Genomic DNA, 57,671 nt, shown 5'->3' on the forward strand with positions numbered 1-57,671 from the left:
GCGGAGGCGGAGGTGGAGGCGGAGACGGAGGTGATGGTGGAGGTGGAGACGGAGGCGGAGGTGGAGGTCGTCCGGGCTCGATTCGACTTGGAATTCGATTCGGAGCGGAAGGAATGACCGGGAGCGTCGCAGCGTCCGCGAAGGCGCGTCAAGCGGTCGCGGACTCCCCACACAGCGCTGCCTGATGGTTCAATCGGCCTCTGAGCCGGGGCCGTTGCGTCATCGGCGTACGGCTGCGAAAACGGTCCTGACCAGCGACGATTACCGAAGCGCTGGGACGGAACCGGAAGCGGGGGGCCGCTCGGGCGCCCACTGCCGCCCCGCCGTCGTCCCGGCGCAGGGATTTCACGCTGCGGCAATGTGAAAACCAACTGCGGCAATGTGCACACCACATAGGACATAGGAAAACCAGGAAGGCCGATCGATGACACCTGCCACCCCCGGTCCGCGCATGGCGGGTGACGGACGCCGCGAGGCCAACGCCGCCGCCGTGCTGAGGACGGTGCTCGATCACGGCCCCGTGGCGCGCAGTGGCATCGCCAGGCTGTCCGGGCTCAGCCCCGCGGCCGTCTCCCGGCAGTGCACCGACCTCGCCCGGCTCGGCCTGGCGCGCGAGGTGCCGGGCCGCGCCGAAAGCGGCGGTGTGGGCCGCCCCCAGATTCCCGTCGACCTGCACACCGCCGACGGCGGACCGGTCGCGGCGGGGGTGCACATCGGCGTGCCCGCCTCGACGTTCGGCATCGTGGACCTGCGTGGCACGGTGCTGGCCAAGGAGGTGTTCCCCCACGAGGGGATCGCCGCCGAGCATCTTCAGGAGCATGTACTGGGCGGGCTGCGGGAGTTCGTCGCGACAGCCGCGCCCGGGCGGCCGCTGCTCGGGGTGGGCGCGGCGATGGGCGGCTGGATCGAGCCGCGTGAGGGCACCGTGGTCCGGCACGACCTGCTGGGCTGGCGGAGCCGCCCGCTCGGCAGCGCCCTCGCCGCGCGGCTGGGCCTGCCGGCCGCGGTCGACAACCACGCCCGTGCCATTGCCCAGTCAGAGATCCTGTTCGGGCGGCCGGCGGCCCGCCGCAGCCTGGTGCATCTCTTCATCGGCAACGTGGTCGACGCCGCGGTCGGTATCGCGGGTGTGGTGCACCGCGGGCCGCGTGCGGGCGCCGGTGACGTGGCCCATCTGCCGGTGCCCGACTCGACGGTGGCCTGCGACTGCGGGCGCGTCGGCTGTCTCGGGGCGACGGCTTCCGACACCGCGACGGCGCGTACGGCGGTGCGCCGCGGCATCATTCCCGAGCCGGACGCCGCGCTGCTGGTGGAGGCCGCGGCGGCCGGGGACGCACGGGCCGACCGGCTGCTGCGCGAGCGGGCCAGGGCCGTGGGGCGCGCCACCGCGCTCCTGCTCGATGTGCTCAACCCCGACCTCGTAGTGATCACCGAGATCTCCAGTGGCCGGGAACCGGGGTACTTGGCGGAGATCCGGGGCGCGGCGGTCGATCTGTCGCACGTGTGCGACGACCCGGAACGCATCGTGAGTCCACATGCCGGACGCGAGGTACTGCCGGTCGCGGCCGGCACCGTCGTACTGAATCCCCTGTTCAGGCGGCCTCTGCGGGCTCTCGCGGCGCGGTCGACATACGAGGTACACACGGGTGCAACAACTGACGGTGCGTCGGCAATGGACGTCGGTTGACCGGTCGTGGGAGTCACTGTCATATTGCTCGCGTGAATCCGGACATGCGCCTCATCGCCCGCAGGCACGTCGACCTCTGTCGGCAGGCCAGCGCGGTCTGTGCCGTCTGAGTCGATTCCCCCTCCTTTCTCACCATGCCTTGAGGCCATCCCCTGCCTTCACGCGGGTGTCGGGCCGTTGCATGTTCCTCAGCCGTCCGGTGTGAGCCTCGTCAGCCATTGATTGCTGCCGCAGCGAAATGAACTTTCGGGCACCGGCCCTCCACGCCATCACCTCGTCATCAGGCAGGCCCCATGACCGAGCCGTACCCTTCTCCGTCTCCCCACCCCTCCCGGCGCAGCGCCCTGCGTGCCACCGGCGCCGGCGCCCTGCTGCTCGGATCGGTCCTGACCGGCTGCCGTTCGGCGGTGTCCGCTTCGAGCCACCGGGCCGACGACGACAGCGGTCCCAGCCGGGGCGGCACCGTCAGCGTGGCCATCAACAGCGACTTCACTCCGAGCCTGCTGTTCTCCCAGAGTTCCCAACCCCTCCAGAACCGGCTGCTGTTCAACACTCTCACCCGGTACGACGACGCGCTGAAGCCGCATCCGGAACTCGCCACGTCGTGGACGTACGCGAAGGACGGCCGCAGCATCACCCTGCGGCTCAGGGGCGATGTGACGTACCACGACGGCCGCCGGTTCACCGCTGACGACGTCATCTTCGCGGTGCGGAACCTGCAGGACCCGCAGCACGCGGCCCAGTTGAGAGCCACCGCTGCCGCCGTCGCCGGCTTCGAGAAGCGCGGTGACCACGAGCTGGTGCTGAAGCTGGCCCATCCGGTGACCAACCTCTTCGACCTCTTCGAGTTCATGATCATCCCGGATCGGTGCACCGTCGCGCAGGCCGTCACCGGCAAGACGCTCAACGGCACCGGCCCCTTCCGGCTGAAGAAGTGGAGCCCCGGCTCCAGCCTGAGCCTGACCCGCAACGACAGGTACTTCAAGCCCGGACGCCCCTACCTCGACGCGGTGGAACTGCGCGTCATACCGCAGGCCGAGGCCCTGATCTCGTCCCTCCGCTCCGGCCAGTCCCAGCTGTCCTTCCAGGTGCCCGGGAAGAGCATCCGCACGGTCAGGGACAACCCCGACCTCGTGGTCACCACGTACGACACGGGCGCCGGCGCCAGCTATCTCGGCGTCAACACCACCATCCCGCCCTTCGACGACAAGACCGTCCGGCAGGCGCTGGCCTGGTCGGTGGACCGCGAGCGGATCCTGAAACAGTCCCTCGGCGGCTACGGCCTGGCCTCCGCCGCACCCTGGCCCAAGTCGTCCCCGGCTTATACCGAGGCCAACCGCACCCACTACACCTACGACCCCGCGAAGGCCCGCCGACTGCTGAAATCCGCAGGCCACAGCCGGCTCACGGCACCCCTGCTGCACCTCAACTCGCCCGAATCCACGGCCATCGCCGAGGCCGTGCAGTACGACCTCCAGCAGGCGGGCGTCCGCGTCACACTGCAGCCCACCGACCCGGCCACCGCGCAGAAGAAGCTCATCTCGCAGGACATGCCGGCCCTGTGGACCATGGACCACGGCTTCGCGCAGGTGCAGCCCGCCACCCTCGCCGTGAGTGCGTACCCCTTCAACGAGGCCAAGAACACCTCCAAGTACCGCTCGGAGCACTACACGGAGGTGGTGCGGGAGGCGTGGACGGCCGCCGGAGCGGGCACCGCACGGCAGCACGCCCTGGAACAACGCGTCTCCGACGTCCTGCTCGACGAGGCGTTCATCATCGACCTCGTCGTCCAGGGGAGTGTGCAGGTCGCCAGCAGCAAGCTGCGCGGCGCCACGCTCAACAAGTTCCTGTACTTGAACCTCGACGACGCCTACTTGGTGTGATCATGCGCAGCTACCTCCTCAAGCGGCTGCCGTCCGCTCTCCTCGTCCTCCTTCTCGCCTCCTTCCTGATCTTCGGCATTCTGCGGCTGGTCCCCGGCGACCCCGCGAGCGCCCTCGCCGGGCCGGACGCCGACGCCGCCACCGTTGCCGCCATCCGCGAGCGGCTGGGGCTGAACGAGCCCCTGCTCGCCCAGTACGGCTCCTGGATCGGCGGACTGGTCAGCGGTGACCTCGGTCCCTCGTACGTGATCGGCGGCGACACTGCCGACCTCATCACCGGAGGACTGGGCGCCACCGTCGAACTGACCCTGGGCGCCCTGCTGTTCACCGTCCTTCTCGGCACCGCCTTCGGTGTGCTCGGCGCGACGTCTCGCCGTGGTGGGGTCCGTACCGCCGTCCGCGTCGCCACCACCGGCGCACTGTCCGTGCCGCCCTTCGTCACCGGCGTCCTGCTCGTGCTCGTCTTCTCGGTGGCCGTCCGCCTCCTGCCCTCCGGCGGGCGGGTGCCACTGCTCGAAGCGCCCGACCTCTCCGTGCAGTACCTGCTGCTGCCGTCGCTGTGCCTCGCCCTGCCCAGCGCCGCCGTCCTCGGTCGCTACCTCAAGGACGGCATCGAGCGGACCCTCGGCGAGGAGTACGTCCGCACCGCCACCGCGGCGGGTGTCCCGCCGCGCAGGCTGCTGTGGCGGCACGCACTGCCCAACGCACTGCCGCCGGTCGTCACCGTCCTCGGCATGCAGATCGGCCAACTCCTGGGCGGCGCCGTGCTGGTGGAGGCCATCTTCGCCTGGCCGGGGCTCGGCCAGCTCGCCGAACAGGGCCTCGTCCGCCGCGACTACCCGGTCGTCCAGGACCTGCTCCTCCTCCTGGTCACCGTCTTCGTCCTCGTCCAACTGCTCACCGACCTCGTCTACGCCTGGCTCGACCCCCGGATCAGGTGGGAGTGACCTGCCATGACCACCCTCACACCGACCGCCGGTGCCACCCCGAGCACCGCGCCCGCCGCCCGCAGGGCGCCGGCCCGACGCCACCCGTACCTGGCTGCGCTGCGCACCCCGCGCGGCCTCACCGGCCTCGCCCTCGTCCTGCTGATCGTCCTCGGCGGCCTCCTCGCGCCCCTGCTGAGCGGCCACGACCCCACCGCGCAGAGCGGCCTGGGCCTCGCCACGCCCGGTACCAACGGCCATCCGCTCGGCACCGACGACCTCGGCCGCGACCTGCTCAGCCGGGTGCTGTACGGCATCCGCACCGACCTCGGCGTCATTGCCCTGGCCGTACCGCTCGGCGCCCTGCTCGGCTGCCTCTTCGCGCTGCTCGCGGCCGCCCACCCGGTCGCCGACACGGTAGTGCAACGCGTCTTCGACCTGATCCTCGCCTTCCCCGGACTGATCCTCGCGCTCGCCGTCACCGCCGTGCTCGGTCCGGGGCGGCTGCCCGTGATCCTGGTGATCGCCGTCGCCGAAATCCCAGTATTCGGGCGGCAGTTGCGCGGCGGCATCCTCGTCCAGCGGGAACGGGAGTATGTCGTCGCCGCACGTGTCGGCGGTACGTCCGCCTCCCGCGCACTGGTCCGCCACATCCTGCCCAACGCCGCCGACCCGCTCGTCGTGCAGCTCGCCCTCTCGCTCACCGTCGCGGTTTTCCTGGAAGGGGCGATGAGCTTCCTCGGCGTCGGCGTCCGGCCACCGGAACCCACCCTCGGCAGCGTGCTGAACCAGTCCATGCCTTACCTCGCCGACGCTCCGCAGTTCGCCGCGGGGCCGCTGCTCGCGGTGACCGCGCTCGTCCTCGGCCTCTCGCTGGTGGCCGATGCCCTGAACCGGGAGATACGCCGATGACCACCGCCCAGTCCAGCACCCCGGCCGGTGAGCGGGCCGCGAGGACCGACGCCGAACTACTCGAAGTACGGGACCTCTCCGTCCAGTTCACCGGGCCCGACGGCAGACCGGTACAGGCCGTGCGCGACGTGTCGTTCACACTGCGGCGCGGCGAGGCCCTTGCCATCGTCGGGGAATCCGGCTCCGGCAAGTCGACGACCGCGTTTGCGATGGCCCGGATGCTGCCCGGCACCGGACGGGTCACCGGCGGCTCCGTCCTCCTCGACGGCGAGGACCTGGTGGCGGCCGACGAACGCCGACTGCGCACCGTGCGCGGTGCCCGTATCGGCATGATCTTCCAGGACCCGATGACCTCCCTGAACCCGGTGCTCACCGCAGGCAGACACCTGGACGAGGTGCTTCGCGCGCATGGATACGGCGACCGGGCCGCGCGCCGGGCCCGCGCCGCCGAGCTCCTCGGCCTCGTCGGCATTCCCGACCCGGAGCGGCGCCTCGACGACCACCCGCACCGGTTCTCCGGAGGCCAGCGGCAGCGCATCCTCATCGCCATGGCCCTCGCCGGCGAACCGGACGTCCTGATCGCCGACGAACCCACCACGGCCCTCGACGCCACCGTCCAGGACCAGATCCTGAACCTGCTCACCGATCTCAACCGGCGCACCGGCACCGCACTCGTCCTCATCTCCCACAACATGGGCGTGGTGGCCCGCACCTGCGCCCGCGTCCTGGTGATGTACGGCGGCTCCGTTGTCGAGGACGGCCCCACCGACCGGGTGCTCACCCGGCCGCGCCACCCCTACACCGCCGGACTGCTCGCCGCCGTACCGCGGCTCTCCGCGCCCTCGGGCACCCGGCTGACCGGCATTCCCGGCAGTCCGCCCGAACCCGCACGGCCGACGGAGGGCTGCGCCTTCGCGGAGCGGTGCGCCTTCGCCGAGGACGGCTGCCGCACCGCCCGGCCCCGGCTCGTCACCCTTGACGACGGAGTACGCGCCGCGTGCCCGCCGGCTGCCGCGCGTACCGAACCACTATCCGGCCCCGCCGCGCCGGAACGCATCGACCGCCCGGCGCCCGGCAGTACTGTGCTGGCCGCCGAGAACATCCGCAAGGTGTACCGGGGGCGGGGCCTCACCGGGCGCACGAAGGGCTTCACGGCGCTGGACGGGGTGTCCCTCACCCTCGCGGCGGGGGAGACCCTCGGCATCGTCGGCGAGTCCGGCTCGGGGAAGTCGACCCTGGCCCGGGTCCTCGCCCACGCGCACCCCTCGGACGGCGGCACGCTGCGGCTGCGCGGCCAGGACATTACCCGGCCCTCGCGCACGGAGTTGCGCGAGGTACGGCGCGCCGTCCAGATGGTGTTCCAGGATCCGTACGCCTCCCTCAACCCCCGCATGACGGTGGGTCAGGTGGTGGCCGAGCCGCTGATTTCCCTCGGTCTCGGCGACCGCCGGACGCGGGAACAGCGGGTCGCCGAGCTGCTGCGGCAGGTCGGCCTCGACCCGTCGGCGGCCGCCCGTCACCCGCGCGCCTTCTCCGGCGGCCAGCGGCAGCGCATCGGCATCGCCCGCGCCCTGGCACCCGAACCCACCGTGCTGATCTGCGACGAACCCGTCTCCGCGCTGGACGTTTCACTTCAGGCAGGGATCGTCAACCTCCTCGGTGACCTGCAGCGCGACCTCGGGCTCGCGCTGGTCTTCATCGCCCACGACCTCGCGGTGGTCCGGCAGGTCAGCCACCGCATCGCCGTGATGCACAACGGACGGATCGTGGAGACCGGCAGCGCCGACGAGGTCTGCGAGAACCCGCGCGACCCCTACACCCGGGCGCTGCTCGCGGCGGCCCCGGAGCCCGTGCCCGTCGCGCCGCACGAACGGCCCGCACCGAGCGCAGTGCCCGCATGACAGCACACCGCCCACCCGAGGAGACACCGTGACCCCCCGCCGCGACCCCTACGAAGGCTTCCCCGGACACATCGCCCGCACCTTCGCCGCATCCGAGCCCGCCTGGCCCGCCCGTCGTACCGCTCCCGCGGGCGCACCCAACATCGTCGTGGTCCTCGTGGACGACATGGGCTACAGCGACATCGGCCCCTTCGGCTCCGAGATCCCCACTCCCACCCTGGACCACCTCGCCGACCAGGGCGTACGGCTCTCCAACTACCACACCATGCCGCTGTGCTCCCCGGCCCGCGCCGCCCTCCTCACCGGACTCAACCCGCACCGCGTCGGCTACGCCCACGTGGCCAACTCCGACCCCGGCTTCCCCGGCTACGGCATGACGATCGCGGAGGACATCCCCACCCTCGCGGAACTCCTGCACGACCGCGGCTACGCCACCTACGCCGTCGGCAAGTGGCACCTCGTACGCGACTCGGCCTCCAACGCCGCCGACGACCGCGCCAACTGGCCGCTGCAGAAGGGCTTCGACCGCTACTACGGCGTTCTGGAGGGCCTGACCAGCCTCTTCCATCCGCACCAGCTCGTGCGCGACAACAGTCCCCTCGATGTCGATGAGCTGCCCGAGGGGTACTACTACACCGACGACCTCACCGACCAGGCCCTCTCCATGATCAAGGGGCTGCGCGCCCACGACCCCGACAAACCCTTCTTCCTCTACCTCGCGCACAACGCCGTGCACGGCCCCCTCCAGGCCAAGGAGGAGGACATCGCCCGGCACCGCGGCCGCTACGACGAGGGCTGGGACGCACTGCGCGACCAGCGCTTCGCCGCCCAGCTCGCAGCCGGCCTCTTCCCGCCCGGCACCGCCCTGCCCGACCGCAACAGCGAAACCGGACTCGACGTACCCGCCTGGGACTCGCTCACGGCGGACCAGCAACGCCGCTACGCCCGTTACATGGAGGTGTACGCGGCGATGGTCGACAACATCGACCAGAACCTCGGCCGCCTCACCGCCACCCTCGAAGCCCTCGGCGAACTCGACAACACCGTCATCGTCTTCACCTCCGACAACGGCGGCACCGGCGAGGGCGGCGCGGAGGGCACCCGCTCCTACTTCAGCCGCTTCGTGCACCACCCGCGGCTGCCCGGCGACTGGGAACCCGACGTCGACCGCGACCCGGACCTCATCGGCGGCCCGCGCAGCCTCGTGCACTACCCGCGCGGCTGGGGGATGGCCTCCAACACGCCCTTCCGCCTGTACAAGGGACACACCTACGCGGGCGGGGTGCGCGTACCGTTCGTGCTGTCCTGGCCGCGCGGCGTCCGCGACGGCCGCCTCGCACAGGGGCTGCGCACCCAGTACCAGTACGTCACCGACATCACCCCCACCCTCCTCGAACTCGCCGGGACCCCGCGCCCGGACGAGCGCCGCGGGGTGCCCCTGCAGGAGGTGGACGGAGCGAGCTTCGCCCCGGTCCTCGCCGACCCGGCCGCCGGCTCCACCCACCCCGAGCAGTACTGCGAGATGACCGGGAACCGCAGCTACTACCGCGACGGCCACAAACTCGTCACCCTGCACCGCCCCGGCACGCCCTATGACGACGCCGAGTGGGCCCTGTACGACCTCCGCACCGACCCCACCGAGATCCATGACCTGGCCGCCCAACGCCCGGATATTGTCAAGGAGTTGGCGGCCGCGTGGGAGGAGGCCGCCTGGCGCAACGGCGTCTTCCCGCTCCCCGACGGCAGCGGCGCGCTCGCCCACCGCCACCCCGCCGACGAGCGCTACACCCGCGAGCTGCGGCTGCTGCCCGGCACCCCCGAGCTGGAGCGCTACCGCTCCTCCCGGCTGATCGCCTTCCGCTCCTTCGAGGTCGCGGTCCGCCTGGAGTCGTACGCCGACGGCGACCAGGGCGTTCTTGTCTCGCACGGTGACCAGGGCGGCGGCTACAGCCTCTACGTCGAGGGCGGCCGGCTGCACTTCGCCTACAACGAGTACGGCCGGCTGCACGAGACGGATGCCGGGCCGCTACCGCCCGGCACCCGCGACATCCTGCTCACCGCCACCGCGGAGCGGGGCCTGCGATGGCGCTTCGCCCTCACCGTGGACGGCGCGGAGCGGCCGGTGCCGGGCAGTGTGCACCAGCTCATCGGCATGGCGCCCTTCCAGGGCATCAGCGTCGGCATCGATCGCAAATCGCCGGTCTCCTGGCCGCTGCACGAGCGCCACCGCACCTTCCGCTACGACGGCCGGCTGCACTCGGTGACCTACCGTCCCGGCGCGCCGGGCCCCGACGCGCCGGAGACGGTGGCGAAAACACTGCGAGAGGCGGCCGCCGCCTTCGAGTGACCACTCTCGGGTCGGCTCAGGCGGTCGCCAGCCACAGGTCGGGGCCGAACACCTCGTAGTGGATCGCCGAGGCGGGCACACCGCGCTCCAGCAGCTGGGTGCGCACGGCCCGCATGAAGGGCAGCGGACCGCACAGGTAAGCCTGCACCCCGTCCGGCAGCGTCACGTCGCTGAGATCCACCAGACCGGCGCGGTCGCCCTGCTCGGCGTCCTCGGTGTTTTCGTACCAGAAGTGCACCGCGCTGTCCGGCAGCTTGCCGGCCAGGGCGCGCTGTTCGGTGCGCAGGGCGTGGTCGGCGGGGGAGCGGTCGCCGTGCACGACGGTCACGGGGGCGGTGTATTCGGTCTCCGCGAGGTGGTCGAGCATGGCCAGCATCGGGGTGACGCCGATCCCGGCGGACGCGAGGAGCAACGGCGTCCGGGCGTCCGGCAGTACGAGATCGCCGTACGGGGCCGACACGTCGAGCCGGTCGCCCTCGTGCACGTGGTCGTGGAGGTGGGCCGAGACCTCGCCGTCGCGCTTGACGGTGATGGTGCGGGTCTCCTTGCCGGGGGCGCCGGAGAGGCTGTACTGACGGATCTGGCGGGCGCCGTCCTGGAGCGGGACGCGCACCGAGACGTACTGGCCGGCGCGTGCCGTCGGCAGCGGGCCGCCGTCGGCCGGGCGGAGGCGGAAGGTGACGACGTCCGCGGTCTCCTGGGTGCGCTCGGTGACCTCCCAGGACCGCCAGGTGTCGCCCATCAGCACGCCGTGCCGGGCGTACAGCCGGGCCTCGATGGCGATGAGGCCGTTCGCCAGCAGCCAGTAGACCTCGTCCCACGCGGCGGCGACCTCGTCGGTGACCGCGTCACCCAGTACCTCGACGATGGCGGCGAAGAGGTGGGTGTGCACCACCTCGTACTGGCCGGGGGTGACGCCGAGCGAGGCGTGCTTGTGCGCGATGCGCTCCAGCATGGCGTCCGGGCGCTGTTCGGGGTGTTCCACGAGGGCGGTGGCGAAGGCGGCGATGGCGCCCGCGAGGGCCTGCCGCTGGGTCCCGGCCGCCTGGTTGCCACGGTTGAACAGGTCCCGCAGCAGCTCCGGGTGGGCGGTGAAGAGCCGGTCGTAGAACCGCTCGGTGATGTCTCCGATGGCCGCGCCGACGGCGGGCAGGGTGGCGCGGATGGTGGCAGCCGAAGCGGGGGAGAGCATGACGGGGCTCCGAATCTGAATGAATCTGTATCTGAGATGCGTATTTATGAGTGGGGGGCGGCACCCCTGAAGGGCAGTGTCCTTGAGGGGTGGCGCCCCTGGTGGCGCGGTGGCTCAGGGCTTCGACAGAGTGAGGAGTACCGGACCGGCCGGTGAGGCGGTGAGGTCGTCCACGGTCAGCGGGTCCAGCGAGGCATAGAACGCTTCCTGGGCCTCGCGCAGTGCCCTGCGCAGCCGGCAGGCCCCGGCGAGCGGGCAGGGTGGGTCACCCTCGCAGTCGACCACATCGCCGACCCCCTCCAGCTCTCTGACCAGCCATCCGACCGACGCCCTCCGCCCCGCGGCGGTGAGCGCGAGCCCGCCGCCCCGTCCCCGGCGGCCTTCCACGACCCCGAGGTGTTGGATTCGCGCGGCGACCTTGGCCAGATGCGAATGCGGCACCTGCATTGCCTGCGCGACTTCACGGGCCGTCGACGCGGTATCGCGTACGGCCAGGAACATCACCGTTCGCAGTGCGAGGTCGGTGGACTTCGTCAGGCGCATGCCGGGAGCCTAGTAAATGCGAATTTTGGATGCAAATTTGCGGGGAGGTGGTCGGCGGTCACCGGAAAATCCCGGTGTGTCCGAGGGAGTAGCGCCCTGGCTGCGGATAGACGGCGAGGCCGTGCGGGCCGCGGCCCACGGGAATCTTGGCCAGCGTGCGCCCGCTCCGGGTGTCGATGGCGTACACCTCGGCGTCGTAGCGTCCCGAGAGCCACAGCACCTTGCCGTCGGCCGACACACCGCCCATGTCCGGGCTGCCGCCGCCGCGGAGGTGCCATTTGCCGACGAGCCGGCCGCTGTCGAAGTCGAGGAGGGAGACCGAGCCCTCCTCCCGGTTCGAGATGTACATCGTGCGCGAATCCCGGCTCACATACAGGCCGTGGGTGCCCTCACCCGTGTGCAGCAGCCTGGGCTCGGTGAACCGGTCGCCGTTGAGCACCCACACGCCGTCGGACATCATGTCCGCCACGTACCAGGTCCTGCCGTCCGGCGAGATCTTCACGTCCTGCGGCATCGAGCCCTTCCGGGGCAGGCGCTGCTTGGCGATGACCGCCATCCGCGCCGTGTCGACCTTGAGCAGTTCACCGGAGAACTCGCAGGAGACGATGAAGTACCGGCCGTCGGGGGAGAAATCCGCGTGATTGACCCCGGCGCAGTCGACGGAGAGGGCCTTGCGCACCTTCAGCGTCCTCGGGTCCCGGAAGACCACCTGGCGGTCCTTCGAAGCCATGACCACCGCGTATTTGCCATTGGGCGTGAAGTAGAGGTTGTACGGGTCGTGCGTGTCGACCGTGCGGCCCTTCTTCCCGGTGGCGGGGTCGATCGCGGTCAGGGTGTTGCCGAGGTCGTTGTTGACCCACAGGGTCTTCAGGTCCCAGGAGGGCACCACATGCTGCGGCTGCCGCCCCACGCGGATCGTCCGTGTCACCTTGTACGTCCTGGGGTCGATCACACTGACGGTGTCCGACTCGGTGTTGGGTACGTACACCCGCGACGGGAAGTCCCTGACCACCGGAGAGAGCTTGTTCGGCCGGTCCGCCGCGTACAGGTCATGGGGGTTCAGCACCGGGGGCATACCGGGGAGCGCGCGTGCCGCGGTGGTGCGGGACGACTGGGGCGACGCGCTGTGGCCGTCGTGGCCGTCGTGCGCGTCCGGCCCGCCGCACCCCGCGGCCGGCAGCACGCCGGCAAGGGCCGTGGCGGCCGCGAGACACCGCCGGCCCGTCGGCCGCCTCTTGGAGAACGATGGCATACGGGTATTGAGGCACGGTTGTGCTGCGCGTTCAGCGTTTCACGGCTGTTCGGGTGGTTCTGTTCGGTAGTGGGTGCATGCTCACTCCATGAGCCATCTCGCAGCACCTGGCACCGTACGGATGACCACCGCCCAGGGCCGTTGGGTCCTGTTCACGGCAGTCCTCGGCTCGGGCATGGCGATGCTCGACAGTACGGTCGTCAATGTCGCCCTGCCCCGTATCGGCACCGATCTGAACACCCCCTTGGCCGTCCTGCAGTGGACCGTCAACGCCTATCTGCTCACCCTGGCCGCCCTGCTCCTGCTCGGCGGCGCCCTCGGCGACCGCTACGGGCGGCGCCGGATCTTCCTCATCGGCATGGTGTGGTTCGCCGCGGCCTCTCTGCTGTGCGGACTGGCACCCAACGCCGCGGTACTCCTCGTCGCCCGGGCCCTCCAAGGCATCGGCGGCGCCCTGCTCACCCCCGGTTCGCTCGCCCTCATCCAGGCCGTCTTCCACCCCGACGACCGGTCCCGGGCGGTCGGCGCGTGGTCCGGCCTGGGCGGCGTGGCCACCGCGATCGGCCCCTTCCTCGGCGGCTGGCTGGTGGACGGCCCCGGCTGGCGCTGGGTGTTCTTCCTGAACGTGCCACTGGCGGCGGCCTGCGTGCCGATCGCCGCGCGCCATGTGCCCGAAACCCGGGACCCCGCCACGCACGGCCGCTTCGATGTACTGGGCGCCGCCCTGGGCGCGGTGGCGCTCGGCGCGGTGACCTATGCCCTGATCGCCGCTCCCGGCCGGGGCGCGGCACCCGACGTACTGCTCACCGCGGCCGCCGGCGTACTTCTCGCGGTCGCCTTCCTCCGGGTCGAGCGGCACCACCCCGACCCCATGCTGCCGCCGTGGCTCTTCACACTGCGGCAGTTCACCGCCGTCAATGCGGTGACCGTCTGCGTCTATGCGGCCTTCGGCGGCTTCTTCTTCCTCACCGTGCTGTACCTCCAGGTGGCCGCGGGCTACTCGGCGCTCGCCGCCGGAACCGCACTGCTCCCCACCACCGTGCTGATGCTGCTGCTCTCGGCCCGCTCCGGTGAACTGGCGCAGCGCATCGGCCCGCGCATCCCGCTCGTCGTCGGCCCACTGCTGTGCGCCGCGGGGATGCTGCTGATGACGCGGGCCGGCACCCATGCCTCCTACCGCGCCGACGTCCTGCCCGCCATGACGGTCCTGGGCTGCGGCATGGCCCTCCTGGTCGCGCCGCTCACTGCCACCGTGCTGGCCTCCGTCGACGTCGCCCGCGCCGGACTGGCCAGCGGCGTCAACAACGCCGCGGCACGCGCGGCCGGCCTGCTCGCCGTGGCGGCCCTGCCCCTCCTGGCAGGAATGGGCCCGGAAACGTACCTCTCACCCACCGCGTTCGCCACGGCCTACCGGCGGTCCCTCCTGCTCTGCGCGGCACTCCTGATCGCCGGCGCGGCCCTCGCCTGGCTCACGGTGCGCTCCCGCACCCCGGAGCGCGCCCCGTGCGCCTACCACTGCGGGGTGTCCGCCCCGCCGCTCGAGCCCGGCGCCGCCGAGCCGTCCCCGAAGCGGAAGGGCGACGATTGATTCGGCGATTTCCGGAATTCCCCCTCCTGTTTATGTGCCTTTCGTGAGCACTGGCGGGCAGGCGCACAACCCTTTCCGGAGATCGCCGGTCTCCTTGGATAATCGAAGAATTCCGCCGGATCGGATCGAATTGTTCCGCATCGATGCCGAAGCGGAAATTCTTATGCCCTGTGTGAATTCAAGGAGGCATTCTGCCGTGAGAAATGCGAAGCGTGTCCTCGTCGGGCTGACCTGTGTGTTCGCGCTCGTGCCGGCCGGCTCCGCGATGGCGGGGAGCGGCCCGGCGCCCGCCCCGTCGGAACGGTTCGTGGCCAAGTCCACCGCTCCCTCGGCCGCCGGAAATCCGCTCAGCACACGGGCGCAGGCGGCCGGTGTGTGCAGCGACGCCTATGCGATCGGTCAAACGGGCTACCTCGTCCGGCAAGGCGTGAAGATCGCTTCGGTGAAGCAGTTCTACTCGCCGAAGTGCCGGCAGAACTACGGCTATCTGTGGGTCTGGGATTCCTTCCGGGAAACGGCCGGTGACTACGACGTCAGTACGGCCGTCTACAGCTACTCACAGGACGAGATACTCGGCACCCGAGCCTGGACGAACACCAACGCCCAGGAATTCTGGTCCGACGGCACCGCCACGGTGAAGGAATGCACGGCGGCCGTCGGCTCGCTGCGCAAGGCCGGGGACCCGGTGGCCGTCCAGGCGGCCAGCTCGAAGCGCTGCTGACCGGCGACGCCGGCCGCCGGAGCGACTGCCGCTCCGGCGGCCGGCGGCCCCATGGCTCAGGTGCCGAGCAGCCCGCCGGTGAGCGCGAACTCAGCTCGCGTCCCAGAGATCACACAGGTGGTCGGAGTGGAGGGCGGTGGTCACCGCATTGCCGCCCGCCGACGCGGTGCGCAGGGAGAGGGCGCGCCCCGGCTCGGTGCGTTGGTCGGGAAGGTCCGGCTCGCCGGCGACATGCGGGTTACCGGTGCGGATGAAGGCCGTCCAGTAGGCGGTCATCTGCTCCGCCAGTACACGCTGTTCCGCGTTGAGCGGTGCGTCGTGCCCGAAGTGCCGGAAGAGGTACTGCACTTCGTTGACGTGGGTCGCGCCGAAGGGGAAGTCGGTGCCGAGGTTGCGCAGCGACTCGAAGGGCGGTGAGGTCCGGTCGGCGAACTCGTATGCGTACACCGGAGTGCGCGCGCCGAGGCGGTCGTTGAGACGCAGCGCCGGACAGGCCATCAGCTGGTCGCCGACGGTGGCGGCGTAGGCGAGCGTCGGCGTCGGGTAGTCGGCGAGCGGGTAGCGGGCGAGGGCCTTCTCACCGGTCTCGGGGCCGTACGACGTGCGCAGGGCCTGCGGATACTGCTCGGCGGTGAGCGGTGTGCCCTGGGCGTCGTAGCTGCCGAAGGCGAAGAGGGTGCCTTCGTCGCGGTTGGCGCCGTTGATCACCGGTACCTTCGCGTAGCGGCCGCTCGCGAAGGCGGTGGCGGGCTGTTCCGGAAGGAAGGAGCCACCTGTCACCGGCCCCCAGTCGTGTCCCGCCTGAGCGGCGAGAATGTCTTTCGCGGGGGTGCGGCGCAGGCAGGCCGGGGCCGTCGCGGGGTCCTTGCAGCCGACGGAAGCGGCGAAGGACGTGCCGTCGGCGTCGGCGGCACGGCGCGTCCGCGCGCCGCAGTCGCCGTAGGCGCCGCTCTGGATGATCGCGCGGTGGAAGAGACCGCGAGCGGTGGGCGAGGCGAGGTGGGTGCAGACGGAGCGGCCGCCGGCCGATTCACCCGCGATGGTCACCTGGTCCGGATCGCCGCCGAACCGCGCGATGTTGGCCTGCACCCAACGCAGGGCCGCCTGCTGGTCCTGCATGCCGAAGTTGCCGGAGACGCGGTCCCCGGCCTCTTCGTCGAGCCCCGGTGTGGCGAGGAAACCCATCGCGCCCAGCCGGTAGTTGAGGGTGACGGCGACGACCGAACCCTTCGCGGCGAAGGTATCGGGGACGACGTCGGCCCCTGCGCCGCCGGTGAGCCCGCCGCCGTGCAGCCAGACCATGACCGGGAGCTTACGGCCGGGGCGGGCGGCGGCCGGACTGTACACATTGAGGTTGAGGCAGTCCTCGGTGTGGGTGGGCTTCTCATAGCCCGGGTCCCAGCCGGCGGCCTGAACGCAACGGTGCCCGAAGGCGGTGGCGTCCCGCACCCCGGACCAGGGCGCCACGGCCTTCGGAGGCCGCCAGCGCAACGCACCGACAGGCGGTGCGGCGTACGGAATCCCGAGGAACCGGCGCCCGGCCGCGGTGGCCTCACCCCGCACCCAGCCTTGCTGGGTGCGGACGGTGGTGTCGGTGTCCGGTGGTGGTGTTGTCGCGGCTTCCGCCTGTGGCGCGGTGAGACCGAGCAGCGCGCCCGCCAGCAGAGCGGTACACACACGGCGTAAACGAGTGGTGAGCATGGGTGGCCCTTTCAGCGTGCATCGACACGGATACAACTACTGAACGCACTAGACGCATTGACGCGTCGAAAGTTATGGCCGTGACCCAAGTCGGTCAATAAGTTGAACAAGAAAACTTTGGGCCCGAATGGTTGGCCCGTGTACTTCTCAGCGGCGTCGGCGCCGGGCGAGGCGGCGGAATGCCTTGGGCCCGCCGGTCGGCGTGGGCAGGGCGCCCGCCACCGCATCGGCCAGCAGCGTGCCCACCGTCTCGGCCGCGCACGTGCGGTTCGCGCCGATGCCGCCCGAGGGTCCGCGTTTGATCCAGCCCACGACGTACGTCCCGGGCCTGCCGGTCACCCGGCCGCCCTCGTGCGGCACGGTCCCGGTGGCCTCGTCGAACGGCAGTCCCGCCAGGGGCACTCCGCGGTAGCCGATCGCCCGCAGTGCCATGCCGGCCGGGATGTCCAGCTCACCGGCGCCGCCGGTGACACGCACCGCGCGGATGCCTTCGTCCCCGCACACTTCCACGGGCGTGGAGCAGAAGCGGAACACCATACGGCGCCGCCCTCCTGCCGCCCCCGCGGGCACGGACCAGTCGACGGCCTCCCGCGCCACGCCCTGCAGTACCGCCGCCTTCTCCGTCGGCCCGGCGGCATCGATCGTCGCCCCGATCCGTGGATCGTGGTTGTCCACGAGGAGGTCCACGCCGGGGAGGTGCTTCAGGGCGAGCAGCTCGGACCTGGTGTACGCCGCGTGTTCCGGTCCGCGGCGTCCCAGCAGTACCACCTCGCGTACCTTGCTGCGGCGCAGCTCCGCCAGCGCATGGCCGGCGATCTCCGTGCCGGCCAGTGTCTCCGGGTCGGAGACCAGGATCCGGGCGACATCGAGGGCGACATTGCCGTTGCCGACCACGACCACACGCTCGGCCGAGAGATCGACGGCGTCCGGTGCGACCTCCGGGTGCGCGTTGTACCAGGCGACGAAGGTGGTTGCGGAGACGCTGCCCGTCCGGTCCTCGCCGGGTATGCCGAGCCGGCGGTCCGTGGCGGCGCCCACGGCGTAGATCACCGCGTCGTGGTGTGCGGCGAGTTCCTCGGCCGTGACGTTCGTGCCCACCTCCAGGCCGAGGTGCATGCGCACGCGCGGATGAGTGTAGAAACGGGCGAAGGCGTCGCCCATCTTCTTCGTTGCCGGGTGGTCCGGCGCCACTCCGTACCGGACGAGTCCGCCGGCGACCGGCAGCCGATCGACGAGCGTCACCTCGCTCCGGGTGTGCAGCAGCAGGTCCTCGGCGGCGTACATGCCGGCCGGCCCGGTGCCGACGATCGCCACCCGCAGCGGCCGGAAGTCCGAAGGCAGGACACGGTCGAAGGTGGGCTCGCCCCAGGCGTGGAAATTCGGTCCGCAGTCGACGTCATCCGACGCTGCCGACGTCGTCCCCGCCTCCGCATCCGGCTGCGAGGCATTCTCCGACTGCTCGAAGTAGGCCGCGTTGATGCCGGCGTACTCCTGCTGTCCACTGGTCAGGCTGTCGACCGGGAGGATGGCGTCCACCGGGCAGGCGTCGGCGCAGGCGCCGCAGTCGATGCATGCCTTCGGGTCGACGTACAGCATCTCCGTACTGCCGAAGGCCCGCTCGTCGGGTGTGGGATGAATGCAGTTGACCGGACAGACAGCCACGCAGGTGGCGTCGGTGCAACAGGTCTGGGTGATCGCAAAGGCCATGTCGTCCGCTCGGCTGAATCCGTGCGATGAAATCGTCGGATGAAATCGTCAGGTCGGGTCGTCAGATCAGGTGGGCACGCTTGTAGAAGAACAGCGCGGGCTTGGTGAGCAGGCCCACCGAGGTCAGGAACTCCATCAGGCCCGAACAGCTGGAGCGCATCATCGACTTGTGGTGCTCGTTGACCTTCGCCTCGCGGAGGGCGCGTTCCTCGTCCAGTCCGGCGTTCGCATAGACCTTGCGGTTCACCATGCTGGTGACGATGACGTAGGACGCCACGGCTATCAGCAGGGAGTGGATCTGGCGGCGCACCCGTCCGGCGCGCGCGAGGCGCTTGCGCGTCTCGTCGCGGGCGAACTTCATGTGCCGTGACTCCTCGACGACATGGATGTTGTTGATGGTGCGGACGAACGGCACGACCCGCTCGTCGCGCATCCAGTCGCGCTGCATGACGTCGAGGACCTCCTCGGCGACCAGGATCGCCGCGTACGCCGCTTCACCGAACGCGACGGTCTTGAAGATCCGGCCGAGTTCGACCGCTGCCCGGTGCGGGCGGTAGGCCGGGGCCCGCAGCTTCTTCGCGCCGCGCGCGAACATGATCGAGTGACGGCACTCGTCGGCGATCTCGGTGAGCGCCCACTGGAAGGTCTCGTCCGTGGGGTCCTTCGCGTAGATGTCCCGCAGCACCATCTGCTGCAGGATCATCTCGAACCAGATGCCGGTACTGGCCACCGACGCGGCCTCCTGCCGCGTCAGCGCCTTGCGCTGCGCGTCGGTCAGCTCGTTCCAGTACTCCGTGCCGTAGAGCGTGCTCCACTCCGGGCTGGCGCCGTGGAAACCCTCATCGAGCGGGGTCTCCCAGTCGACCTCGGTGAGCGGGTCGTACGAGAGCTGCGCGGACGAATCGAGCAGCCGCCGCGCGATGCCGTCCTCGGTGGTCTCGGGGGTGCGGTTCTGGATCTTCGGCCGCGGAATGCTGATGGCCATGCGGGGCTCCTCGAGGCGAGTCCGGGAAGTACCTCATCCATTGCTGCTATTACCGGCGGTAACGGCGCCAGCTTGTTGACGGACTTTATAGCAAGAGCCGCGACGTGCCTACCCCTCGGTAATAGCGGGAATGGCGGTGACCGCGGAACCGCTGGTCACGGGTGTGCAGCCGTCCGTACGGGGCCGATGCCGCCGGCCCCGTACGAACGGTGACACCGGGCCGCTGCCCGGCGTATGTCTCGAACCCGGCGACTCCCGGGGTGCCGGTTCGGTGCCGTGGCCGGCGACTACGCTGCGCAGTCGCCGTTCGACTCCTGCAGTCCCTTGCCGGCTCCCGCGGTCCGGCTCACGATGTCCGGCACGCAGTCGGCCCTGTCGAGGCTGTAGGCGTAGGGGATGCTGACCGAGGTGTTGGACTGCGGATCCGGGCCGGCGGGGCGGTAGTCCTCGCCGGGGCCGGACCAGCTGACATTGTCGAAGATGTTGCCGCTGACCTGCCAGTAACCGGCAGCGTCGGTGTAGAAGGTGCCCAGGACGTCCTTGGAGTCCTCGAAGTAGTTGTTGTCCACCTTGGCGCGCGCCCCTGCCCGGGAATTGATGCCGGACTCGTTGAGGCTCACGTAGTGGTTGTTGTACATATGGGCCGTACCGCCCCGCAGCAGGGGAGCGCGGGAGTCGATGTTCTCGTACAGGTTGTGATGGAAGGTGACATAGCCGTTGGAGACGTCACTCTCGCTGGACCCGATGAGACCACCGCGGCCGGAGTTGCGCAGGACGCTGTAGGAGAGGGTCACGTACTGGGTGTTGTCCTTCATGTCGAAGAGGCCGTCGTACCCCTCCGACTCGCCGCCCGACGCCTCCAGCGTGGTGTGATCGACCCAGACGTTGCGGACGTCGCTCTCCATGCCGATGGCGTCCCCGCCGTTGGAGGTGGGCGAGCCCGACTTCTTGACGTTCTTGACGGTCACGTTCCGGATGATGATGTTGCGGGATTCCCGGATGTGGATGCCCAGCTGGTCGAAGACGGCTCCGCTGCCGACTCCGACGATCGTGACGTTGCTGATCTGCTTCAGCTCGATCACGCCGGCGGCGGTGTTGCAGCTGTCGCCCGACACCTTGGCGGTATTGCCGTGATGGATGGTTCCCTCGACCTCGATGGTGATCGGAGTGCTGCTGCTGGCCCGGTTGCACAGGGCCGTGTGGATCGCGGTCCCTGTGGTGGCCCGTACGGTCTGCCCGCCCGCACCGCCGGTGGTCCCGCCGTTCTGGGTCGCGTAGCCAGTGGCGCCACTGGCCGTTGCCGACGCCTCCGGTACCGACAGCGCCACACCGGCCCCGGCCGCAAGGGCCACCAAGGCCGTCACCGCACGGACTCGCACTGCGACTGGTCGTCTCATGCTCGACTCTCCATTCGTCTTCGAACGCTGGGAGCTACTGCATGGTGTAGTTGCCGCTGTGGCCGTCGAGGTTGCCCGTCGGCGCTACCTGAGAAGGCTGCCGGTTCCCGGCGGTGCCGGGGTCCGCGGAAGGCGCGTCACGGGAATCGCATCTCCGGCTCGGGCCTCCGGAGCAGCTGGTCCGCCTCGGCCAGCGCCGAAGCGACCGCCTCGTCCAGGGGGAGCCCGATGCCGTGCTCAATGGCCGCTGCGTACTGCTCGTCACCCAGGGCCTCACGGGCGAGGGCAACGGCCGCTTCGTGCGGGGCGTTGAAGTATGCGGACCCGAAGAGGGGCAGCCCGACCTTCCGCCAGATACGCCGGGCCGCGCCGTGCAGCAGGGCGGCCGGGAAGCTGTGCCCGCCGGCGGCGCGGAACAGGGAGATGAGTTCTATGGGCAGGACCACGCCGACCAGGTCGCGAAACTCGTAATTGATGACCAGGCACTCCCGCGCCAGCTTCGCGGCCTCGTCATGCCGCCCTGCGGTCCAGGCCGCATAGGAAAGGACATAGAGGGCGTATGCCTTGGCCCAGCGCTCGCCGTGCGACTCGCAGATGGAGCGGGCCTCCGCGCAGAGGCCGACGGCGGTCTCCAGGTCACCCTGGAAGGCGAGGGCCATGGCCAGCTCCACCTGAGCCATCATCACATTGCTGTTCAGCTCACCCAGTTCGGCGTAGCTTCTGAGCGAAGTCTCGAAGTATCCCTGTGCCGCGCGGTGTTCATCCCGCATCAGCGCGGCACAGCCGAGCCGGTGGGTGGCGTACGCGTACGCGGCGTCGTCGCCGGTCCGCAGCGCCTGCGACCGGCACTCGGTGAGCATGGCCGTGGCCGCCTCCGAGTCGCCCTGGAGGATGGCGACATAGCCGCCCACCCAGAGCACCTTGAGCCGCTCGTGGGTGGGATCGCGCCCGAGGGCGCGGGCACGGTCGAGCCAGTAGCGTCCGTCGCCGAGCAGGCCGCAGCCGACCCAGTAGAACCAGAGTGTCCCGGCGAGCCGCAGCCCGGCCCGCTCCTGGCCCGGAGTGGACAGCGCGAAGTCGAGGGCGGCGAAGAGCTGTGCGTGCTCGCGCCGGGTGGCGCGGAAGACCGCGGCCTGCCCCGGGCCGAACCAGTCCCGCTCACCCCGCTCGGCGAACGCCTGACACCAGTCGAGGTGGCGGGCGCGCCGGGACCGCTCCTCGCCGAGGAGCCGCAGCCACTCGGCGCCGTACGCACGCACGGTGTCGAGCTGGCGGAACCGCTCGCCGTCCGGTCCTTGCTCCCGGACCAGGAGCGATTTCTCGGTGAGCCCGGTGAGCAGATCGCCGATCTCCGCCTTCTCCAGGATGTCGTCACTGCACACGTGCTCGACGGCCGCGCGGGAGAAGTCGCCGACGAATACGGAGAGCCGGGCCCACAGGAGCCGTTCGTGCGGCCGGCACAGCTCATGGCTCCAGCCGATCGCCGTGCGCAGCGTGTCGTGGCGGAAGGCGTTGTCCAGCGGTCCGCTCGGATCGCCGGCGGCCTTCTCGGCGATGGCTTCCTCGTCGATGAGGAGCTGGAAGCGGTCGTCCAGACGGTCGAGGAGGTCCCCCAGGGGCTCGGTCCGCAGCCGACCAGCTGCCAGTTCGATAGCGAGCGGAATGCCGTCGAGCCGCGCGCAGATCCGCTCCACGGTCGTCCTGTTGCGGCCGGTCAGCGTGAAGCCGGGACGAGCGGCGAGGGCGCGCTGCGCGAACAGGGCGACCGCGTCTTCCGCGACGGGCAGCGGTTCGAGGAGGAAGGCATGTTCGCCGGGGACGCCGAGGAGCTGCCGACTGGTGAGGAGAAGGTGCAGCCGGGGAGCGACGCGCAGCAGCAGGTCCGCGAGGTCCGCACAGGCAGCTACGAGGTGTTCGCAGGTGTCGAGGATGAGCAGCAGATGCTTGGTGCCGAGGTGATCGGCCAGCACCTCCTCCATACCCCGGGCCGTATGGTCGGTGGGGCACAGCACCCTGGCGACCGCGTGCATCAGCAGCTCACTGTCCTGGAGACCGGAGAGCTCGACGAACCAGGCTCCGTCGCGGAAGTCGCCCGCGCTCTCGGCGGCGGCGCGCAGCGCGGTGCGGGTCTTCCCTACACCGCCGATCCCGGTCAGTGTCACCAGCCGGGAATACTCCCACGCCTGCCGCAGGGCGGCGAGTTCACGGCTACGGCCGATGAAACCAGGCTTCTCCGTGGGCAGACCGCCAGCCACAGCCGCCTCACCTCAGTGATATGGACGCCTTCTCCAGGAAGGGGCACGGCCACCGGCCACCGACATGCCCCTATTGATCTCTCTACCGTATCGGCCTCGTGGCACTCTTCTGGGGCGATTGGCAGCTTTCCGCCCGAGCTTGGCGCGCACGTGCACGAACCTCTCCGAAGTCGATGAGTAAAAGCGCGGCATCGTCGTCCAGTTTGCCCATCGAGTAATGGATGAGGTCGGCGGTGAGGACGTCGAGGAAGGTTCCGGGATCGTCGTCGTTCAGCACCGCCGCCCGCTCCGCGAGGGGATAGAACTCCCCCTTGGCGTCGCGGGCCTCGGTGACGCCGTCCGTGTAGAGCAGCAGCCGGTCGTTGTCGGCCAGCGGCACGGTGCTCGCCCGGCACCAGTCGTCCTGGAGGCCGAAGAGGCCGAGCGGCGGGGACGGCGGCAGAACGTCCACGAAGGTGGCCCTGCCGGCGCGGATCAGCAGCGGCGGCGGGTGACCGCAGCAGACCAGCTCGGCGCTTTCACTCCCGTCGGCGACCTCGATCAGCAAGGCGGTGACAAAGTCCACGCCGCCGTCCCGGCCGGCGAGGACCGTGTCCATGCGCTGCGCCAGCGCGGACAGCCGCCTTTCGCGCTGGGCCAGGCTGCGGAAGGCGCCGAGGGCTTCCATGGCGGTCCCCGCCGCCGACAGGCCCTTGCCCATCGCGTCACCGATGAACAGCCGCACGCCGAAGGGCGTCCGGACGGCGCCGTAGACATCCCCGCCGACCAGCGCCCCGGACTGCGTGGCCTCGTAGCGGACCGCGGTACGCAGTCCCCCGAGCGGGTCCGGCAGCGGTCGCAGCATCTCCCGCTGTGCCGTCTCCGCCACCGTCTCCGGCGGCTCGGGGCCCCGCCCCCGGCGACGGAGTGCCGCCGCTGAAACACCGGCGGACGCCGCTACCAGTGCCACGCACATACCGGCAGGTACGGCGTCGGAAGGCTCGCATACGAGCGTGACAAGAATGGCTGCAGCACCCGCACATGCCGCTGCGGGAAAGAACCAGGAGTAGTCCCGGGGAGACTTCATCGCCATTCCAGCTCGGTCAGCCGGTGTATTGCCCGGATCCTAAGGAACGACCCGGGTCCTCGACCGAACGCCATTCCGCGCCGGCCGCTCACATGCCGCTTCCCCGTTCATGTGTTCCTTTACATGCCCATGCCGCCGTCGACCGGCAGACCCGCGCCGGTGACGAAGCGGGCCGCGTCGGAGGCGAGGAAGACCACCGCATCGGCCATGTCGGCGACCTCGCCGAGCCGGCCGAGCGGGGTGAGCCCGATGACGTCGCCGACGGCCGCCTCCGCGCTGGGCCACAGGCCCATTTCCTGCATGTCCTGCGCGAGTTGGATACCCATCGCGGTGGGCACCAGCCCCGGATAGACGCAGTTGACCCGCACACCGTAGCCGAGCTTGCCGGACTCCAGCGCGGCCACGCGGGTCAGCCGGTCGACTCCGGCCTTGGTCGCCGCATAGCCCGCGATGCCGGGGAAGGGGACCGTAGCGGCCACCGACGAGACATTGACGACCGCACCGCCGCCCCCGGCCGGGCCGCCGGGGCGCATGGCCCGGAAGGCATGCTTCATACCGAGCGCCACCCCGAGGACGTTCACCTCCAGCATTTCGCGGACAGCCTGCCGCTCGAAGTCGGCGATCAGTCCCGAGGCCAGCACTCCCGCGTTGTTGACGACGATGTCCAGGCCGCCCAGTTCGGTGACGGTCCGCCCGACGGCCGACTCCCAGCTCGCGTCCTCGGTCACATCGAGGGGGACGAACTCCACTGTGGCACCGGACTCCCGCAGTGCCACCGCGGTCTCCTGGCCGGCCTCCTTCTGCACATCGCCGATCATGACGGCCGCGCCGGCGCGGGCGAGCGCCCCGGCCATACCGGCTCCCAACCCCTGCGCACCGCCCGTCACCAGCGCCGTTCGCCCGGTCAAGTCGTATGGCGTCATGGAGCCTCCTCCTGCGGGCCGACTCTGCGACGACAAGGGCCGCTCGGCCCCACGACGGCATGCATCAGCCTCGAATGGCTTGTTGCAGCGCATCGTAGGAAGCCCGGGGTCCGGTTCCACGCGATTTCCGAGTAATGCGTACGCGGGCGGCGGCAGGTTGATATAGCCGCCGGCCGCGGCGCCTGTGCGCCCAGCCGGGCGGGCGCCGTCAGCCCGTGGGCACCAGCACTACGGGGCAGTGGGCGTGGTGGAGTGCCGCGTGCGTGACGGGGCCCAGTTGGAGACCGAAGCGGTGCGGCCGGCGGTGTGCTGCCAGGATCACGACGTCGGCCTCCCGGCTGGCCTCGGTGATCGCTTGGGCCGGGCTCCGGCAGACGGCGAGTGCGCTCGCCCGAAGACCGGGGTACTCCCGCGCCAGCGAGGCGACGGCGTACTGAGGAACCGCTTCCGCGGCCTTGCGCAGCCCGGCCACGGCGCCCCCGCTCGGGTGGGAGAGCCGGCCCAGTTCGCCGTGTGGCGGCGGGAGCTGCCAGGCGTACAGGACCCGCAGTTCGGCTTCGCGGCGGGCCGCCTCGTCGAAGGCGAAACGCAGGGCTTTCGTGTCCGTGTCCGTGTCCGTTGCCAGGCCGAGGACCACGGTGCCGTGTACGGGTTGAAGGTCCCCGCGCACCACCATGAGCGGACTGGTGCAGTGGGCCGCGACGCGCAGGCTGACCGAGCCGAGGAGGAGCCCTGTGAAACCGCCGTGTCCGCGGGTGCCGAGTACGGTGAGCGAGGCGGTGCGGCCGCAGCGGAGGAGCGCCTCGGCTGCGGACTCCGTGGTCAGCGACGGGATCATGATGGTGTCGGGTGCTCGGGAGCGCGCTCGTGCCACGGCGCCGTCCATCATCCGCCGCACGCTGCTGTAGAGCAGCTTGCCCTCGTCGTCCTGGACCCCGTAATCGGGCAGCGGACGTTTGGGCCATGGCCAGCCCGCGAGGATTTCCAATGCTGCGCCACGGCGCCGGGCCTCTTCGGCAGCGCGGTCAAGCGCCCGTTCGGCGTGGGCCGAGCCGTCGAACCCGACGACCACCCGGCCGTGCGGCGACTGCGGCGTCCGGGACATGGGAGCCTCCTCGGTCGCTCCGTCTTCCAGTGGTGAGCTCACCGGGCCGGCCTCATGTCTGCGGTATCAGCTCCGCGAGACTGCGGGCCACGGCGGTCGCTCCGTGCTCGTACAGCTCAACCGCGTTTCCCGTGCGACCTTCCCGGTCCACCCCGAGAGTGAGGCCGAACCCGCCACGTCGGGCCGCGGTGACCCAGGCGGGGGCCGCGACGACGACGGCGCAGTGTGCGGGCACCGTCCGCAGCTGCCGGGTGCCCTCGACCAGCAGGGCCGGATCCGGGCCTGCCCGTACGTGGAGGCGGGCGCGGTCGCAGCCGTCGACGATGGCGTCGAACCGGCTCGTCAGGCCGGCCGACTCCAGCAGGCGGCGGCCGTGCCGGGAGGCCGAGACCGCGGCGACGGGAAGGGCATGGGCCTGCATGGCTGCCACCAGCTGGAGACTGTCCGGCCACACCGGTAAGCCGTGTCGGCACACCTGCTCCTCGAAGAACCGGTCCTCGTCGGCTGCCAGCGCCCCGAGCACGTCGGGAGGCGGCGAGCCGGGGTGGCCGGGGCCGTAGATGCCTCGGGAGATGAGGAATGCGCGGAGGCCGTCGAGCCGGGCCCGCCCCTGGAAGAAGCGGCGGAAGTCGGTCTCGGGGTCGAACGGCCGGACGGACAGGCGGTGTACGTGTCCGCTGTCCCGCAGGAAGGCGTCCAGGGTGCGTTTCCAGGCGCCGGCGTGCAGCCGTGCGGTATCGGTCACCAATCCGTCGATGCCGAGGAGCAGGGCCCGGCACTGGAGCAGCCGGGAGCGCTCGGGGGCGGCGGAGACACCGGCGGGTTCCCAGGTGCCGGCGTACGTGCTGCGCTCCCGCTGGTACGTGGTCATGGATCACACCTCCTGAGCTTGCCCGTCGGAGCCGAACAGCCCGCGTGCGGCGGCGTCGCGGTGCCGGACGATCTCCGCCTCCACGACATGTGCCAAGGGGCCGACGGTCGCGGCCACCGCCGGGCTGAGACCGGTGCCGATCGAGTGGTCCGCGCCTTCGACGGCGAGGACGATCAGACGGCCGGGAAGCCTGCCCAGCGCCTCGGAGAGTTGCACGGCTTCGCCCAGCCCCAGGCCGTGGGAGCTGGTGGGGGTGGGCAGGGAGGCGGCCGAGAGGTCGATGCGGTGCACACGGCCCGGACGGCCGGGTTCGGCGTGGGCGGCGTCGATGAGCACGGCCAGCTCCATGCCCTCCCACAGGGCGATGAGCCGTCCCGGGTCCCCGTCGCAGTCCGCGAGCCGGACCGACGGCGGCAGCGGGCGGCCGAGCGCCCGTTCGCGCAGGCGCTGGACCACGGCCGGCCCGATGCCGTCGTCGTGCCGGAAGGCGTTGCCGACGCCGATCACAGTGATGCGGAACGACTGGACCATGGGGTCCCTCCGATCTCCGGCGGGCGCGCTGCCCGCACCGTTCGTCCGGATCAGATCCGCCGCAGCCACTCCTCGGTGATGCCGTGCAGGGCTTGTTCGCTCGGCCGGAGGCGGGAGTCGTCCTCCTGGTAGCCGAGGTGGTCGATGACGTCCACAACACCGTCGATACGGGAGGTGAGGCGCACGGCGAGGGGGACATCGCTGTGGCGCTGGAGGGTGCCCGAAAGGGTGACCGTACCGCCGTGCACGCTGACGTCGATGGTGCGGGGCTCCAGCCACAGGGTGCGGACAAGGACCTCGTCGACGACCTCCTTGCGGATCTCGTCGTCGGAGCGCAGGAACACGCCCAGCAGGTCGCCGCGGGTGACGATGCCCATCAGCCGGCCCTCGGCGTCGATGACGGGCAGCCGGTTGCAGTGGTGCCGCGCCATGACACGGGCGGCTTCGGCGACGGACTGGTGCGGACCGGCGGTGGTAGCGGGTTTGGTCATCAGGTCGCCGGCCGTGGTCGCGCGGCTCTTGGTCCGGACGGCACGTGCACGGCCGAGGGACAGCCGTCGGGCACGGCGCGGCCGTTCGTCCTCCTGGACGGCCTGCCGGGCCAGCAGGTCCGTCTCGGACACCACCCCCAGGACCTTTCCGTCACCGTCGACGACCGGCACGCCGCTGATGCGGTGCTGGGCGAGCAGGCGCGTGATGTCCTTGTAGACCATGCCTGGCTCGGCAGTGACGACGTCGCGGTTCATGACGTGGCTGACAGATCGGTGATGCATCGTTCCGCTCCTTCCTGCTGGTGCTGCGGGCGGTTGTCGAATGAGGCGGGGCGGGGCCGGGTCAGCGGGTCCGCAAGCGCCGCAGGTACGGGGCTTCGGCAGTGCGTGGTGCCAGCCGGATACGCACGTCCAGGGCGGTCACGGCCCCGGGGCGGGCGAGTACCGGATTGAGGTCCGCTTCGGCGAGTTGCGGCAGGTCGCAGGCCATCCGCGAGAGGCGGTGCAGCAGCTGTTCGAGTCCTTCGAGGTCGACCGGGCCGCCGCCGTGCTCTCCGAAGAGCAGGGGAGAGGAGCGGGGCGCGGTGATCAAGGCGTGCACGTCGTGGTCGGTGAGCGGTGCCAGCCGGGCGGCGTGATCGGCCAGTACTTCGGTTGCGGTGCCGCCGAGACCGAAGAGGACGAGTGGTCCGAACACGTCGTCGTGCGTCACACCGGCGACGAGTTCGATGCCCCGCCCGGCCATGGGCTGCACCACCGCCCCCGTCATCAGCTCGCCGAACCTGTCGGCGAAGTCCCGGTAGGCCGCGCGCACCTCCTCGGGACTCCTCAGGTCCAGGCGGACGGCGTCGACCTTGCTCTTGTGCACGATGCCGGGCCAGTGGGCCTTGAGGGCGGCGGGCAGCCCCAGGCGTTCGGCTGCCGAGGCCGCGGCGTCGGGGCTGTTGGCCCAGGCCCAGGGCTGCTGCGGAATCCCGTACGCGTCGAGCAGGGCGCCGCACAGCCGGGGGTCGGCCCAGCCGCCTCCGGGCGTGTGCCGGAGGTAGTCCTCCACGAGGAGGGCGGCAGTCGGGGCGTCGGTGCGGTCCCGGGCGGGTATCGAGCCCAGCGGTTCCGCGCGCCAGCGGGCGTAGTCGACCGCGTGGCCGAGCGCCCGGGCCGCGGCGGCCGGCTCCGCGTAGGCGGGAAGGCACCGCCCCTCCTGCGTCGGCAGCAGACGGACCGGCTCCGCCTGGTCCAGGAGAGCGGCGAGGACCGGCCGGGTCCGGCTGCCCGTCGGGCGGATGAGCGCCTCGACCGGGTCGTCGCCGGTCGCCGCGGCGAGTGCGGTGGGCACCAGTACGGCCAGTACGGCGTCGACCGCACCGTGCCGGGCCAGCCGGTCCAGGCACTGGGCGAAGGCGGCCGAGCTGACGGCGGGCGTGGTGTCCACCGGGTTGGCGACGCGCGCTCCCGGGGGCAGCGCGGCAGCGAGATCCGCCGCGAGCGTGGCGGGCAGTTCGGGGACCGTCAGACCGGCTTCGGCACAGGCGTCGGCGGCCAGTACCGCCGCGCCGCCCGCGTTGCTGACGATCGCGACGCGTGGGCCCGAGGGGAGCGGCTGGGTGTGCAGGAGCGCCGCGGTGTCGATGAGTTCGCCCAGCCCGGTGGTGGGGATGATGCCGGCTTGGCGGAAGAGGGCACGGCGGGTCATGGTCGGGGTGGCCAGCGCGGCGGTGTGGGAGGCCGCGGCGCGCCGGCCGGCCTCGGAGCGGCCCGCGTCGACGGTCAGGACGGGCATCCGCCGGGCCAGTCGGCGTGCGGTACGGGAGAAGGCGCGCGGATTGCCGAAGGACTCCAGGTGCAGCACCGCGAGGTCGGTGCGGCCGTCGCACTCCCACCACTGCAACAGGTCGTTGCCGCTGACGTCGTACTTGTCGCCGAGCGAGACGAAGCTGGAGACGCCGATGCCCAGCCGGGACAGCGCGCCGAGGAGCGCGATGCCCACCCCGCCGGACTGGACGGCGACCCCGGCGGTGCCGGAACGCGGTGCGGCGGCGGCGAACGTCGCGTTCAGTCCCACCGCGGCATCGGTGTTGGCGAGCCCCAGACAGTTGGGGCCGACCAGTCGCATGCCGTGCCGCCGGCAGGCCGCGAGCAGTCCGGCCCCCTCCTCGTCCCGCAGCCCGGCGCCGACGACCACCAGCGCCCGCACGCCTCGCGCGCCGCACTGTTCCGCGACGTCCGGCAGCGCATGAGCGGGAACGGCGAGCACTGCCAGTTCGGGCCCCTCGGGCAGCATGGCGACGGACGGGTAGGACGGCACGTCGGCGATCGACGAGGCGTGCGGGTTCACCGCGTACAGCGCGCCGTTGTATCCGTACTGCCGGATGTTGATGAGTACGGCCCGGCCCACCGAGGTCTCCTTGCGGCCGGCACCGATGACGGCGATCGACCTCGGCCGCAGCAGGGGACGCAGGCTGGCCACATCCGCGGTGCGGCCTCGGGCGTCGACCGCCATGAGGTACTGCTCGTCCTCCTGCAGTTCGATAGTGCTGTGCACCTCGCCCTGGTCGAAGCGCCGGGTCGTGCGCAGCCCCAGGTCCGCGACGACCTTGAGCATCAGGTGGTTGTCGGCGAGGGATTCCGCCGTGAACGCGGTGACACCGGCGGCGCGGGCGGCGTGCGCCAGGTGCTCCAAAAGCAGCGTACCGACGCCGTGTTCGTGCCAGTCGTCGGCGACCGTGAGACTGATCTCCGCGAGCTGCGGCCGGTCGGGGGAGTCGATGCGGTGGTACTCGGCGACCCCGATGACCTTGTCGCCGACAAGAGCCAGCAGCGCCTTGTCGGTGGGGCTGCTGAGCGTGCAGGTGCGCTCGGCGGACTGCTCGGCGCTGTGCCTGCTCGCGGCGAAGAAGCGCCTGCGCAGATTCTCCGGCGACATGCGCGCGTACATCTCCAGGACGCGCTCGCGGTCGTCCGGCCGGGCATTCCGGATGGACGCGGTCGTCCCGTCCGTCAGCAACGCGTGCACCGCATCCGGTCCTTCGGCGTGCATGGCCATCGTCGCCCTTTCGCCGTCATCGGCTGAAGTCTGAGGCCATCGTCCGGCCGGGCCCGGCTTTGCCGGAGGGGCCGAGCGGGGCGGCTACGGGGCTGAACGGCCCTGACCGGGACGGGCCGTCGGCCCGCGGCCGGGGGAGGCGGTCCCACGGTGCGCCGACCCGGTGGGCAGTGGTTCGCCCAGTTCGCCCGCCACGGCATCACCCATCGCCCGCAGCACGCCGAGCGTGCGCTGCGCCTCTTGCTCGTCGACGGTGGTGATGGCGAAGCCGACATGCACGATGACGTACGCGTCGGGGGACGCATCGGGGGTGTACTCCAGGCACACCTCACGGCGGACTCCGCCGAAGTCCACCGTCGCCATCCGCAGTCCGGCATCGTCGTGCACCGACAGGATGCGGCCGGGTATGCCCAGGCACATGGCTGCTCACGTTCCCTTCGAGAGCAGGGCGGCGGCGACGGCTGCCTGCCCGTAACTGATTCCACCGTCCCCGGGTGGCACGGCGCTGCCGGCGTACACCTGCACGTCCAGCGCCTGCAGCAGCCGGCGTACGTCGGTGACCAAGCGGCGGTTGGCGAAGCAGCCGCCGCCCAGGCACACCGTCCGCGGCGCGCCCGCGTCGATCGCCTTTTCGACGAGTGCCGCGGTCACCTCGGCGATCGTGGCGTGAAAGGCGGCGGCGAGCCGGGCCGTGTCCCGCGGCCCGGAGGACGCGAGCAGCGCCGTGAGAGTGGGCGTCGGGTCGTAGACCCACAGACCGTCCACGTGCACCAGTCGCCAGGGCAGTGCGGGTGCGGTCCGCCCTTCTGCCGCGGCTTCCAGAGCGACCGCTGCCTGCCCCTCGTACGACACCTCGTCGCACACACCGAGGAGCGCCGCGGCCGCGTCGAAGAGACGGCCCGCGCTGGAGGCCCTGGGGGAGTTGATGCCACGGCGCACCATGGTGCGGAGGGTGGCGTGCGTGCGGGTGTCGAATCGGCCGGTGAAGGCCGCGGTCGCCTCCGGTGGCGGCGCGGACGCGCCGAGAGCTTCGGCGCCGTAGAGGTAGCCCAGTGCCATGCGGTCGGGGTGGCGCACCGCCGACTCACCGCCGGGCAGCGGAGCGGTGGCGAAGCGGCCGATCCGGCGGAAGCGTGTGTAGTCGGCGAGGAGGATCTCACCGCCCCAGAGCGTGCCGTCGTCGCCGAGGCCGAGCCCGTCGTAGGCAACCCCGAGGAAGGGGCCGCGCAGGTGGTGCTCGGCGGCACATGCGGCGATGTGGGCGTGATGGTGCTGTACGGGGACGCGGTGCCGCGCCGGGAACCGCGTGGCCCACTGGGTGGACAGATAGCGCGGATGGAGGTCGTGGGCCACTGCTCGGGGAGTGAGGCCGGTGAGCCGGGTGAGGCAGGCGTAGGCATCCTCGAACGCTTCCAGGGCGCCGGCGTCGTGCAGATCTCCCGTGTGCGGCCCGAGCACGGCCTGCCGGCCGTCCGCCAGCGTGAAGGTGTGTTTGGACTGGGCCCCGACGGCCACCAGGGGAGCCGTTGCGGGCTGCGGCAGGGGAAGGGGAGCCGGTGCGAGGCCGCGGGCCCGGCGCAGCGTCACGCGGGAGCCGCCCACCACTTGAACGACCGAGTCGTCGTATCGCGAGCGGATGCCCCGGTCGTGGGTCAGGAAGCCGTCGGCGATCCCGGCCAGCCGCTCGTGGGCGTCGACGTCGTCGATGGCGAGGGGCTCTCCGGAGACATTGCCGCTGGTGACGATGAGCGGGCGGGCCAGGTCCCGCAGCAGGAGGTGGTGCAGACCGCCGGTGGGCAGGAAGACGCCGATGTGTCCGGTGCCCGGATGGACCGCCTCGGCCGGTACCGGACTTCCGGCGCGGGCCGGCAGCAGCACCACCGGCCGGTCGGGGGCCGTCAGTTCCCGGGCGGCGGCCCGGCCCACATGCGCGAGCCGCCGCGCCGCGGGCAGATCGGCGACCATGACCGCGAGCGGCTTGTGAGGGCGGTGTTTGCGCCGGCGCAGCTCACCGACCGTGGCGGACCGGGTCGCGTCGCACACGAGTTGGTAGCCCCCGAGGCCTTTCAGGGCAAGGATGCCGCCGACCGACACCAGACCTTCGGCGGCCTGGAGCGCGGACTCGTCCCGAAGCGTGTTCCAGATGAGCCGGGGGCCGCAGCGCGGGCAGGCGAGGGGCTCGGCGTGGTGACGCCGGTCGGACGGGTCGTTGTATTCCCTCGTGCACGCCGCGCAGAGGGCGAAGCCGCTCATGGTGGTGCGTGCGCGGTCGTAGGGCAGAGCCTCGATGACCGTGGCGCGCGGACCGCAGTCCGTGCAGTTGATGAAGGGGTGGCGGAAGCGCCGGTCGTCAGGGTCGAACAGCTCCCTGAGACAGGCATCGCAGGTCGCGGTGTCCGGTGGAATCTCACGGACACTGCTCTGTCGCCGGTCGGTGGTGCTCGGGCCGATCGTGAAGCCCGCACCCGTCGCCGTGTTCTTCGGTGTCCGGTCGATCTCGACAGTGCCGACCACGGCCGCGGGGGGAGCCTGGGTGTGTAGCGCTGTGACGAGCCGGGACAAGGCCGGTGGGGCCCCGGCAGCAATGATCACTACATGGCCATTGACGTTGCGTACCGTACCGTCCAGCCCCAGCCGGGTCGCGGTCCGGTGGACGAAGGGACGAAAGCCCACCCCTTGCACCGTTCCGCGCACGACGATGCGCACTTCCCGAAGACTTTCCCACTCCGGCTCGTCCATGGGGCAGACATCCCTCCGCTGCGGCTGTTCGTCCAGAGTGGAGCCCTGCCGACGTGACGGCCCGGGGCCGAAAGGCCCCGATGTGGAGCCGAACCGGCCCCTGTCCGGAGGCGGACGGAACGCGTGATGCTGCCCGCAGACTCCGGGGCCGGTCGACGATGCCGCGGTGACGAGAAGGGCAGGATCATGGCACATCCGCTCGTGGTGGGAGTTGACGGTTCGGGTACCAGCCTGGATGCGGTGGACTGGGCAGCCGACGCGGCCGCGCGGTACGGCATTCCACTGCGCATCGTGTACGGCTCGCGCTGGGAGAGGTACGAGGGATACCTCCCCGACCGGTCGACCGAGCGGTCCTCCGAACGCGTCACGGAAGAGACGATTGTCGGCGTCGCGGCCGACCGGGCCTCCCGACGCGTGCCGGGCTTGGAGATCACCACGAATATCGCTCCGGACGACCCGGTGGAGGCCCTGCTGGCCGAGGGACGACGGGCGAAAGCGGTGGTGGTCGGGCACCGTGGCCGGGGCCGGCTGACGTCGTTGCTGCTCGGTTCCGTGGGGCTGGGCGTGGCGGCCCGTGCCCACTGCCCCGTGATCGTGGTGCGCGGCCGTACGGAGAACATCCTTGGTGGTGAGCCCAAAGTGGTCCTGGGTGTCGGTGAGCGCCTCGCGGGCACGGCCGCGGCGATGTTCGCTCTCGAAGAGGGTGCGCTCCGCGATTGCACCGTCGAAGCGGTCCACGCGTGGCGCTGCGCCGGTACCGAAGTACCTGAACAGTGCGGTGCGCACGGTGAATACCGCGCCGAACACGAACTCCGTGCGAAGGAGTTGTTCAATGAGGTGCTGAACAAGCCGGTAGCCGCATTCCCGCAGGTGACCATGGAGCGCCGGGCGGTCGAGGGAGCACCGGGCACGGTGCTGGTGGCGGCTTCGCACACCGCCGACCTGCTGGTCGTCGGCGCGCACCGACGGCATGGCCACGCAGGACTGCAGCTCGGCCTGGTCACTCACGCGGTGCTGCACCACGCGCAGTGTCCGGTCGCGGTCGTCCCGGAAACCTGATCCTCCGCGAACTGCTGCGCCGTGCGCGGAGCCGGCCTGCGCGGAGACGGGACGAACCGCTGCCTCCGGGTTAGTCTGCCGAGAGCGGATCGAACACGGGGGAGCGGGGAGGCTCGCCCTATGCCGGAATCGGCGGACAAACAGCAGCCGATCGACAAGCAACAGCCCGGGACACCGTCGCCATTGCGCCTGGACGCTCTCCTGGAGGAGTTGCAGTCCCGGCTCGCGGCCGCCCGCACTACCCAAGAGCGTATGCACGGCCTCCTGGACGCGGTACTGAACATCGGCAGTGACCTGGATCTGGAGCAGGTACTGCAGCACATCGTCGAGGCCGCAGTGGTGCTCGCCGACGCCGAGTACGGCGCTCTCGGGGTGATCGGAGAAGGCCAGCGGCTGTCCCGCTTCCTGCCTGTCGGCATCGGGGACGAACTGGCCCGGAAAATAGGCCCGTTACCCTCCGGGCACGGCATACTCGGCGAGCTGATCCGCCACCCGAAGCCCCTGCGGCTGACGGATCTCGCCGCACATCCCAGCAGTTACGGCTTTCCCGAGCACCACCCGCCGATGCGGACGTTCCTCGGAGTGCCGATACGCGTCCGTGACGAGGTCTTCGGCAACCTCTACCTCACCGAGAAGCGCGGTGGCGCGCGGTTCGACGCCGAGGACCAGGCCATGCTCTCGATGCTGGCGGTCGCCGCGGGCGTGGCCATCGACAACGCGCGGCTCTACCACGAGAGCCGGCGGCGGGAGCAGTGGCTCGAAGCGCTGGGTGAGATCACCAGGGCGCTGCTGTCCGGATCCGAGACCCATGAGGTACTGGACCTGATCGCCCGGCGCAGCGGCGAACTGGCGGACGCGGACTCGGTGGCGGTCTTCCTCCCGGACGCCGTCACCGGTGAGCTGACCGCAGCGGTGGCTCAGGGGATGGGCGCGGAGCAGCTCGCCGGATCGGTGGTTCCGCGCGACGGATCGCTCGCGGGCCTTGCCGCCTGCACCGGTGAACCGGTGGTCACCAGCGACCTCGCCACGGACCCACGGGCGTACGCGACGCGCTCCCGCACCTCGGCCACCGGCCCCGCCGTCGCCGTACCGCTGCGGAGCGACGCACAGACCCGCGGTTCCCTCTGGCTCATCCGCACGGAGGACCGGCAGCCGTTCTCGGACAGCGACGTACGACTGATCTCCGGGTTCGCCGAGCAAGCCGCCCTCGCCCTGGAACTGGACCGTGGCCGACGGGAATCGGAGCAGGTGACCGCCCTGCGGGAACGCGACCGGATCGCCCAGGACCTCCACGACCTGGCCATTCAACGGCTCTTCGCGACAGGGATGACGCTGCAGAGTGTCGGTCGGCTGATCGAACGGCCCGAGGTCGCGCTGCGCGTGGGACGGGCGGTCGACGACCTCGACGAGACGATCAAAATCATCCGTTCCACCATCTTCGGCCTGCGCACCGCCGCGGATCCCCGGGAAGGTGCCGGCTTGCGGCGCCGGATCCTCGATGTCGTCGGGGCGGCGGGTGAGGCACTGGGATTCTCTCCCTCGCTTCGTATGGAAGGGCCGGTCGACACCGATGTGCCGTCGGCGACGGCCGAGCACCTTCTCGCCGTGCTCACCGAGGCGCTGAGCAACGCTGCCCGGCACGCCCACGCCCGGCGCGTGGACGTGGCTTTGACCGTGGCGGACGAGGCCGTCCTCAGTGTCACGGACGACGGGGCGGGTCTGGGTACCGGTGTACCGGGAGGAGGGGGACTGGCCAACATCCGGTCCCGGGCCGATCTGCTCGGCGGCAGCCTGCGTCTGGAAGCGCCGGACCAGGGGGGAACCTGTCTGACCTGGCGTGTGCCCTTGTCACGGTAGATCCTGGCGGTCGGGGGCAGGAGGGTGCCGGTGGGTGCGAGGACCGGTACCACCGGGCCCGTGTGTCCCGCGTGTCCCGCGCTCAGCGGCCCTCGGAATCCCCTCCGACTCTTCCCGCTCCCGTACGCGCTCGGCGATGACCGCGGCCTGTATGCGCCGGCCCACCTTGAGCTTGGTGAGAATGGCGGAGATCCGGTTCTTCACGGTTTTCTCGGCGAGGTAGAGGCGCTCGGCGATCTGGCGGTTGGTGAGCCCTTCGCCGATCAGGTCCAGGATCTCCCGCTCACGCGGGGAGAGACGGGCGAGTTCGGGTGAGCCGGTGGTACCGGTGTGGTCGGCGGGGCCCCGGACGCGGGCCAGCACGCGGGCCGTCGCACCGGGATCCAGCATCGACTTGCCTGCCGCGACGGTACGTATGGCCGTCACCAGGTCCGACCCCCGGATCTGCTTGAGCACATAGCCCGCGGCCCCGGCCATGATGGCGTCGAAGAGCGCTTCGTCGTCATCGAACGACGTCAGCATCAGGCAGACGAGATCAGGGAGTGCGACGCGCAGATCGCGGCAGACGCTGATGCCGTCCTGATCCGCGCCGTCCGCCGTGGAGCCCAGCCGGACATCGAGTACCGCGACGTCCGGCCGCAGGGCGGGGGCACGGGCAAGCGCCTGACGGGCGTCGGCCGCTTCACCGACGACGGTCATGTCCGGCTCGGAGCTGAGGAGGTCCTGTAATCCGCGGCGGACGAGTTCGTGGTCGTCCAGCAGGAAGACCCGGATGGGAGCGGCGCCGGAGGACGCCGGACTGGCATTCATGCTGTCGGGTTCCGTTCTTCTTCTCGGCAGGATGTGGTCGCATCGAGCAGGGGCCCGGCGTGTGCCCGGGCATCGGGGCGCCGGGTCAGCCGCCCCGCAGGGCCGTGAGACGGCGCCGGTACTCCTCCTCGTCGATCTCTCCGCGCGCGTAACGCCCCGCCAGAACCTGCTCGGGCGTCTGGTGGACCGGCGTTGTGCCCGCAGCACGGTCGCCGCGGATCAGGTACCGGACGAGAAGCGCCACGCCCCCGAGCAGCACGCCCCAGAAGAGCAGCTGGGCGACTGCCATCGCGACGAATCCCCAGCCGGTCATCCCGGTGCCGTAGCCGTACATCACGTCACTCACCTCCCGGAGAGTCGACTCAAGCGTGCGTTGGCGGGGGAGCGGAAGCCATGGGCCGGTCAGCCCTGCGCCCTGCCGGCCGGCCCTGCCGCGCCGCCGGATCAGCAGATGCGGGGCAGCTGTTCGCCCAGTGGCATGTCGATGACGCGGCGGGCGCCGACCAGAGTGCGCAGCAGCACACGGCCGGGACGGTCCGGGACCACCTCGCCGATCCGGGCGGCATCGCACCCCTCGGGCAGCGAACGCAGCGCCGCCAGCGCCGCGTCGGCCGCGGACGCGTCGATGTACGCCACGAGGCAGCCCTCGTTGGCCACCTGCAGCGGATCGAGCCCGAGCAGGTCGCAGGCGGCCGCGACCGGCGCGGGCACCGGCACCCGGGCCTCGTCGATCTCGGTGCCGACCCGGGAGTCGCGCGCGATCTCGTTGAGCGCGGCGGCCAGTCCCCCGCGCGTGGGATCGCGCAGGGCATGCACGTGGCCGGCGAGCGGTGCGAGGGCCCGCACGAGACGGTGCAGCGGTCGGGAGTCGGAGGCGATGTCCGCCTCGAAGCCGAGACCCTCGCGGGTGGAGAGCACCGCGGTGCCGTGCAGGCCGATGGGGCCGGAGAGAAGGACCGCGTCGCCGGGCCGGGCGCCGGCGGCCGTGGGCCGCATGAAGGGGAGCCGTCGGCCGATTCCCGTAGTGGTGAGAAACATACGGTCGACGGCGCCCCGCTCGACGACTTTGGTGTCCCCGGTGACGATGGGCACGTCCGCTCCGCTCGCCGCCTTCCCCGCGGACTCCAGCACCGTACGGAGCTCGCTGAGGGGGAGCCCCTCCTCCAGGACCAGGGAAAGGGTCAGGGCCACCGGCATGCCGCCCCGCATGGCCAGGTCGTTCACGGTCCCGTGCACGGCCAGGGAGCCGATGTCGCCGCCGGGAAAGAACAGCGGGCTGACGACGAAGCTGTCGGTGCTGACGACGAGTTCGGGGTGTCCGGGAAGCAGGGCGGCATCCTCCAGGGGGCCGTCCGGCGTGCCGAGCGCGGGCAGCAGCACGGAGCCCAGCAGCTCGGCGCTGAGCCGCCCGCCCGCACCATGGCCGAGCAGCACCCGCTCGTCCTCGTGGCGCGGGGCAGGACAGTCGAGGGTCATGAAACGCTCCTCTGGGCGGGTGTGCGTCCGGCGGCGTGAAAGGCGGCGCAGGTTCCCTCCGCGGAGACCATGGGTGCGCCGAGCGGGGTGCGAGGGGTGCAGCGCGTGCCGTACGCCGCGCAGTCCGTGGGCAGCCGGGCGCCGGTCAGGATGGCGCCGGCGATGCACTCCGGATGTTCGGTGGCGTGCAGCCCGCGCACGTCGAAGCGGCGGGCCGCGTCGAACTCCGCGTACTCGTCGGTGAGTTCGAGACCGCTACTAGGGAGCGGCCCGATGCCGCGCCAGGCGCGGTCGGTGATGCGGAAGACCTGAGTGACGACCGAGCGCGCGTCCGGGTTGCCCTGCCGGCGTACGGCACGTGCGTACTGGTTCTCCACCTCGGCCCGGCCTGTTTCGAGCTGCCGGACCGCCATCAGGATGCCTTCCAGCAGGTCGAGCGGTTCAAATCCGGTGACGACGATCGGTACGCGGTAGTGGGCGGTGATCGGTTCGTACTCGCGCCAGCCCATGACCGCGCAGACGTGTCCGGCGGCGAGGAACGCCTGCACCTCGCAGTCGGGATCGTCCAGCAGCGCGGTCATGGCCGGGGGAACGAGGACGTGGCTGACCAGGACGGAGAAGTTCCGCAGCCCCAGCCGTGCGGCCTGGAGCACGGCCATGGCGTTCGCCGGTGCGGTGGTCTCGAAGCCGACGGCGAGGAAGACCACCTGTCGTTCGGGGCGGGCGGCGGCCAGCCGCACCGCTTCCATGGGGGAGTAGACGACGCGGATGTCCGCGCCCCGGGCACGCAGCGACAGCAGATCGGTGCGGGTGCCGGGAACCCGCAGCATGTCACCGAAGCTGGTGAACGTGACGTCCGGGCGGGCGGCGATGGCCATGGCCCGGTCCAGGGTTTCCAACGGCGTCACACAGACCGGGCAGCCAGGGCCATGGATCATGCGGATGCCGGCCGGCAGTAGTTCGTCGATGCCCTGGCGGACGAGTGTGTGGGTCTGGCCGCCGCACACTTCCATGATCCGCCAGGGCTCGGTGGCGACGGCCGACAGCTCGTCCAGCAGCCGTCGGGCGAGCTCGGGGTCCCGGTATTCGTCGAGGTACTTCACGAGCCGCCTCCAGCGGGCCTGCGCGCCTCAGGACGGCGAGTGGTGACGGGTACCGGTGAGGCGCATGTCGGCGTCGACCACGCCCTCCACACTGCGGATCAGCCGGGCGGCCACCGGGATGAGGGAGCAGTCCACGATCCGACCGCGCAGGGTGACTACGCCCTCGCTCACCTCGACGGTGACCTCCGGAGCGTGGGAGCGGAACAGCGGGCCGACGACCTCGCGGCGTATCTCCTCGGCGATGTCGGTGTCCTCCCGGAGGAACACCTTCAGCAGATCGCTCCGGCTGACCACGCCTTCCAGCCGTCCTACGGAGTCGACGACCGGCAGCCGCTTGATCCGGTACACCGCCATCGTGCGGGCGGCCTGGGCGATCGTGGCGTCGGCGTGCACGGTGATGGCCGGGGAGGTCATGAGCTCTCCGGCCGTCATACCGCCGGACTTGACGAGCGCTTCCAGCTCCCGTGCCTGCTCGATCCGGGAGGGGGTGTGGTCGCGGAACTGCTCCTTGGGCAACAGGTCGGCCTCCGAGACCACGCCGACGACCCGGCTCTCGCCCTCCAGAACGGGCAGGGCGCTGACCTGCCACTGCTCCATCGTCTTGACGATCTCCTTGAACGGCGCGTCGCGGCCGACCGCGACGACCGTGCGGGTCATCACGTCGTCGACGATGTGCGGGGACTGCGGGGACTGCGGGGTGGACGAGGTGCCGGGCATGGCGTACTCCTCAGGAGCGGTCGACGGTCAGGTCGAGAAAGTGGGCCGAGCAGGAGATGCACGGGTCGTGATTGCGGATGCCCCGTTCGCACAGGACGGTCAGTTCGGCATCGGACACCGCCGTGTCACCGTCGAGCCGGAGCTGGACCAGGCGCCGCAGGTCCTCCTCGATCGCTCCCTGGTTCTGCGCGGTGGGCGGTATCAGGAGGGCGTCGGTCACGGTGCCGTCCGCGTCCAGGGCGTAGCGGTGGTACAGCAGGCCGCGCGGGGCCTCGGTCGCGCCGTGACCGGTGTCCGCGCGGGGGAGCACCTCGACGTACGGACGCGGTGGCGGCTCGTAGGCGTCGATGATGCGCAGCGCTTCGTCGATCGCGTACAGGGCCTCCACCGCCCGCACGACGATGCTGCGGAAGGGGTTGCGGCACACCGTGCCGGACAGCGGATCGCCGAGGCCGGCCTCGCGGGCGGCCTGCTGGGCGAGAGGGGAGAGCCACCGGCCGCTGAGGGCGTAGCGGGCGAGCGATCCCGTGAGGTACCGCTCGCCGTCGAGCGTCGCCTGCAGCGCGGTGGAGTACGGCACCTGCCGTTCGGTGACTTCCCCGGTGAAGGCGTGCACCGGGAACCGGCGCAGCGGCAGGGGCCGGTCGGTGTTGCCCGGCAGCCCGTGGGTGTGCGGTGCGGCCATGACCGCCGGTACGCCGGATTCGATGGCGTAGCGGCCCGGTTCGATGAGCGCCAGGAGCGCGTGGTCGGCGCCGGCGTCGGGGAAGTCGAAGCCCGCCACCCAGCGGACGGTCTCCCAGGCGTCGTCGCGGGCACGGTGCAGCAGTGTGTGCAGGGGACGCAGCTCGGCGCGCGTGGGGACGCGGTGGAAGCCGCCGAGGCGGACGTTGACCGGGTGAATGGCCCGCCCGCCGAGCAGCTCCAGGATCGCGTTGCCCGCCTGCTTGATGCGCAGGCCGCGCTCGACATCGGCCCGCCGGGTGCGTGCCATCTCGACGGCACTGGCACAGCCCAGGAAGTCGGGGGCATGGAGGAGGTGGATGTGCAGGATCTGGCTCTCGATCCACTCGCCGCAGTACAACAGGCGCCGCAGTGCGGCCAGTTGGCCGGTCACTTCGACCCCGCACGCGTCCTCGATCGCCCGGCAGGCACTGAGCTGGTACGCCACCGGACAGATACCGCAGACCCGTGAGGTGATGTCGGGCGGCTCGGTGTACCCGCGGCCGCGCAGGAATGCCTCGAAGAACCGCGGCGGCTCGTAGATCTGCAACTGCGTCTCGGTGACCCGTCCGTCGTGCACTCCCAGCCGCAGGGCACCCTCCCCCTCCACTCGGCTGAGCGCTCCGACCCGCAGCACCCGTGCCCCTTTGTGCGTCACGACGGCCGCTCCTCTTCCGTTCGGGCCTCCACTTCGGCGAAGGCGGTGGCGTTGTACGTGCGCAGCGCCCGGTGGATGGTCGGCTCGTCCATGCCGTCCCGCCTCAGCAAAGGGATCAGCGCGGGCAGGTTCGGGGAGGCGGACGGGCCGAAACAGCCGTAGCAGCCACGGCCGTACGCGGGGCAGATGGCACCGCAGCCGGCGTGGGTGACCGGCCCCAGACAGGGAGTGCCGTGAGCGACGGTGACACACACCGTGCCACGGCGCTTGCAGGCGAAGCAGACGCTGTGATCGGGAATGTCCGGCTTGCGGCCCACCAGGAACGCGGTCATGACCTCCAGCAGCTGGCCGCGGTCGATGGGACAGCCACGCAGCTCGAAGTCGACGGGAACATGGGCGGACACGGGAGTGGAGGTGGCGAGTGTGACGATGTATTCGGGGCGGGCGTACACGGCCGCCCGGTATTCGGCCACATCCGCGAAGTTCCGCAGGGCCTGGATGCCACCGGCGGTCGCGCAGGCGCCGATGGTCACCAGGTGACGTGCGGCGGCCCTGATCTCGTGGACGCGCCGCTCGTCCTCGGCCGTTGTGACCGAGCCTTCCACGAGCGCCAGGTCGTACGGTCCGGAGCCAACGGCGCTGGACGCTTCGAGGAAGTGGACGATCTCGATGCGTCCGGCCAGTTCCAGCAGCTCGTCCTCGCAGTCCAGCAGGGTGAGCTGGCAGCCGTCGCACGAAGCCAGTTTGAAGACGGCCAAGGTGGGACGTCCGTTGCGGGCAGGCACGAGGTCTCACCTCACAATTCCGGTACAGACAGGAGCGGTTCGGCGCAGTGCCAGCCGATCACCGGCCCGTCCCGGCACAGCAGGACGGGACCGAGCTGGCAGTGCCCGCACTCGGCCGCCCCGCAGCGCATATTGCGTTCGAGCGAGACACGGATGCGGTGGGCAGGGACGCCCCGCATGACGAGCTCCCGCGCCGTCGCGCGAATCATCGGCTCGGGCCCGCAGACGTACGCGACGGTGTCGGCCGGCCGGAAGACGGCCCGGTCCAGCAGCCGGGTGACCACCCCCACCGAGCCCCGCCAGCCCGGCGCCGGACGGTCCACCGTGACCGCGACGTCCGCCGTCGCGCCCCACGCCTGCGTCTGCAGCTTGTACAGCAGGTCCGCCGGAGTGCGCGCGCCGATCAGGACGCTCAGCCGGCCGAAGCGCTCCCGCTCGCCCAGGACGTCGAGGATGACGGGCCTCAGGGGTGCGAGCCCGATGCCTCCCGCGATGACCAGCACATCCTTGCCCGCGGCCATGCCGAGATCCCAGCCGGTCCCGAAAGGGCCGCGCACGCCCACGGTTGCCCCGGGGCGCATCGAGTACAGCGCGTCGGAGACGGCTCCCACTGTCCGTACCGTGTGGACCAGTGCGCTTTCACCGAGTGGCAACCCCGCAACGGACACCGGGATCTCCCCGACGCCGAAGGCACAGAGCATGGCGAACTGCCCCGGCACGAACGGAGAAAGCGTCTCGCCGGCCGGCGCCAGCTTGAACGTCGCGGCATCCGCGGTCTCCGGACAGCGCCGGACGACCCGGTACGGCACCGGAACGGCCGGCGCCCCGGCGACGTACGCGGTGGCCGCTCCCGGGCCGGGGCCCATTACGCACCGCTTCCGCAGGGCCCGTACAGATCCATCAACCGCGTGCGGGCACACTGCAGCCGGTGCCCGATCACCTCGGCGCAGACCAGTACCAGATCACGACCCAGCACCGGGTCCTCGTGACACAGCTCGCGTACCGCTTCCGCCTCGAACTCCCAGGCGCGTACGGGGCTCAGCGCCGCCGCTCCCAGGTGCCAGCGGCGGGGCGGGAACAGCCACGCCCAGCCGAGCAGATCACCCTGTCCCAGGGTCTCGATGACCGCCGGCCGACGCCCCGGTACGTGCAGGTCGAGCTGGATCGCGCCACTGCGGATGATCCAGAAGCGGTCCGCCTGCCGGCCCTCCTCGAAGATCCGCGAACCTGCCGGGAAGGACACCTCGCGTCCCAGCGCCATCAGCTTCCGGCCCTGCTCCGCGGTGAGCGCCCCGAACCGCCCCGTCATGGTCTTCATCGCTGCCCGCCGCCTTCCCGGCTCGCGCGCCGAACCGGTTCCCCCGGCTCCGCGCTGCCCGTGCTCTCCGGCTGCCCGGTTTCCTCGGCCAGCGCCCAGGCTTCCTCGGTGATGTCGATGCCGACCGGACACCACACGATGCAGCGCCCGCAGCCCACACACCCCGACTCGCCGAACTGGTCGTGCCAGGTCCCGAGTTTGTGCGTCAGCCACTGCCGGTACCGGCTGCGTCCGCTCGCCCGCACGGGACCGCCGTGCAGCCGGCTGAAGTCCAGGTCGAAACAGGAGTCCCAGCGCTGCCACCGTTCGGTGTGGTCGCCGGTGAGGTCGGTGACGTCCTCGGTGGTGGTGCAGAAGCACGTGGGGCAGACCATGGTGCAGTTGCCGCAGGTCAGACACCGGCCGGCCACATTGTCCCAGCGCTTCGCCGCCAGCGAGCCGGCCATCAGCGCGTGCAGATCGACCGGCGGCATGGACCGGCCCATCCGCTCCGCCGCGTCCGCCACTGCACGTTGCGCGGCGGACTCCGTCGCCGGAGCCGCGGGCTCCACCGGCAGCCGGGCCAGCATCTCCGCCCCCGCTGCACTCCCTGCCCGTACGAGAAAGCGGTGCCCGCCCTCGTCCAGCAGCTCCGTCATCGCCAGGTCGTAGCCGCGGTCCTCCGCCGCCACCGCGGGACCGCTGCCCATGGACGTGCAGAAGCAGGTGGCTCCGGGATCGGTGCATTCCACGGCGACGATGAACGCCCGTTCCAGTCGTCGCCGATACGCCGTGTCGGCTCCGGGCCCGCCCCCGAGCACCCGCCCCTGCACGCCGATCGCCCGCAGATCGCAGGGGCGTACTCCGAGGAAGGCGTACGCAGGCGCGGCGTCGGCTCCGCTTTCGTCTTCCCCCTGAACGGTCCACTCACCGTCTCGATCCCGGTCTGCGGTCCAGCGGCGCACCCGCTGTGGGTGCAGATACGCCTTCCAGGACTGCGGCCCCGCGCTGTGCGCGAACACCATCGCGTCCTCGCGGCGCACCAGCCGGTACCGTCCGGCTGCGAGCTCGACGCCCCACCCCTGCGGCAGCTGTACCGCGTCGTCGATCTCGGCGAGCACGATCGCGCCGTCCCGGACGGTCGGCCCGATCACCCGCCGCCCGTCGCCCGCAAGCTCCCGGACCAGGGCGGCCAGACCGTCCTCGCGCAGTACCCAGGCATCCCGCCATCCGCTGTCCACCGAGACCTCCCGCACGCGCCCTGGACGTCACCGTCAGCGTCGTACGGACACCGGCCCCACCGACATGGGCCGAAAAGCCCCTCCAAGGGACCGGACAGCCCACGGGCCGAGCCCATGGAGATACGGGCACGCCGGCAGGGGCCCGACTATCCTGGAATCCGGAGGGAGCGGGCTCGCGCCCGCCGGGCTCGTCGTCCCGAGGAGACCCGCGATGCCGGTGCTACCACCCGACGTGAAGACCGTGACGGCTCTCGTCCGCGATGCGGCTGCCGCCCCGTCCATGCACAACGCTCAACCGTGGCGATTCCGGTACCTCGCCGACCGTCACACCCTGCAATTGCGCGCCGACACCGAGCGAGCCATGCTGCACAGTGACCCCGTGCACCGGGGGCTGCACCTCGGCTGCGGGGCGGCCCTGTTCAATCTGCGGGTCGCTGCCGAGCACGCCGGCCTGGAACCCCGTGTTCACCTGCTGCCCGATGCCGCGGAGCCGCAGCTACTGGCCGATGTGCGCCTGACCGAGCGCACGTCGGACGATGCGGCCCTGGCCACTCTGTACCCCGCGATTCGCAGGCGGCACACGAGTCGTTATCCGTTCGCGGTCAAGGACATTCCCGAGACGGTGCGGGCGGCGCTGAGCGAGGCTGCTCGGCTGGAGGGCGCGCGGCTGGATTTTCCCAGTCCCTGGCATGCGCAGTCGCTGCTGGAGCTCGTCAGTGACGCAGAGGGACGGGACACGCTGGACTCCCGCAACGTCGAGGACCTCGTCCGGTGGACCCGCATCGGAGCTGCCGAGGCCGACACCGCCACCGACGGCGTCCCGGAGTACGCCTTCGGACCGCGCAAGTGGTACGGCGACGCCCCGGTACGTGACTTCGCCGCCCGCCGGCCGGTGGACGACCGCGGCACGGTCACCTTCGAGAACACGCCGCACCTCGCCCTGCTGAGCACCGCCGAGGACGGCACCGAGGACTGGCTCCGTGCAGGACAGGCGCTGGAACGCGTACTCCTGCTCGCCACCGCGAACGACCTGGCCACCTCCCTCACCTCCCATGCACTGGAGTGGCCCGACCTGCGCTGGCTGGCCCGCGACCCCCGCTCGGCGACCGGATTCGTACAAATGGTCCTACGCCTCGGCTACGGCCCTGAAGGCCCCGCCACTCCCCGGCGGCCGGTGGGGGAGGTGCTGGACATCCAGTAACCGGGTGGACGCGCGGCGCGCGAGACGAGTCCTGCCGCGAAGGTCCTCCAGGTGCCTGTCCAGCGTCACAGATGTGAGGTAACTCTTCGCCCCGCGCTGGTTTACGAGCGGGCGTTCACTGGTTGGGGTGATCTGACGTCGGACGTTCGACGGCCGGAGTGTGCCGGACGGCCGAGGTGTTGACCAGGGGCCTGGTGTCCGTGGTGCGTGGGAGATGGCTCGGCGCTGGCGGGTTCATGACGAAACGTGCCCCTGCCATGTTGTCCTGCCATCCTGCCGTCGCTTGAGTGGCTTTCCCACCGCTCTACGCATTCGAGGACGCTTCCCATGGATTCTTCTCTGTCGCGTCACCGCCGGGTTGCGGCGCTCGTACGGGCAGGCACGCTCGCAACGAGCACTGTCGCCGCCATCGGGGCCCTGGCCGGTACGCCCGCGCACGCAGTCACCGGTGAGGAGACGACCGCCGTCGTCACACCGGTCGGTGAGGAGGCCGCCGCGCAACAGCGCAGCAGCGGCGACACCACCGCGCCGACCGTGCCGTCCGCCACGAACGATGCCCGCGCCGCGGACGACGACTGCGTCTCGGTGTCCATCGATCTTCCCCCGCTCCCTCCCGTAGAGCTGCCGGACCTGCCGGGCTTCCGTGGCGAGCTGTGACGACGGTGTACGCAGTGGGAGCAGTATCGTGACGCAGTCGACGGCCGCACCGTCCGTGGCCCCCCGGACGGTGGCACGGCCGACCATGGCCACCCCCGTCTGCCGGTTCGATGACTTTCTGGGGTCGGCCGCTGCCGATTCCCTCTTCAACCATGTGTGCGTGGCCCGGGCGAACCGCCTGGCCATGGAGATCAGCAGCTCGGGTGCCGGGGCCAAACTGGCACCGATGTGGCAGGTGCCCGGCGACGAGGTGCCGGTCCCCGAGTTCATCGAGGCCGTGACGGGGATGGCACCTGTCGTCCGCGAAATGATCGGCATCGAGCCGTCGGACGGGGAGCCGACGGTCTCCTACGAGCTCTGCATGCACAACCACGGCGACCACCACGGGGACCGGTTCGGTCCCCGCACGGCGGAAGCGGGCTCGCTGCACTTCGTGTACTACCTGCACCGCCGGCCCCGCGCCTTCACCGGCGGGCAGCTGCGGATCTTCGATACCACGCTGTGGGACGGCGAGCCCGCGTGTGCGCCCAGCTTCCGTGACATCGCGGCCGACCACGACAGCATCGTCTTCTTTCCGGCCGGCAGCTGGTACGAGGACCGGCCCATCGACTGTCCGTCGCGCCGGCTGCTGGACGGCCGGTTCGCCCTTCGGGGGCACCTGACCTGACGAGCTCCGCGCCCAGCGGCTCGCGCCGTTCCTGCCCGGCCCCTCGTACAGCTCGGATCTGGAGTCACAGCCCATGTCACAGTCCGGTTCTCCGGACGGCCCCCTGCTGACCCTCGGCATGGCCGCCTACGACGACTACGATGGCGTCTATTTCACTCTCCATTCAGTACGCCTGTACCACCCCGAGGTGCTGGAGCGGATCACTTTCCTGGTGGTGGACAACAATCCGGCCGGGCCGACCGGCCCGGCGCTCAGAAAACTGGCCGGCGAGCTTCCCGGCGTGCGGTACGTACCGGTCGATGAAGTGCAGGGGACCTGGGTGCGCGACCGGGTGTTCCGGGAAGCCGATACCGAATGGGTACTGTGCACCGACTCGCACGTCCAGTTCGCCCCCGGCGCCCTGGCCAGGCTGATCGATTACCTTGCGGGCCATCCGCACAGCCGCGACCTGCTGCAGGGGCCGGTCCTGTACCCGCAGACGGACCACGCGGCCACGCATCTGGACCCGGTGTGGCGCCGAGGCCAGTACGGAATCTGGGGACGTGACCCGCGAGGCCAGGACGCGGACGCCACCCCGTTCGAGATCGGCATGCAGGGGCTCGGTGTGTTCTGCTGCCGCAAGGACGCCTGGCCCGGCTTCAATCCGCGGTTCCGCGGCCACGGGGGCGAAGAAGGCTATCTGCACAAGAAATTCCGCGCGGCCGGGCACCGGACGCTCTGTCTGCCTTTCCTGCGCTGGACCCACCGTTTTACCGCCGATACGCTTTCCGTCCCGTACCCGGCCGGTACCGAACTGGCCTTTCGCAATTACCTGATCGGCTGGGAAGAAGTCGGACTCGACACCGCACCGGTTCTCGAGCACTTCCGGGCACGGCACGGCCGGGAAACCGTGCAGCGCTGGCTGTCCTCGTACGAACGCGAGCGCAGCAACCCGTTCACCTTCTTCGACGCTGTCTTCTGCATCAACCAGAATCAGCAGAAGGCGCGTTGGGAGACCGCGAAGAAGAGGCACCAGCACCTCGGTATCGAGGATCGCGTCCGTCGTGTACCCGCCGTTGACACGCCCGACAATCACCACATCGGCTGCGCTCTGTCCCATCGGAAGGTCATCGAAACCGCCGAACGCGAGGGCCTGGAGAACATCCTGGTCCTGGAGGACGATGCGGTCTTCCTCGCGGGGACGCCCTGGATCCTGCGGCGGAGCCTGCGCGAGCTGCGGGAGCGGGACTGGGACCTGTTCTTCCTCGGGGGCTGGTTCCGCACCGAGCGGCTGTGGACGAGGAGCACGCCGAAGGTCGACGGCTGCGCCCACCTGGAGTACGGCCAGGGCACCACCACTACGCACGCCGTGGCGTACCACCGGTGGGCCTACCGGCGGCTGCTCGACGAGCTGCCTCCGGACGAGGCGGGGATGCGGCGCTGGGCGGCCCGGCACCGGGCGATCGACATCTACTTCGCCGACGTCTTCGCCGGCGACCTCTTCCGCTGCGCCCCGATCGTCGCCACGCAGGACGACTTGCTGCGGAAGGAGGATCCGGAGCTCCAGGACCAGTTCGTCATCGACCCCGCCGAACACCGCCCGAGCGACCGAGCACGCGCATCGGTCCCTGCACCGGCACCGGCACCGGCCTCGGCAACGGCATCGGCTGCCCATGGCCGGGACAACACGCTGGGCGTGATCATCCCGGTCCGCAACGGAGCGGATTTCCTGGACCAGGCACTGGCGTCCCTGGTCACCCAGACCGTGCCTCCCGACGAAGTCATCGTCGTCGACGACGCGTCCGAGGACGACTCGTACGAACGCGCCCGTCGCTGGGAGCCGGCGCTGCCCCTCAGGGTCCTGCGGCTCCCTCGCCACTCGGGTACGTGGCAGGCCAGGCGCACCGCCATCGCCACCGCATCGACGGCACTGATCGCGCAGCTGGACGCCGACGACATGTTCCTTCCGGACCACCTCGCGGTCATGCGCGACGCATACCGGGAGACGCCCGGTCTCATCGCCCCGCGCAGGCACATCCTGAAATCCGATGCCCGCGGCCTGCTGGAAGCGAAGCACGAACACCTTCCCGCCCCCGAGGACCAGACGGCGCAGCTGCTGCTCGGAAACTTCGTGGGGATCGGCTGCCTGTTCCACAGGAACGACTACGAGAAGGCCGGCGGATATCGCTCGTGCCGCTACGCCGAGGACTGGGACCTGTGGCTGCGCTTCGCCCGGGCCGGAATTCCCATCACCAAGCCCGCCACGGTCAGCTATGTCTACCGCTGGCACCCGGCCAACATCTCGCACGCGGTGAACAGGAACGTCACGGATCTGGAAATCCTCGACAAGTTCCTGGCGGACTGCCCGGACACCACCTACCGGAAGGTCGCCAAGCTCTCCGCGATCCAGCGCGCCGGATATCACTACGTACGCACCCTGCCGCGGATACCGGCGGAGTCCGCCCCGCTCGCTCCTGCCGCCCTGGGGGTCGCCGGCAACGGGACGTCGGAGCTGTACCGGGACGCGGACCTCGGCTATCTGCTCGTCGGCGACCCGCTGCCGTCCGGCGACCGCCAGTTCGTCATCACCTCTCCGGAGAGCCCGGCCCCCGCGGAAAGCCTGGAGGTCACTCTCCGCGGCACGCTCTCCAAGGCCGGGAAACTCGAGGTGGAAATCCTGGATCCGGCGCTCCGTCGCCCCTGACCCGGCAAGTCGTTCCTGACTCAAAAAGTCGCCCCTGATCCGGAAGGTGTGTTCGATGCGGCCACGTGCCCTCGCCGTGGGTGGCTCTGCCCGGAGCGGCCGTGCCCCGGGCCTCGCAGGCTCACCCGCCGACTGGCTTCACGACATCGGACAGGAACTCGCCCGCAACGGCTGTGAGGTGACGTCCGAGGGCGCGTACGGGCCGGCCCCTGGCGAGGGTCTCGCCGCGACCGTGCGGCGGCTCATCGCGCTGGACGCTGTCGAAGCGTACGACCTGATCCTGGTCGGGCACCGCGGTCTGGCCCTGGAGCTCGCCGCTTCCCCCCTTGCCGGGCGGCTCTGGACCTGTCTCGACGACGTGCCGGAGTGGGCGGCCGGTGTCGGTGCGAAGCTCCGCGGAGAGCTGTCCCTGCTGGCCGAGGCGTCACGGTTCCTGCTGGTCAGGACCGAGGAAGCGCGCGGCGTTGTCGAGGCGGCCGCGGCCGCGGCGGTCGGTAAATGCCTGCTGGCCGGTGAGCCGGCCGCCGTCGCTCGTTTCGCCGGATACCTCGACCGGGCGTTCCCCCGGCCGTCGCCCGGGATCCTGCGCTGGTCCGACCGGTCGACGTCCGACCGGTCGACGCACCAGAACGGTGCCGGCCGGAATGGTGCCGGCCGGAATGGTGCCGGCCAGAACGGTGCCGACCGGAATGGTGCTCGCCAGAACGGTGCTCGCCAGGACGTGCGGCACCGGCCTCGGCGCCTCCGTGTCGGCGTCACCGGCCATGACCTCAAGTTCTTCACTGGTCTGCTCGAACATTTCAGGTCGCGTTCCGACCTCGATGTACGACCGGCGCAGAGCTCCGCGGCCTTCTGGGATCACGATCCACGGCAGGCCCGCCGGCTGGCCGACTGGGCCGATGTCATCATCTGCGAATGGTGCGGGGCGAACGCGGTCTGGCACGCCCGGCACAAACGCCCGGGACAGCGGCTGATCGTTCGCCTCCACAGGTTCGAGCTCCATACCCCGTGGCCCGGGCGGCTCGACATCGACGCCGTGGACAAGGTCATCTGCGTCAGTCCGCACTACGCCGAAGCGATCCGCATCACCACCGGCTGGCCTCTGGAGAAAATCACCGTGCTCCCCAACACGGTCGACGTCGATCAACTCGATCGCACGAAACTTCCCGGGGCGGAGTACCGCATCGGCATGCTCGGCGCCGTACCGGCGAGCAAACGACTCGACCTGGCCCTCGAAGTCCTGGCGGAGCTGCGGCGCCACGACCCGCGCTTCACGCTCTTCGTGAAATCCCGGCTGCCCTGGGACGTCGGGCACATCTGGCAACGTGCGGAAGAAGTCGACCACTACCGCAAGGTCTTCCACCGCCTCGACGATCCGCTGCTGCGCCGCTCCGTCGTCTTCGATCCTTTCGGGCGCGACGTGGCCTCTTGGTTGCGTGGCATTGGATTCGTCCTGTCGACCAGCGACCACGAAAGCTTTCATCTGGCGCCCGCCGAAGGCATGGCGTCCGGTGCGATTCCGGCGTTCCTCGGGTGGCCGGGCGCCGAGCGGCTCTACGGTCCGCGCTGGATCCACGACGACCCCGTGACCATGGCCGCGTCGATCGCCCGGGTGGTGCGCGAGGGGCACGTCACGGCGGAACGCCGCGCCGCCCGGTCCCAGGTGCGTTCCTCGTACGCACTGGACGCCCTCTGCCGCCGCTGGATCAGCCTGATCGAGGACTCGCTGTCGGCCCCGTCCGGCGCTCAGGAGAACGCATCGGGATCGTCCTCCCGCCGACCGTGGAAATAGGCGCGCACTCCCGGTTCGACGGCGCTCAGGCCCGCCGGTGTCCATTGCAGGACCCGGCCGTCCTCGGCCACCAAGTGCTCGCGCGGGTCCAACGACGCCAGGAGCCGGTGCCGTTCGGCGTACTTCCTGCCGTCCAGGGGGCCGTGCTCCAGGACCGCGACGTCGGCGTGCGCCGTAGTGGGCGCCTCTCCCTGCAGCCAGGACTGCAGTCGCGTCTCCCATCGGCCGAGCGCCGTCAGCAGCTTCGCCGACCAGGAACGCCCGAGCGCGGGCCGGAGCTGACCGCACCACGGCGCCGAGGGTGACGACTTCCCCTGGAGAACTCCGCACGCGAAGACCGCATCACCACTGCCCACAAGCGCCAGTTCGAAGAGTCCGGGCCCCTCCGAGAAGAGGGACCGACAGGCGCCCCAGACCAGCCCGGTGGTGCCATCGGCTCCAGGGCGGAGGGCGCTGACCCTGACCCGGGAAGGGCGGCCCTCCTCCGTCCGGTAGTACGCGTTCCTGAAACCCTGCACCACCTTGGCCGTACGGAACGCCTCGGCCATCGCCGTGATCCACTGCGCACCCACCACCACATCGCTGTCCACCCAGACGATGTGTGTGTACCTGGACGGCAGCCGGCCGGCCGCCAGATTCACCAGGCGCTCTTTGTGCCACATGAAAGGGGCGTCGTCGTCCCAGAACGCAATGGCACATCCCTGCGGCCGGTCTTTCCCCGCGCCCGCCACGAACACATCACCGGCCGCGCCCGCCCGTGCGAATCCCTCCAGGCTCCGTTCCAGCTTCAGCCGATGCGATCGGTACCCCACGGGGTTGAAGTAGGGAATGACGATCGCAACGCTGCCCACCCGTTCCCGCCCCCTGCCCATCCGCATGCCGTCACACGCCCAGGTGCGTCGGTGCCGGGATGCTAACCGGGCACCACCGGCCGGCACGAACCCAACGACCGGAGACCAGCCACTCCGGCCGACAGGGCAACGGCAACCGCCTGTCACTCATGGCGCGGCGGGCGTGAGTGGCCCACATTGGACGTGACGCGCTGCTGCGCCTTCCGACCACGGGGCACCCAAGGCGGCCGACCGCATACCGGGCCGGGGCCCGGCGAGTGAAGGAGACGGTGATGCAGCGAGACGCTATGGGGCCGGCATCCTTGCTGAATTCGGAGAAGTACCCCATTGGTGAGCTGGATGATCCTGCCGGCCGGGCGCTGGTCGACGAGGCTCGGGCGTCGTTCAATGACACGAGTCTGGTGGTGCTGGAGGATCTCCTCCGGCCCGAGGCCGTCCGTGAGGTGGCGGAGCGGTCTCTCAGCGATGCCGCCGAACTCGGTTTCCGGTTCAGTGGCAGGAATGACGTATTCCTCGGCACTGGCACGGGCACTGGCTCTGGCACGTCCGGTGGCCCGGCGGACCAGCACGTGGGCCGTGAGCACACCAAGACGACTCTGGCCTATGACCGCATCGACGCGTCCTCACCGCTGAAGACGCTGTACCGGAGCGAGCCGCTGCTGGATTTCGTCCGTCGGGTTGTGGACGGTCCGGTGTATCGCTCCGCGGATCCGCTGGGAGCCATGACGGTTCATGTGCATCATGAGGGTGATGAGCAGGACTGGCACTTCGATGTGTCGCAGTACACGATCGTTGTGCACATCGTGGCGCCGGAGAACGGCGGCGTGCTCGAATATGTGCCCCGCTCCCGCACGGGAGCCGAACAGGACCCGGCAGTTCTGCGCGCCATCGCGGCGGGTGAGCGGCGCCCTGAGATCCATGAGCTGCCCACCGTCCCCGGCATGCTCGTCCTGCACTCCGGCAGTGTCTCCCTGCATCGCGTCACCCCTGTCCAGGGCGGGACGCCGCGGGTCAGCGCCACCATGTCCTACAACTCCACGCCAGGCGGACAGCTCAACGAGTACACACGCAGCCTGTACTTCGGCCGGGCACGGGGAGACCGGACGTGACCATGACCAGAAACATGCTCACTCGTTCGGGTGTACCTCGGCAGCTTTCGCATACACGCCCGAAGGCCCGGCAAAAACCCTTTACGGCCACCGAAAAGAAACCGAACTCCTCACCACGCGGCCGAAGTACAGCACCTCCGCGCGGGAACTGCCCAATCGACCTCCTTTCCACTCAACACGGAAAGGAGGCATTCGTGCTGCCCGAATTCGAATCGGTCGGGAGCGCGTTTCCCTCTCCCGCACGCTGACGAATTTCTCCCCTGTATGACTATCAACTCTCCTGCGAACATCGAGGCGTTGTGTGAAGCACGTGCCTTTCGTCGGCTGCTGAAGGCAGTCGGGGCATCGTGCACAGAGAGAGGGAAGAAATGCGGGTTTTCCGTTCCGGCCGCTGCACGCGTCGACGTATGGCGGCGGTGGCGACCGCCGGGTTTCTCAGCCTGACGGGCACACTGGCCCTCACCGGAGCCGCCGGCGCGTCCACCACTGAGGGGACGGTCCAGACGTCGTCGCACGGCTGCAGCAAGGCGACGCTGGACGGGCACTACATCTACCACTACTCGGGCCACAAGGTGTCGGGTGAGCACAGCAAGCCGGTAGCCAGTGCGGGTGCCGAGTGGTACGACGGCCGCGGCCGCATCAAGACGGTCAGCACGTCGAGCGACAACGGCGAGATCGGAGAGGAATTCTCCGGCACCGGCACCTACAAGCTGAACAAGGACTGCACCGGCACCGCGACTTACCACGACGCCGGGGGAGACACCCACTACCGCATTTACGTGGACCCGTCCGGGAAGAAGTTCACCTTCGTCAGCGTCGATGACGGCTCCGTCATCGCCGGCGACGAGACCCGCGTTTCCGACTGAGGGACGCTGCACCCCAAGAGATGAAGCAAGGGCCTGGCTCCAGCGGAGCCAGGCCCTTGCCGCGTCAACGACTGCCGGGGTCCGGATTACGGTCGGCGCCGGCGCGTCAGGCCGTGGCAGTCGGCAGTTTGCCGATCAGCTCGGTGAGTTCGGCGAGTTCGTCCTTCGTCAGGTCGGTCAGCGGGGGCCGTACGGGGCCGGCGGTGTGGCCGGTGGCGGTCATGCCGGCCTTGACGATGCTGACCGCGTAACCGGGCTGCCGGTTGCGGATCTCGGTGTAGGGGAGGACGAAGTCGTTGAGCAGGGTGCGCACGGTGTTGTGTTGGCGCGCGCGAACGGCGTCGTAGAACCGCAGGGCGAAGTCGGGGAGGAAGTTGAAGATGGCGGAGGAGTAGGTGGTAACGCCGAGTTCGAGGTAGGGCAGGGCGTAGGTCTCCGCGGTGGGCAGGCCGCCGACGTAGGTGATGCGGTCGCCGAGCCGGGTGTAGATGCGGGTCATGGCGTCGATGTCGCCCGTGCCGTCCTTGTAACCGATGAGGTTGGGGCACGCGTCGGCGAGGCGGGCGAGGGTGTCCGCGGTGTAGGTGGCGTTGGCGCGGCCATAGACGATGACACCGAGGGAGGTCTCGCGGCACACGGCCGCCACGTGCTGGGCGAGCCCGTCCTGCCCGGCCTCGGTCAGGTAGGGCGGGAAGAGCAGGATGCCGTCGGCCCCGGCGCGCTCGGCGGCCTTGGCGTACTCGATGGCCGTACGGGTGCCGTACCCGGCCGGAGCAAGGATGGGCGTGCCCTCGGGGGCCGCCTGTACCGCCGCGGTCACCACCTGCTCGGTCTCCGCGGCGGTAAGGGAGAAGAACTCACCGGTGCCGCCTGCCGCGAAGAGGCCGCCGACCTCGTACTTCGCCAGGCGCTCGATGTTGGCGCGGTAGGCGTCCTCGTCGAAGGAGAGGTCGTCGGCCGCGAAGTGGGTGACGGGGAAGGACAGCAGACCCGAGCCGATGCGCCGGCCGAGCTCCGACGGGCTGAAGGACGGACTCAGGGACGGGCTGAAGGACGTCATGCGTGAACTCCGCTGTGAGGTGGTGAGAACCGCGACCGGGTCGCGAGCGATGTGCCGGTACCGACGCTACGAGCCTCGAGTCATACCGGTCCAACACCGTTTTGGCATCTATCGATACCCGATGAGCATTGATGCCGGGTGAGCGTCATCGGCAGCCGTGGGCGGGCCGGGACCGCCTCCGTGCATGACGACGGCGCGGGCCCCGCTGTCCGGAACAGCGTGGCCCGCGCCGGCCGCCAAGTCAGTGCTGCGGAAGCATCAGGGTCAGTGGTGCGGAAGCATCAGGCGCGCTTGCCCGCCTCGTGGGTGGCCTGCGTCCAGGCGCGGGCCTGCTCGCTGAGTGTGATGCCCAGACCGGGGCGCGCGGGCACGTGCATCCGTCCGTCGCTGATCGTGAGGCGCTCGTTGAACAGCGGCTCCAGCCAGTCGAAGTGCTCCACCCACGGCTCGATGGGATAGGCGGCGGCGAGGTGGAGGTGGATCTCCATGGCGAAATGCGGTGCCAGCTGGAGGTGGTGGTGCTCGGCGAGCGCGGCGAGCTTGAGGAACTGGGTGATGCCGCCGATGCGCGGGGCGTCGGGCTGGATGACGTCGGTGGCATGCAGGCGGATCAGCTCGTAGTGTTCCGCGACACTGGCCAGCATCTCGCCGGTGGCGACCGGAGTGTCCAGCGAGGCCGCGAGTGCGGCATGGCCCTGCGTGTCGTACGCGTCCAGCGGCTCCTCGATCCAGACGAGACCGAAGTCCTCCATGGCGCGCCCCATGCGCTGGGCGGTGGGGCGGTCCCACTGCTGGTTGGCGTCGACCATCAGCGGCACGTCGTCCCCGATGTGCTCGCGTACGGCGCTCAGGCGGCGCAGGTCCTGCTTGCCGTCCGGATGCCCGACCTTGATCTTGATGCCGCCGATACCGCTGGCCAAGGACGCGGTGGCGTTGTCGAGGACCTGCTCGGTGGGGGTGTGCAGGAAGCCGCCGGAGGTGTTGTAACAACGTACCGAGTCGCGGTGCGCGCCCAGCAGCTTGGCCAGCGGAAGTCCGGCGCGCTTGGCCTTCAGGTCCCACAGCGCGACGTCGACGGCGGCGATGGCCTGCGTGGCGACACCGCTGCGGCCCACCGAGGCCCCGGCCCACACGAGCTTGGTCCACAGCTTGCCGATGTCGCTCGGGTCCTCGCCGATCAACTCGTCGGCGATCTCCTTGGCGTGCGCGTACTGGGCCGGGCCGCCGGCGCGCTTGGAGTAGCTGAAGCCGATGCCCCGGTGCCCCTGCTCGGTCTCGATCTCCACGAACAGG

47 protein-coding genes and 1 pseudogene (1 of these 48 running past the window's edge) are annotated in these 57,671 nt (G+C 70.6%); 18 read left to right on the forward strand and 30 right to left on the reverse strand.

The window, feature by feature from the left end; all coding sequences use genetic code 11:
- Positions 1 to 424: 424 nt before the first annotated feature.
- The 7 genes from CCS38_RS24045 to CCS38_RS24070 all read left to right on the forward strand — a co-directional run bounded on the left by CCS38_RS24045 (position 425) and on the right by CCS38_RS24070 (position 9,656).
- Entirely contained in the window at positions 425 to 1,687 is a 1,263-nt protein-coding gene (locus CCS38_RS24045; RefSeq protein WP_223735377.1) for an ROK family transcriptional regulator, read from the forward strand.
- Positions 1,688 to 1,731: 44 nt separating this feature from the next.
- The gene (locus tag CCS38_RS35755) at positions 1,732 to 1,797 is read left to right on the forward strand and encodes a putative leader peptide (protein ID WP_372457141.1); all 66 of its coding nucleotides are present in this window, start codon (positions 1,732 to 1,734) and stop codon (positions 1,795 to 1,797) included.
- A gap of 183 nt (positions 1,798 to 1,980) precedes the next feature.
- On the forward strand, positions 1,981 to 3,570 hold the full coding sequence (locus tag CCS38_RS24050) for an ABC transporter substrate-binding protein (protein ID WP_223735378.1): 1,590 nt from the start codon (positions 1,981 to 1,983) through the stop codon (positions 3,568 to 3,570).
- Between the two features lie 2 nt (positions 3,571 to 3,572).
- Positions 3,573 to 4,517 carry an ABC transporter permease gene (locus CCS38_RS24055; protein WP_223735379.1) on the forward strand — a complete coding sequence of 315 codons (945 nt, stop codon included), beginning with the start codon at positions 3,573 to 3,575 and terminating at the stop codon, positions 4,515 to 4,517.
- A 6-nt stretch (positions 4,518 to 4,523) separates the two neighbouring features.
- Complete coding sequence (locus CCS38_RS24060; RefSeq protein WP_223735380.1) at positions 4,524 to 5,408, forward strand: ABC transporter permease; 885 nt, start codon at positions 4,524 to 4,526, stop codon at positions 5,406 to 5,408.
- Positions 5,405 to 7,309 carry a dipeptide ABC transporter ATP-binding protein gene (locus CCS38_RS24065; RefSeq protein WP_223735381.1) on the forward strand — a complete coding sequence of 635 codons (1,905 nt, stop codon included), beginning with the start codon at positions 5,405 to 5,407 and terminating at the stop codon, positions 7,307 to 7,309. The genes CCS38_RS24060 and CCS38_RS24065 overlap by 4 nt, the downstream gene beginning before the upstream one ends.
- A gap of 28 nt (positions 7,310 to 7,337) precedes the next feature.
- Positions 7,338 to 9,656 carry an arylsulfatase gene (locus CCS38_RS24070; protein ID WP_223735382.1) on the forward strand — a complete coding sequence of 773 codons (2,319 nt, stop codon included), beginning with the start codon at positions 7,338 to 7,340 and terminating at the stop codon, positions 9,654 to 9,656.
- Positions 9,657 to 9,672: 16 nt separating this feature from the next.
- Here the strand turns inward: CCS38_RS24070 and CCS38_RS24075 are convergent, their stop codons facing one another.
- From CCS38_RS24075 to CCS38_RS24085, 3 genes are all read right to left on the reverse strand, one after another.
- Positions 9,673 to 10,848 carry a globin domain-containing protein gene (locus CCS38_RS24075; protein ID WP_223735383.1) on the reverse strand — a complete coding sequence of 392 codons (1,176 nt, stop codon included), beginning with the start codon at positions 10,846 to 10,848 and terminating at the stop codon, positions 9,673 to 9,675.
- A 114-nt stretch (positions 10,849 to 10,962) separates the two neighbouring features.
- Positions 10,963 to 11,391 (reverse strand): RrF2 family transcriptional regulator, encoded by a 429-nt coding sequence (locus CCS38_RS24080; RefSeq protein WP_223735384.1) that lies wholly within the window; start codon positions 11,389 to 11,391, stop codon positions 10,963 to 10,965.
- 58 nt (positions 11,392 to 11,449) lie between these two features.
- On the reverse strand, positions 11,450 to 12,643 hold the full coding sequence (locus tag CCS38_RS24085; protein WP_223735385.1) for a YncE family protein: 1,194 nt from the start codon (positions 12,641 to 12,643) through the stop codon (positions 11,450 to 11,452).
- 88 nt (positions 12,644 to 12,731) lie between these two features.
- Between CCS38_RS24085 and CCS38_RS24090 the strand changes: the two genes are divergently transcribed.
- Both CCS38_RS24090 and CCS38_RS24095 read left to right on the forward strand, forming a co-directional pair.
- Positions 12,732 to 14,231, forward strand: coding sequence for an MFS transporter (locus tag CCS38_RS24090; protein WP_223735386.1), 1,500 nt, complete (start codon positions 12,732 to 12,734; stop codon positions 14,229 to 14,231).
- A 196-nt stretch (positions 14,232 to 14,427) separates the two neighbouring features.
- Positions 14,428 to 14,952, forward strand: a complete 525-nt coding sequence (locus tag CCS38_RS24095) for a hypothetical protein (RefSeq protein ID WP_372457139.1) — start codon at positions 14,428 to 14,430, stop codon at positions 14,950 to 14,952.
- Between the two features lie 90 nt (positions 14,953 to 15,042).
- Here CCS38_RS24095 and CCS38_RS24100 read toward each other — a convergent pair whose 3' ends face one another.
- The 14 genes and pseudogenes from CCS38_RS24100 to hypF all read right to left on the reverse strand — a co-directional run bounded on the left by CCS38_RS24100 (position 15,043) and on the right by hypF (position 33,766).
- Positions 15,043 to 16,629 carry a carboxylesterase/lipase family protein gene (locus CCS38_RS24100; RefSeq protein ID WP_223735387.1) on the reverse strand — a complete coding sequence of 529 codons (1,587 nt, stop codon included), beginning with the start codon at positions 16,627 to 16,629 and terminating at the stop codon, positions 15,043 to 15,045.
- Positions 16,630 to 16,800: 171 nt separating this feature from the next.
- Positions 16,801 to 18,360, reverse strand: coding sequence for an FAD-dependent oxidoreductase (locus CCS38_RS24105; RefSeq protein ID WP_223735388.1), 1,560 nt, complete (start codon positions 18,358 to 18,360; stop codon positions 16,801 to 16,803).
- Positions 18,361 to 18,421: 61 nt separating this feature from the next.
- Positions 18,422 to 19,345 carry an AurF N-oxygenase family protein gene (locus CCS38_RS24110; RefSeq protein ID WP_223735389.1) on the reverse strand — a complete coding sequence of 308 codons (924 nt, stop codon included), beginning with the start codon at positions 19,343 to 19,345 and terminating at the stop codon, positions 18,422 to 18,424.
- 296 nt (positions 19,346 to 19,641) lie between these two features.
- Positions 19,642 to 20,742, reverse strand: a pseudogene (locus CCS38_RS24115) (pectate lyase family protein); the annotation flags it as partial.
- Between the two features lie 137 nt (positions 20,743 to 20,879).
- Positions 20,880 to 22,997, reverse strand: coding sequence for an ATP-binding protein (locus tag CCS38_RS24120; RefSeq protein ID WP_223735390.1), 2,118 nt, complete (start codon positions 22,995 to 22,997; stop codon positions 20,880 to 20,882).
- A gap of 82 nt (positions 22,998 to 23,079) precedes the next feature.
- Positions 23,080 to 23,865: a PP2C family protein-serine/threonine phosphatase gene (locus CCS38_RS24125; RefSeq protein ID WP_223735391.1), complete on the reverse strand. Its 786-nt coding sequence runs from the start codon at positions 23,863 to 23,865 to the stop codon at positions 23,080 to 23,082.
- Between the two features lie 317 nt (positions 23,866 to 24,182).
- The gene (locus CCS38_RS24130) at positions 24,183 to 24,986 is read right to left on the reverse strand and encodes an SDR family NAD(P)-dependent oxidoreductase (protein ID WP_223735392.1); all 804 of its coding nucleotides are present in this window, start codon (positions 24,984 to 24,986) and stop codon (positions 24,183 to 24,185) included.
- 208 nt (positions 24,987 to 25,194) lie between these two features.
- Positions 25,195 to 26,091, reverse strand: a complete 897-nt coding sequence (locus CCS38_RS24135) for a universal stress protein (protein ID WP_223735393.1) — start codon at positions 26,089 to 26,091, stop codon at positions 25,195 to 25,197.
- Positions 26,092 to 26,143: 52 nt separating this feature from the next.
- Complete coding sequence (locus CCS38_RS24140; protein WP_223735394.1) at positions 26,144 to 26,962, reverse strand: HAD family hydrolase; 819 nt, start codon at positions 26,960 to 26,962, stop codon at positions 26,144 to 26,146.
- A gap of 3 nt (positions 26,963 to 26,965) precedes the next feature.
- Positions 26,966 to 27,493: a hydrogenase maturation protease gene (locus CCS38_RS24145; RefSeq protein WP_223735395.1), complete on the reverse strand. Its 528-nt coding sequence runs from the start codon at positions 27,491 to 27,493 to the stop codon at positions 26,966 to 26,968.
- Between the two features lie 50 nt (positions 27,494 to 27,543).
- Positions 27,544 to 28,266 (reverse strand): CBS domain-containing protein, encoded by a 723-nt coding sequence (locus CCS38_RS24150; protein WP_223735396.1) that lies wholly within the window; start codon positions 28,264 to 28,266, stop codon positions 27,544 to 27,546.
- 61 nt (positions 28,267 to 28,327) lie between these two features.
- Complete coding sequence (locus CCS38_RS24155) at positions 28,328 to 31,027, reverse strand: bifunctional acetate--CoA ligase family protein/GNAT family N-acetyltransferase (protein ID WP_223735397.1); 2,700 nt, start codon at positions 31,025 to 31,027, stop codon at positions 28,328 to 28,330.
- 84 nt (positions 31,028 to 31,111) lie between these two features.
- The gene (locus tag CCS38_RS24160) at positions 31,112 to 31,447 is read right to left on the reverse strand and encodes a HypC/HybG/HupF family hydrogenase formation chaperone (RefSeq protein WP_223735398.1); all 336 of its coding nucleotides are present in this window, start codon (positions 31,445 to 31,447) and stop codon (positions 31,112 to 31,114) included.
- A gap of 6 nt (positions 31,448 to 31,453) precedes the next feature.
- Positions 31,454 to 33,766 (reverse strand): carbamoyltransferase HypF, encoded by a 2,313-nt coding sequence (gene hypF, locus CCS38_RS24165; protein WP_223735399.1) that lies wholly within the window; start codon positions 33,764 to 33,766, stop codon positions 31,454 to 31,456.
- Between the two features lie 186 nt (positions 33,767 to 33,952).
- Here hypF and CCS38_RS24170 point away from each other — a divergent pair, with 186 nt between their 5' ends.
- Both CCS38_RS24170 and CCS38_RS24175 read left to right on the forward strand, forming a co-directional pair.
- The gene (locus tag CCS38_RS24170; protein ID WP_223735400.1) at positions 33,953 to 34,825 is read left to right on the forward strand and encodes a universal stress protein; all 873 of its coding nucleotides are present in this window, start codon (positions 33,953 to 33,955) and stop codon (positions 34,823 to 34,825) included.
- Between the two features lie 120 nt (positions 34,826 to 34,945).
- On the forward strand, positions 34,946 to 36,682 hold the full coding sequence (locus tag CCS38_RS24175; protein WP_223735401.1) for a sensor histidine kinase: 1,737 nt from the start codon (positions 34,946 to 34,948) through the stop codon (positions 36,680 to 36,682).
- Here CCS38_RS24175 and CCS38_RS24180 read toward each other — a convergent pair.
- The 10 genes from CCS38_RS24180 to CCS38_RS24225 form a co-directional block, all read right to left on the reverse strand.
- Positions 36,674 to 37,492, reverse strand: a complete 819-nt coding sequence (locus CCS38_RS24180) for a response regulator (RefSeq protein ID WP_308050858.1) — start codon at positions 37,490 to 37,492, stop codon at positions 36,674 to 36,676. The genes CCS38_RS24175 and CCS38_RS24180 overlap by 9 nt on opposite strands.
- 85 nt (positions 37,493 to 37,577) lie before the next feature.
- Positions 37,578 to 37,838, reverse strand: a complete 261-nt coding sequence (locus CCS38_RS24185; protein ID WP_308050859.1) for an SHOCT domain-containing protein — start codon at positions 37,836 to 37,838, stop codon at positions 37,578 to 37,580.
- A gap of 98 nt (positions 37,839 to 37,936) precedes the next feature.
- Complete coding sequence (gene hypE / locus CCS38_RS24190) at positions 37,937 to 38,968, reverse strand: hydrogenase expression/formation protein HypE (protein ID WP_223735402.1); 1,032 nt, start codon at positions 38,966 to 38,968, stop codon at positions 37,937 to 37,939.
- Positions 38,965 to 40,071: a hydrogenase formation protein HypD gene (gene hypD, locus CCS38_RS24195; protein WP_223735403.1), complete on the reverse strand. Its 1,107-nt coding sequence runs from the start codon at positions 40,069 to 40,071 to the stop codon at positions 38,965 to 38,967. The genes hypE and hypD overlap by 4 nt, the downstream gene beginning before the upstream one ends.
- Positions 40,072 to 40,098: 27 nt before the next feature.
- Entirely contained in the window at positions 40,099 to 40,788 is a 690-nt protein-coding gene (locus CCS38_RS24200) for a CBS domain-containing protein (protein ID WP_223735404.1), read from the reverse strand.
- Between the two features lie 10 nt (positions 40,789 to 40,798).
- Positions 40,799 to 42,169, reverse strand: coding sequence for a Ni/Fe hydrogenase subunit alpha (locus CCS38_RS24205; protein ID WP_223735405.1), 1,371 nt, complete (start codon positions 42,167 to 42,169; stop codon positions 40,799 to 40,801).
- On the reverse strand, positions 42,166 to 42,954 hold the full coding sequence (locus CCS38_RS24210) for an NADH-quinone oxidoreductase subunit B family protein (RefSeq protein ID WP_223735406.1): 789 nt from the start codon (positions 42,952 to 42,954) through the stop codon (positions 42,166 to 42,168). The genes CCS38_RS24205 and CCS38_RS24210 overlap by 4 nt, the downstream gene beginning before the upstream one ends.
- Before the next feature lie 11 nt (positions 42,955 to 42,965).
- Positions 42,966 to 43,820: an FAD/NAD(P)-binding protein gene (locus CCS38_RS24215; protein ID WP_223735407.1), complete on the reverse strand. Its 855-nt coding sequence runs from the start codon at positions 43,818 to 43,820 to the stop codon at positions 42,966 to 42,968.
- A complete protein-coding gene (locus CCS38_RS24220; protein WP_223735433.1) occupies positions 43,820 to 44,263 on the reverse strand; it encodes a cyclic nucleotide-binding domain-containing protein in 444 nt (147 codons plus the stop codon). The genes CCS38_RS24215 and CCS38_RS24220 overlap by 1 nt, the downstream gene beginning before the upstream one ends.
- A 5-nt stretch (positions 44,264 to 44,268) precedes the next feature.
- Positions 44,269 to 45,492 (reverse strand): 4Fe-4S dicluster domain-containing protein, encoded by a 1,224-nt coding sequence (locus tag CCS38_RS24225; protein WP_223735408.1) that lies wholly within the window; start codon positions 45,490 to 45,492, stop codon positions 44,269 to 44,271.
- A gap of 211 nt (positions 45,493 to 45,703) precedes the next feature.
- Here CCS38_RS24225 and CCS38_RS24230 point away from each other — a divergent pair, with 211 nt between their 5' ends.
- From CCS38_RS24230 to CCS38_RS24250, 5 genes are all read left to right on the forward strand, one after another.
- On the forward strand, positions 45,704 to 46,693 hold the full coding sequence (locus CCS38_RS24230) for an Acg family FMN-binding oxidoreductase (protein WP_223735409.1): 990 nt from the start codon (positions 45,704 to 45,706) through the stop codon (positions 46,691 to 46,693).
- Positions 46,694 to 47,020: 327 nt separating this feature from the next.
- Positions 47,021 to 47,350 (forward strand): hypothetical protein, encoded by a 330-nt coding sequence (locus CCS38_RS24235; RefSeq protein WP_223735410.1) that lies wholly within the window; start codon positions 47,021 to 47,023, stop codon positions 47,348 to 47,350.
- A 28-nt stretch (positions 47,351 to 47,378) separates the two neighbouring features.
- Positions 47,379 to 48,017 carry a 2OG-Fe(II) oxygenase gene (locus CCS38_RS24240; protein ID WP_223735411.1) on the forward strand — a complete coding sequence of 213 codons (639 nt, stop codon included), beginning with the start codon at positions 47,379 to 47,381 and terminating at the stop codon, positions 48,015 to 48,017.
- Positions 48,018 to 48,090: 73 nt separating this feature from the next.
- Positions 48,091 to 50,700, forward strand: coding sequence for a glycosyltransferase (locus tag CCS38_RS24245; RefSeq protein ID WP_223735412.1), 2,610 nt, complete (start codon positions 48,091 to 48,093; stop codon positions 50,698 to 50,700).
- Positions 50,701 to 50,755: 55 nt separating this feature from the next.
- Positions 50,756 to 52,492 carry a glycosyltransferase family 4 protein gene (locus CCS38_RS24250; protein ID WP_223735413.1) on the forward strand — a complete coding sequence of 579 codons (1,737 nt, stop codon included), beginning with the start codon at positions 50,756 to 50,758 and terminating at the stop codon, positions 52,490 to 52,492.
- Here the strand turns inward: CCS38_RS24250 and CCS38_RS24255 are convergent.
- Positions 52,447 to 53,304 carry a hypothetical protein gene (locus tag CCS38_RS24255; RefSeq protein WP_223735414.1) on the reverse strand — a complete coding sequence of 286 codons (858 nt, stop codon included), beginning with the start codon at positions 53,302 to 53,304 and terminating at the stop codon, positions 52,447 to 52,449. The two genes, CCS38_RS24250 and CCS38_RS24255, sit on opposite strands and share 46 nt — an antisense overlap.
- A 311-nt stretch (positions 53,305 to 53,615) precedes the next feature.
- Here CCS38_RS24255 and CCS38_RS24260 point away from each other — a divergent pair, with 311 nt between their 5' ends.
- Positions 53,616 to 54,452 (forward strand): HalD/BesD family halogenase, encoded by an 837-nt coding sequence (locus CCS38_RS24260; protein ID WP_223735415.1) that lies wholly within the window; start codon positions 53,616 to 53,618, stop codon positions 54,450 to 54,452.
- A 407-nt stretch (positions 54,453 to 54,859) separates the two neighbouring features.
- Positions 54,860 to 55,318: a hypothetical protein gene (locus CCS38_RS24265; RefSeq protein ID WP_223735416.1), complete on the forward strand. Its 459-nt coding sequence runs from the start codon at positions 54,860 to 54,862 to the stop codon at positions 55,316 to 55,318.
- Positions 55,319 to 55,424: 106 nt separating this feature from the next.
- Here the strand turns inward: CCS38_RS24265 and kdgD are convergent, their stop codons facing one another.
- Together kdgD and CCS38_RS24275 are read right to left on the reverse strand one after the other, a co-directional pair.
- Entirely contained in the window at positions 55,425 to 56,378 is a 954-nt protein-coding gene (gene kdgD / locus CCS38_RS24270; RefSeq protein ID WP_223735417.1) for a 5-dehydro-4-deoxyglucarate dehydratase, read from the reverse strand.
- Between the two features lie 281 nt (positions 56,379 to 56,659).
- A protein-coding gene (locus tag CCS38_RS24275; RefSeq protein ID WP_223735418.1) for an L-talarate/galactarate dehydratase crosses the window boundary here: on the reverse strand, positions 56,660 to 57,671 show its 3' portion. 161 nt of this gene lie beyond the right edge of the window; only the last 1,012 of its 1,173 coding nucleotides appear in the window; the start codon falls outside the window, past its right edge; its stop codon occupies positions 56,660 to 56,662.

This window comes from Streptomyces purpurogeneiscleroticus (genome assembly GCF_020024005.1).
GTDB classification, from domain to species: Bacteria; Actinomycetota; Actinomycetes; order Streptomycetales; family Streptomycetaceae; genus Streptomyces; species Streptomyces purpurogeneiscleroticus.

Excerpts from the sequence above, each read along its gene's own strand:
- CCS38_RS24060 (WP_223735380.1), top strand. The coding sequence starts at position 4,524 with ATGACCACCCTCACACCGACCGCCGGTGCCACCCCGAGCACCGCGCCC.
- CCS38_RS24045 (WP_223735377.1), top strand. The coding sequence starts at position 425 with ATGACACCTGCCACCCCCGGTCCGCGCATGGCGGGTGACGGACGCCGC.
- CCS38_RS24250 (WP_223735413.1), top strand. The coding sequence starts at position 50,756 with ATGCGGCCACGTGCCCTCGCCGTGGGTGGCTCTGCCCGGAGCGGCCGT.
- CCS38_RS24180 (WP_308050858.1), bottom strand. The coding sequence starts at position 37,492 with ATGAATGCCAGTCCGGCGTCCTCCGGCGCCGCTCCCATCCGGGTCTTC.
- CCS38_RS24245 (WP_223735412.1), top strand. The coding sequence starts at position 48,091 with ATGTCACAGTCCGGTTCTCCGGACGGCCCCCTGCTGACCCTCGGCATG.
- CCS38_RS24235 (WP_223735410.1), top strand. The coding sequence starts at position 47,021 with ATGGATTCTTCTCTGTCGCGTCACCGCCGGGTTGCGGCGCTCGTACGG.
- CCS38_RS24105 (WP_223735388.1), bottom strand. The coding sequence starts at position 18,360 with ATGGCCTTTGCGATCACCCAGACCTGTTGCACCGACGCCACCTGCGTG.
- CCS38_RS24155 (WP_223735397.1), bottom strand. The coding sequence starts at position 31,027 with ATGGCCATGCACGCCGAAGGACCGGATGCGGTGCACGCGTTGCTGACG.
- CCS38_RS24160 (WP_223735398.1), bottom strand. The coding sequence starts at position 31,447 with ATGTGCCTGGGCATACCCGGCCGCATCCTGTCGGTGCACGACGATGCC.
- CCS38_RS24265 (WP_223735416.1), top strand. The coding sequence starts at position 54,860 with ATGGCGGCGGTGGCGACCGCCGGGTTTCTCAGCCTGACGGGCACACTG.
- CCS38_RS24050 (WP_223735378.1), top strand. The coding sequence starts at position 1,981 with ATGACCGAGCCGTACCCTTCTCCGTCTCCCCACCCCTCCCGGCGCAGC.
- CCS38_RS24175 (WP_223735401.1), top strand. The coding sequence starts at position 34,946 with ATGCCGGAATCGGCGGACAAACAGCAGCCGATCGACAAGCAACAGCCC.
- CCS38_RS24055 (WP_223735379.1), top strand. The coding sequence starts at position 3,573 with ATGCGCAGCTACCTCCTCAAGCGGCTGCCGTCCGCTCTCCTCGTCCTC.
- CCS38_RS24090 (WP_223735386.1), top strand. The coding sequence starts at position 12,732 with ATGAGCCATCTCGCAGCACCTGGCACCGTACGGATGACCACCGCCCAG.
- CCS38_RS24110 (WP_223735389.1), bottom strand. The coding sequence starts at position 19,345 with ATGGCCATCAGCATTCCGCGGCCGAAGATCCAGAACCGCACCCCCGAG.
- hypF (WP_223735399.1), bottom strand. The coding sequence starts at position 33,766 with ATGGACGAGCCGGAGTGGGAAAGTCTTCGGGAAGTGCGCATCGTCGTG.
- CCS38_RS24150 (WP_223735396.1), bottom strand. The coding sequence starts at position 28,266 with ATGCATCACCGATCTGTCAGCCACGTCATGAACCGCGACGTCGTCACT.
- CCS38_RS24140 (WP_223735394.1), bottom strand. The coding sequence starts at position 26,962 with ATGACCACGTACCAGCGGGAGCGCAGCACGTACGCCGGCACCTGGGAA.
- CCS38_RS24085 (WP_223735385.1), bottom strand. The coding sequence starts at position 12,643 with ATGCCATCGTTCTCCAAGAGGCGGCCGACGGGCCGGCGGTGTCTCGCG.
- CCS38_RS24200 (WP_223735404.1), bottom strand. The coding sequence starts at position 40,788 with ATGCCCGGCACCTCGTCCACCCCGCAGTCCCCGCAGTCCCCGCACATC.
- CCS38_RS24215 (WP_223735407.1), bottom strand. The coding sequence starts at position 43,820 with ATGGGCCCCGGCCCGGGAGCGGCCACCGCGTACGTCGCCGGGGCGCCG.
- CCS38_RS24065 (WP_223735381.1), top strand. The coding sequence starts at position 5,405 with ATGACCACCGCCCAGTCCAGCACCCCGGCCGGTGAGCGGGCCGCGAGG.
- kdgD (WP_223735417.1), bottom strand. The coding sequence starts at position 56,378 with ATGACGTCCTTCAGCCCGTCCCTGAGTCCGTCCTTCAGCCCGTCGGAG.
- CCS38_RS24075 (WP_223735383.1), bottom strand. The coding sequence starts at position 10,848 with ATGCTCTCCCCCGCTTCGGCTGCCACCATCCGCGCCACCCTGCCCGCC.
- CCS38_RS24145 (WP_223735395.1), bottom strand. The coding sequence starts at position 27,493 with ATGGTCCAGTCGTTCCGCATCACTGTGATCGGCGTCGGCAACGCCTTC.
- CCS38_RS24220 (WP_223735433.1), bottom strand. The coding sequence starts at position 44,263 with ATGACGGGGCGGTTCGGGGCGCTCACCGCGGAGCAGGGCCGGAAGCTG.
- hypE (WP_223735402.1), bottom strand. The coding sequence starts at position 38,968 with ATGACCCTCGACTGTCCTGCCCCGCGCCACGAGGACGAGCGGGTGCTG.
- CCS38_RS24260 (WP_223735415.1), top strand. The coding sequence starts at position 53,616 with ATGCAGCGAGACGCTATGGGGCCGGCATCCTTGCTGAATTCGGAGAAG.
- CCS38_RS24080 (WP_223735384.1), bottom strand. The coding sequence starts at position 11,391 with ATGCGCCTGACGAAGTCCACCGACCTCGCACTGCGAACGGTGATGTTC.
- CCS38_RS24130 (WP_223735392.1), bottom strand. The coding sequence starts at position 24,986 with ATGACGCCATACGACTTGACCGGGCGAACGGCGCTGGTGACGGGCGGT.
- CCS38_RS24135 (WP_223735393.1), bottom strand. The coding sequence starts at position 26,091 with ATGTCCCGGACGCCGCAGTCGCCGCACGGCCGGGTGGTCGTCGGGTTC.
- CCS38_RS24170 (WP_223735400.1), top strand. The coding sequence starts at position 33,953 with ATGGCACATCCGCTCGTGGTGGGAGTTGACGGTTCGGGTACCAGCCTG.
- CCS38_RS24230 (WP_223735409.1), top strand. The coding sequence starts at position 45,704 with ATGCCGGTGCTACCACCCGACGTGAAGACCGTGACGGCTCTCGTCCGC.